27 protein-coding genes (1 of these 27 running past the window's edge) are annotated in these 41,576 nt (G+C 71.8%); 25 read left to right on the forward strand and 2 right to left on the reverse strand.

From position 1 onward, the window contains the following. On the forward strand, nucleotides 1-713 hold the 3' portion of the coding sequence (clpX, locus tag ACGFZN_RS22550) for an ATP-dependent Clp protease ATP-binding subunit ClpX (protein WP_225100891.1). Its footprint begins 574 nt before the window's first position; only the last 713 of its 1,287 coding nucleotides appear in the window; the start codon falls outside the window, past its left edge; its stop codon occupies nucleotides 711-713. A 67-nt stretch (nucleotides 714-780) separates the two neighbouring features. Here clpX and ACGFZN_RS22555 read toward each other — a convergent pair whose 3' ends face one another. Beyond that, nucleotides 781-1,752 carry a hypothetical protein gene (locus ACGFZN_RS22555; protein WP_393860259.1) on the reverse strand — a complete coding sequence of 324 codons (972 nt, stop codon included), beginning with the start codon at nucleotides 1,750-1,752 and terminating at the stop codon, nucleotides 781-783. 137 nt (nucleotides 1,753-1,889) lie between these two features. Between ACGFZN_RS22555 and ACGFZN_RS22560 the strand changes: the two genes are divergently transcribed. The 11 genes from ACGFZN_RS22560 to ACGFZN_RS22610 all read left to right on the forward strand — a co-directional run bounded on the left by ACGFZN_RS22560 (nucleotide 1,890) and on the right by ACGFZN_RS22610 (nucleotide 17,497). Further along, entirely contained in the window at nucleotides 1,890-4,514 is a 2,625-nt protein-coding gene (locus tag ACGFZN_RS22560) for a valine--tRNA ligase (RefSeq protein WP_393860260.1), read from the forward strand. Nucleotides 4,515-4,724: 210 nt separating this feature from the next. Beyond that, complete coding sequence (locus ACGFZN_RS22565) at nucleotides 4,725-6,239, forward strand: bifunctional folylpolyglutamate synthase/dihydrofolate synthase (protein ID WP_393860261.1); 1,515 nt, start codon at nucleotides 4,725-4,727, stop codon at nucleotides 6,237-6,239. Nucleotides 6,240-6,246: 7 nt separating this feature from the next. After that, nucleotides 6,247-6,609 carry a DUF4233 domain-containing protein gene (locus ACGFZN_RS22570; RefSeq protein WP_393860262.1) on the forward strand — a complete coding sequence of 121 codons (363 nt, stop codon included), beginning with the start codon at nucleotides 6,247-6,249 and terminating at the stop codon, nucleotides 6,607-6,609. Between the two features lie 65 nt (nucleotides 6,610-6,674). Beyond that, complete coding sequence (gene ndk / locus ACGFZN_RS22575; RefSeq protein WP_330339977.1) at nucleotides 6,675-7,088, forward strand: nucleoside-diphosphate kinase; 414 nt, start codon at nucleotides 6,675-6,677, stop codon at nucleotides 7,086-7,088. A gap of 321 nt (nucleotides 7,089-7,409) precedes the next feature. Beyond that, complete coding sequence (locus ACGFZN_RS22580) at nucleotides 7,410-8,429, forward strand: rod shape-determining protein (RefSeq protein WP_014672705.1); 1,020 nt, start codon at nucleotides 7,410-7,412, stop codon at nucleotides 8,427-8,429. A gap of 164 nt (nucleotides 8,430-8,593) precedes the next feature. Then, nucleotides 8,594-9,535, forward strand: coding sequence for a rod shape-determining protein MreC (mreC, locus tag ACGFZN_RS22585; RefSeq protein ID WP_393860263.1), 942 nt, complete (start codon nucleotides 8,594-8,596; stop codon nucleotides 9,533-9,535). A gap of 14 nt (nucleotides 9,536-9,549) precedes the next feature. After that, nucleotides 9,550-10,227, forward strand: coding sequence for a rod shape-determining protein MreD (mreD, locus tag ACGFZN_RS22590; RefSeq protein WP_393860264.1), 678 nt, complete (start codon nucleotides 9,550-9,552; stop codon nucleotides 10,225-10,227). A gap of 167 nt (nucleotides 10,228-10,394) precedes the next feature. Then, on the forward strand, nucleotides 10,395-12,650 hold the full coding sequence (gene mrdA / locus ACGFZN_RS22595) for a penicillin-binding protein 2 (RefSeq protein WP_393860265.1): 2,256 nt from the start codon (nucleotides 10,395-10,397) through the stop codon (nucleotides 12,648-12,650). Beyond that, on the forward strand, nucleotides 12,647-13,843 hold the full coding sequence (rodA, locus tag ACGFZN_RS22600) for a rod shape-determining protein RodA (RefSeq protein ID WP_393860266.1): 1,197 nt from the start codon (nucleotides 12,647-12,649) through the stop codon (nucleotides 13,841-13,843). The genes mrdA and rodA overlap by 4 nt, the downstream gene beginning before the upstream one ends. Before the next feature lie 113 nt (nucleotides 13,844-13,956). Then, nucleotides 13,957-15,465, forward strand: a complete 1,509-nt coding sequence (locus ACGFZN_RS22605; protein ID WP_393860267.1) for a CHAD domain-containing protein — start codon at nucleotides 13,957-13,959, stop codon at nucleotides 15,463-15,465. 70 nt (nucleotides 15,466-15,535) lie between these two features. Next, nucleotides 15,536-17,497 (forward strand): TIGR03960 family B12-binding radical SAM protein, encoded by a 1,962-nt coding sequence (locus ACGFZN_RS22610; protein WP_393860268.1) that lies wholly within the window; start codon nucleotides 15,536-15,538, stop codon nucleotides 17,495-17,497. Nucleotides 17,498-17,582: 85 nt separating this feature from the next. On the opposite strand, the gene ACGFZN_RS22615 is transcribed toward ACGFZN_RS22610, so the two are convergent. Next, the gene (locus ACGFZN_RS22615) at nucleotides 17,583-18,794 is read right to left on the reverse strand and encodes an MFS transporter (protein ID WP_393860269.1); all 1,212 of its coding nucleotides are present in this window, start codon (nucleotides 18,792-18,794) and stop codon (nucleotides 17,583-17,585) included. A gap of 91 nt (nucleotides 18,795-18,885) precedes the next feature. Here ACGFZN_RS22615 and ACGFZN_RS22620 point away from each other — a divergent pair, with 91 nt between their 5' ends. The 13 genes from ACGFZN_RS22620 to ACGFZN_RS22680 all read left to right on the forward strand — a co-directional run bounded on the left by ACGFZN_RS22620 (nucleotide 18,886) and on the right by ACGFZN_RS22680 (nucleotide 41,425). Then, complete coding sequence (locus ACGFZN_RS22620; RefSeq protein WP_393860270.1) at nucleotides 18,886-19,782, forward strand: LysR family transcriptional regulator; 897 nt, start codon at nucleotides 18,886-18,888, stop codon at nucleotides 19,780-19,782. 143 nt (nucleotides 19,783-19,925) lie between these two features. After that, the gene (locus ACGFZN_RS22625) at nucleotides 19,926-22,547 is read left to right on the forward strand and encodes an amino acid permease (RefSeq protein WP_393860271.1); all 2,622 of its coding nucleotides are present in this window, start codon (nucleotides 19,926-19,928) and stop codon (nucleotides 22,545-22,547) included. A 61-nt stretch (nucleotides 22,548-22,608) separates the two neighbouring features. Further along, nucleotides 22,609-25,227, forward strand: a complete 2,619-nt coding sequence (locus tag ACGFZN_RS22630) for a SpoIIE family protein phosphatase (protein ID WP_393860272.1) — start codon at nucleotides 22,609-22,611, stop codon at nucleotides 25,225-25,227. Between the two features lie 107 nt (nucleotides 25,228-25,334). Beyond that, complete coding sequence (locus ACGFZN_RS22635) at nucleotides 25,335-25,943, forward strand: hypothetical protein (RefSeq protein ID WP_393860273.1); 609 nt, start codon at nucleotides 25,335-25,337, stop codon at nucleotides 25,941-25,943. 54 nt (nucleotides 25,944-25,997) lie between these two features. Continuing rightward, complete coding sequence (locus ACGFZN_RS22640) at nucleotides 25,998-26,966, forward strand: hypothetical protein (protein WP_393860274.1); 969 nt, start codon at nucleotides 25,998-26,000, stop codon at nucleotides 26,964-26,966. A gap of 46 nt (nucleotides 26,967-27,012) precedes the next feature. Then, nucleotides 27,013-27,789 carry a TIGR03936 family radical SAM-associated protein gene (locus ACGFZN_RS22645; RefSeq protein WP_393860275.1) on the forward strand — a complete coding sequence of 259 codons (777 nt, stop codon included), beginning with the start codon at nucleotides 27,013-27,015 and terminating at the stop codon, nucleotides 27,787-27,789. A gap of 262 nt (nucleotides 27,790-28,051) precedes the next feature. Further along, on the forward strand, nucleotides 28,052-32,806 hold the full coding sequence (locus ACGFZN_RS22650) for a ribonuclease E/G (RefSeq protein ID WP_393860276.1): 4,755 nt from the start codon (nucleotides 28,052-28,054) through the stop codon (nucleotides 32,804-32,806). Between the two features lie 239 nt (nucleotides 32,807-33,045). After that, entirely contained in the window at nucleotides 33,046-33,366 is a 321-nt protein-coding gene (rplU, locus tag ACGFZN_RS22655; RefSeq protein WP_028422127.1) for a 50S ribosomal protein L21, read from the forward strand. A 14-nt stretch (nucleotides 33,367-33,380) separates the two neighbouring features. Next, nucleotides 33,381-33,635 carry a 50S ribosomal protein L27 gene (gene rpmA, locus ACGFZN_RS22660; protein ID WP_030605064.1) on the forward strand — a complete coding sequence of 85 codons (255 nt, stop codon included), beginning with the start codon at nucleotides 33,381-33,383 and terminating at the stop codon, nucleotides 33,633-33,635. Between the two features lie 115 nt (nucleotides 33,636-33,750). After that, nucleotides 33,751-35,199: a GTPase ObgE gene (gene obgE, locus ACGFZN_RS22665; protein WP_393860277.1), complete on the forward strand. Its 1,449-nt coding sequence runs from the start codon at nucleotides 33,751-33,753 to the stop codon at nucleotides 35,197-35,199. A 912-nt stretch (nucleotides 35,200-36,111) separates the two neighbouring features. Beyond that, nucleotides 36,112-37,608, forward strand: coding sequence for a D-ribitol-5-phosphate cytidylyltransferase (locus tag ACGFZN_RS22670; RefSeq protein WP_393860278.1), 1,497 nt, complete (start codon nucleotides 36,112-36,114; stop codon nucleotides 37,606-37,608). Nucleotides 37,609-37,793: 185 nt separating this feature from the next. Then, nucleotides 37,794-39,911 carry a hypothetical protein gene (locus ACGFZN_RS22675; RefSeq protein WP_393860520.1) on the forward strand — a complete coding sequence of 706 codons (2,118 nt, stop codon included), beginning with the start codon at nucleotides 37,794-37,796 and terminating at the stop codon, nucleotides 39,909-39,911. Between the two features lie 308 nt (nucleotides 39,912-40,219). Next, nucleotides 40,220-41,425, forward strand: coding sequence for a glycosyltransferase family 2 protein (locus tag ACGFZN_RS22680; RefSeq protein WP_393860279.1), 1,206 nt, complete (start codon nucleotides 40,220-40,222; stop codon nucleotides 41,423-41,425). Nucleotides 41,426-41,576 lie beyond the last annotated feature (151 nt).

A 41,576-nucleotide genomic window follows, 5' to 3' on the forward strand; every position in this document is an offset into this window, starting at 1 on the left:
TCGCGCGGAAGAGCGAGAACCCGTCGATCACCCGCGACGTCTCGGGCGAGGGCGTGCAGCAGGCCCTCCTCAAGATCCTCGAGGGCACCACGGCCTCGGTCCCGCCCCAGGGCGGCCGCAAGCACCCGCACCAGGAGTTCATCCAGATCGACACGACGAACGTCCTGTTCATCGTGGGCGGCGCCTTCGCGGGCCTGGAGAAGATCATCGAGGCCCGGGCCGGCGCGAAGGGCATCGGCTTCGGCGCGACCATCCTGTCCAAGCGCGAGCTGGAGTCCAAGGACGTCTTCGAGGACGTCATGCCGGAGGACCTGGTCAAGTTCGGCATGATCCCCGAGTTCATCGGCCGTCTGCCCGTGATCACCTCGGTCCACAACCTCGACCGCGAGGCCCTCCTCAAGATCCTCGTGGAGCCCCGCAACGCCCTGGTCAAGCAGTACCAGCGCCTCTTCGAACTCGACGGCGTGGAGCTGGACTTCGAGCGCGAGGCCCTGGAGGCCATCGCCGACCAGGCCATCCTCCGCCAGACCGGCGCCCGGGGCCTGCGCGCCATCATGGAGGAAGTCCTCCAGGGCGTCATGTACGAGGTCCCGTCCCGCAAGGACGTGGCCCGCGTCGTCATCACCGCCGACGTCGTCCTCTCCAACGTCAACCCGACCCTGATCCCCCGCGACGCCCGCGGCCGGGGCTCGGGGGAGCAGAAGTCGGCGTAACCTCCGCAGAAGCACCGAAGGGGCCCCGGTCGACCGACCGGGGCCCCTTCGCGTAAGACCTACAGCGTCAGGCCTTCACCCGCACGTCGTTGCGGAGCTTGGCGGCCAGCTGGGCGGCGTCCTCCATCGAGGTGCTCTTCCCCGCAGCCATTCCCGCCATGTCGAACGAGATGACGTACGCGACAGTGCTGTGGTCGGCCCATGCACAGACCGGCATGGTGATCGTCTTGCCCGACTCGCTGCTCTCGATGGACTGGCACTTCATGACGCCGTTCGAGAAGCCGGAAGGCGACATCTTCTGCGGGCTGCCGACAAGCTTGCCCTTGGAGGAAGAAGTGTCCTTCTGCGACTCCTCCTTCATCATCGTGAACATGCCGTCGACGACCTTCTCCGGGTCGTTGACCGTGCCGTACACCCCGGAGAAGCTGAGGTTCTTCGCGGTGAAGCCCGAGCCGGAGGTGTAGCCGGCGCTCACGTCCTTCGGGTTCTCGACGCCGAGCGCCTCCGTCTTCTTCAGGTCGTCCTGGCTCATGCCCTGGTCGGAGGAGTCGTCTTCCGACTTCTTGTACGTCCCGTTGATCACCGTCGCCTGAGCGACCAGCTTGTGCGGGCCGTCGTCGGCCACGCTTCCGCTGCCGCCGCTGCCCCCGCCGATCACGAAGTACGCGCCCACCGCCACGGCCGCCACGACGGCCACCGCGGCGATGATCAGGCCCGTCTTCTTCTTGCCGCCCGCCGGAGCCGGCGCCTGCGGCATGCCGTAGGGCTGCTGCTGGCCGTAGGGGTTCGGCTGCTGCGGCACACCCTGCTGCGGGTAGCCGCCCTGCTGCGGGTAGCCGTACCCCGGCTGCGGCGGCGCGGCCGGAGGCGCCTGCTGCGGGTAGCCGTAGCCGGGCTGCGGGGCCTGCGGCTGCTGGCCGTACGGGCCCGGCTGGCCGTAGGGCCCCGGCTGGCCGTACGGACCGGGCTGCCCCTGCTGGCCGTAGGGACCCGGCTGCTGGGGCTGCCCGCCGTACGGGCCCGGCTGGTTGTTGCTCATTTCTGGGTTCCCCCTTGGATGCTTATGTGTTCCTGACATCCTGGCCCAGGCCCGGGAAACGCACGGCACCGGGGGCCGCACCGTTACAGAACAAACGCGTTTCGGGACCGGCCCGTGACACCTCTAAACTGACCCCCGTGACCGAGAACGCTCAGCAGCAGCCACCCGCGCCCGCCACCGAACTGCCGACCCAGTACGCGCCGGCCGATGTAGAGGGGCCGCTGTACGAGCGCTGGGTAGAGCGGGGTTACTTCGAGGCGGACGAGAAGAGCGACAAGCCGCCGTACACGATCGTCATCCCGCCGCCGAACGTCACGGGCAGCCTGCACCTCGGGCACGCCTTCGAGCACACCCTCATCGACGCCCTGACCCGCCGCAAGCGCATGCAGGGCCACGAGACGCTGTGGCAGCCCGGCATGGACCACGCCGGCATCGCGACGCAGAACGTCGTCGAGCGGGAGCTGGGCAAGGAGGGCAAGTCCCGGCACGACCTCGGCCGGGAGGCGTTCGTCGAGCGCGTCTGGCAGTGGAAGGCCGAGTCCGGCGGGCAGATCAGCGGGCAGATGCGCCGCCTCGGCGACGGCGTCGCCTGGTCGCGTGAGCGCTTCACCATGGACGAGGGCCTCTCCCAGGCCGTCCAGACCATCTTCAAGCGCCTCTACGACGACGAGCTGATCTACCGCGCCGAGCGCATCATCAACTGGTGCCCGCGCTGTCTGACGGCCATCTCGGACATCGAGGTGGAGTACCAGGACGACGACGGCGAGCTCGTCTCCATGAAGTACGGCGACGGGGACGACGCCATCGTCGTCGCCACCACCCGCGCCGAGACGATGCTCGGCGACACCGCCGTCGCCGTCCACCCCGACGACGAGCGCTACAAGCACCTGGTCGGCAAGCTCATCAGGCTCCCGCTGACCGACCGCTCCATCCCGGTCGTCGCCGACACCCACGTCGACCCGGAGTTCGGCACCGGCGCCGTCAAGGTCACCCCGGCCCACGACCCGAACGACTTCGAGATCGGCCAGCGGCACGATCTGCCGTCCATCACCGTGATGGACGAGCACGCCGTCATCACCGTCCACGGCCCGTTCCAGGGCATGGACCGCCTGGAGGCCCGCTCGGCGATCGTCGCCGCGCTGCGCGCCGAGGGCCGGATCGTCGCCGAGAAGCGGCCGTACGTCCACTCCGTCGGCCACTGCTCGCGCTGCAAGACCACCATCGAGCCGCGTCTGTCGATGCAGTGGTGGGTCAAGGTCGGCCCGCTGGCCAAGGCCGCCGGCGACGCCGTCCGCGACGGCCGCGTCAAGATCCACCCGCAGGAGATGGAGAAGCGGTACTTCGACTGGGTCGACAACCTCCACGACTGGTGCATCTCGCGGCAGTTGTGGTGGGGTCACCGCATCCCCGTCTGGTACGGCCCGAACGGCGAGGTCGTCTGCGTCGGCCCCGACGAGGAACCCCCCACCGGCGAGGGCTGGCACCAGGACACCGACGTCCTGGACACCTGGTTCTCCTCGGGCCTGTGGCCGTTCTCCACCCTCGGCTGGCCCGAACAGACCGAGTCGCTCGCGAAGTTCTACCCGAACTCCGTCCTGGTCACCGGCTACGACATCCTCTTCTTCTGGGTCGCCCGGATGATGATGTTCGGCCTGTACGCGATGGACGGCACCCCGCCGTTCCACACCATCGCGCTGCACGGCATGGTCCGCGACCAGTTCGGCAAGAAGATGTCGAAGTCCTTCGGCAACGCGGTCAACCCGCTGGACTGGATGGACAAGTACGGCTCCGACGCGCTCCGCTTCACCCTCGCGCGCGGCGCCAACCCCGGCGTCGACGTCCCGATCGGCGAGGACTGGGTCCAGGGCTCCCGCAACTTCGCCAACAAGATCTGGAACGCCACCCGCTTCGCGCTGATGAACGGCGCCACGGTGGAGGGCGAGCTGCCGGACGCGTCGAGGATGTCGGCGACGGACCGCTGGATCCTCTCCCGCCTGAACTCCGTCGTCGCCGAAGTCGACGCCTACTACGACGACTTCCAGTTCGCCAAGCTGTCGGACGCCCTGTTCCACTTCGCGTGGGACGAGGTCTTCGACTGGTACGTCGAGCTGTCCAAGACCGTCTTCCAGGCGGGCGGCGAGCCGGCCGAGGTCTCCAAGCGGGTCCTGGGCGAGGTCCTGGACGTCACCCTGAAGCTGCTGCACCCGGTGGTCCCGTTCGTCACGGAGACCCTGTGGACGACGCTGACGGGCGGCGAGTCCCTCGTCATCGCCGAGTGGCCGGGCGACAGCGGCTTCCGGGACCGGGCCGCCGAGCAGGAGATCGAGACCCTCCAGTCGGTCATCACCGAGGTCCGCCGCTTCCGCGCCGACCAGGGCCTGCAGCCCGGCCAGCGCGTCCCGGCCCGCCTGACGCTCGACGGCACGGCCCTCGCCCCGCACGAGGCCGCCATCCGCCAGCTGCTGCGCCTCCAGCCGGAGGGCGAGGACTTCACGGCCACGGCCACCCTGCCGGTCGCCGGCGCCGAGGTCGCGCTCGACCTGTCCGGCACGATCGACGTGGCCGCCGAGCGCAAGCGCCTCGCGAAGGACCTCGCGGCGGCGGAGAAGGAGAAGGCCCAGGCCACGGCCAAGCTCGGCAACGAGGCCTTCCTCGCGAAGGCGCCGGACCACGTGGTGGACAAGATCCGCACCCGCCTTTCCAAGGCGGAGGAGGACATCACCCGCATCACCGCCCAGCTGGAGAAGCTCCCGCAGGCGTAGCGTTCGTGCGGCGATGAAGGCCCCGGAGCCGTTCAGGCACCGGGGGCCTTCGCGTATCCGGGGACGGCACTGCCGCGCCCCGAAGGCGCGCGGGGAACTGCGCGAGGAGCGACCGGCGACCCGCACTCGCACGACACGCTCGGCCACCCCCTCCAGTAGGCGCACCGAGCCACCGCACCCTTTGTCACCCCCGCTCCGTAGACTGGCACCGTGAGCGACCACCCCGGCACCAGCGACACCCCCGACCCTTTCGGCTCCTTCGACGAAATCATCGAAGCCGAGACCACCCGAGACCCCGATCTCGCCGTGATCGAGGCCGGCAGCCGCACCCTGCGCACCCAGGGCGGGCAGCCGCAGGCAGACGTGCCCGCCCGGCCCGAGGACCCCGAGGTCGACAAGGCCCTGCGCGAGGTCGAGGCCGAGCTGGCCACCCGGTGGGGCGAGACCAAGCTGGAGCCGTCGGTCAGCCGCATCTCCGCGCTGATGGACGTCCTGGGCGAGCCGCAGCGCTCGTACCCCTCGATCCACATCACGGGCACCAACGGCAAGACCTCCACCGCCCGCATGATCGAGGCCCTGCTCGGCGCCTTCGAGCTGCGCACCGGCCGCTACACCAGCCCCCACGTGCAGTCGATCACCGAGCGGATCAGCCTGGACGGCGCCCCGGTCTCCGCCGAGCGCTTCATCGAGACGTACGACGACATCAAGCCGTACGTCGAGATGGTGGACGCACAGCAGGAGTACCGGCTGTCGTTCTTCGAGGTCCTCACCGGCATGGCGTACGCGGCCTTCGCGGACGCCCCGGTCGACGTGGCCGTCGTCGAGGTCGGCATGGGCGGCTCCTGGGACGCCACCAACGTGATCGACGGCGATGTCGCGGTGATCACCCCGATCGACCTCGACCACACCGACCGCCTCGGCGAGACGACCGCGGAGATCGCCGGCGAGAAGAGCGGCATCATCAAGCAGGACGCGACCGTGATCATGGCGCAGCAGCCGGTGGACGCGGCGCAGGTGCTGCTGAAGAAGGCCGTGGAGGTGGACGCCACCGTGGCCCGCGAGGGCCTGGAGTTCGGCGTCGTCGCCCGGCAGGTCGCCGTCGGCGGGCAGCTGCTCACGCTGCGCGGCCTCGGCGGCGAGTACCCCGAGGTGTACCTCCCGCTGCACGGCGCCCACCAGGCGCACAACGCGGCCGTCGCCCTGGCCGCCGTGGAGGCGTTCTTCGGCGTCGGCGCGCAGCGCCCGGATCCGCTGGACATCGACACCGTGCGCAAGGCCTTCGCGGCCGTGTCCTCGCCGGGCCGCCTGGAGGTCGTACGGCGCTCCCCGACCGTCGTGCTGGACGCCGCGCACAACCCGGCGGGCGCGCGGGTGACCGCGGAGGCGGTGCAGGAGGCGTTCGACTTCAGCCGGCTGATCGGCGTGGTCGGCGCGAGCGGCGACAAGAACGTGCGCGGCCTGCTGGAGGCCTTCGAGCCGATCTTCGCCGAGGTCGTCGTCACGCAGAACTCCACCCCCCGGGCGATGGACGCGGACGAGCTGGCCGCGATCGCCGTGGAGGTGTTCGGCGAGGACCGGGTGCAGGTCGAGCCGCGGCTGCCGGACGCCCTGGAGGCCGCGATCACGCTGGCCGAGGAGGAGGGTGAGTTCGCGGGCGGCGGCGTCCTGGTCACCGGTTCCGTCATCACGGTGGGCGAGGCCCGCCTGCTCCTGGGGAAGGGCTGATCCGCGCATGCGTACGCTGTGCTCCTCCACCCTGATCGGCGAGTTCTTCGTCATCGGCTTCGCGGGACTCGTCGCGATGAAGGACCCCGGCCTGTCGCTCTCCACGGTGTGGCTGGTCAGCGGCATCGCCATGCTGCTGTGCGTGCTGCTGTGCGGCATGGTGACCCGGCCCGGCGGGGTGGCCCTCGGCTGGGCCCTGCAGATCGCCCTGATCGCCTCCGGCGTCTTCGTCCCGACCATGTACTTCATGGGCGCGGTGTTCGCCGGGCTGTGGTGGGCGTCGGTGCACTTCGGTCGAAAGGTGGACGAGGCGAAGGCCAGGTTCGCCGCCCAGGCGGAGTCGGGCTCCTCCACACCTGACGCTGCGTGACGGATGGGCCGACACGCCCTGTAACCTCGTCCCACCGCACACGTCCGTCGCGTAAGGAGCCTTCCGTGAGCCAGCGCACCCTCGTCCTCCTCAAGCCCGACGCCGTCCGTCGAGGCCTGACCGGCGAGATCATCAGCCGTATCGAGCGCAAGGCCGGCTGGCGGATCACGGCGCTGGAGCTGCGCACCCTGGACCGTGCCACGCTGGAGCAGCACTACGCCGAGCACGTGGGCAAGCCGTTCTACGAGCCGCTGGTGGAGTTCATGTCCTCCGGTCCCGTCGTCGCGCTGATCGTCGAGGGCGAGCGGGTCATCGAGGGCGTCCGGGCGCTCGCCGGCCCGACCGACCCGATCGCCGCCGCGCCGGGCTCCATCCGCGGCGACTACGGCGTCATCGTCCGGGAGAACCTGATCCACGCCTCCGACTCCGAGGAGTCCGCCGAGCGCGAGGTGAAGATCTTCTTCCCGGGCCGGGGCTGAGCGGCGCGCACCGCGGGAAGAGTTTTCGCTAAATTTTCTGAGGCGGCGTCAGTTCGCCGAGCCCCCGTCTGACCAGGGACGGCCGAACATTTCCGGCCGTCCCTTGGCATATGCCGCACCGATCGGGGGAACGCGTGCCCCCGTTGGACCGTCTCCACAAGCGGGGCGGGCCGCCATCTGGTGACAATGGCGGAGACCCTCGCGCAGTGTTCGTGCAGGCGCGTTTACGATGGAAGCCTTCACGTCACAGCACCCGCCTCGCCGACCTGATATGCCCTCAAAAGCTATGGGAAGGCCAGATGAATCCGGATGGGGAACTCTATGTCGTTCATCGGCCGTGACATGGCTGTCGACCTCGGGACCGCCAACACGCTGGTGTACGTCAGGGGTCGCGGAATCGTACTCAACGAGCCGTCCGTCGTCGCGATCAACACCAACACGGGTGGGATCCTCGCGGTCGGTGCCGAAGCGAAGAAGATGATCGGCCGGACGCCGGGCAACATCGTGGCGGTCCGCCCGCTGAAGGACGGCGTGATCGCCGACTTCGAGATCACCGAGCGCATGCTCCGCTACTTCATCCTGAAGATCCACAAGCGGCGGTATCTGGCTCGTCCGCGGGTCGTCGTCTGTGTGCCCTCGGGCATCACGGGCGTCGAGCGCCGCGCCGTGATCGAGGCGTCCTCCCAGGCGGGTGCGCGCCAGGTGCACATCATCGAGGAGCCCATGGCCGCGGCCATCGGCTCCGGCCTGCCGGTCCACGAGGCCACGGGCAACATGGTGGTGGACATCGGCGGCGGCACCACGGAGGTCGCGGTCATCTCGCTCGGCGGCATCGTCACCGCCCAGTCCATCCGCGTCGCGGGCGACGAACTGGACAACGCGATCATCCAGTACATCAAGAAGGAGTACAGCCTTCTGCTGGGCGAGCGCACGGCCGAACAGATCAAGATCACGATCGGTTCGGCGTACGACCTCGACACCGACGAGCACACCGAAGTCCGCGGCCGGGACCTGGTGTCCGGCCTGCCGAAGACCGTGGTCATCTCCGCCGCCGAGGTCCGCAAGGCGATCGAGGAACCGGTCAACGCGATCGTGGACGCCGTCAAGACGACCCTCGACAAGTGCCCGCCGGAGCTGTCCGGCGACATCATGGACCGAGGAATCGTTCTGACCGGCGGCGGAGCCCTGCTGCGCGGGCTCGACGAGCGGCTGCGCCGGGAGACCGGCATGCCGATCCACATCGCCGAGGACCCGCTGGACAGCGTCGCGCTCGGCTCCGGCAAGTGCGTCGAGGAGTTCGAGGCGCTCCAGCAGGTGCTGGACGCCCAGCCGCGCAGATGACGCGACTCTTCGATTCCGCCGTACGAGACGTTCTCCTCTCGTGCGGCGGATCGTTGATATAGAGGCATAAGCTCCCGCAAATGGGCCCCTTGTGACTGCGTATCCCGCAGGCGCGTCGCCGGGGCCCCTCGAATTCCTATTGAGGAAGGGCACGGCCGCCGCACGTGAGGGACACGAAAGAGAGCCGGTTGCTCCTGGTCCTGCTGGTCGCCATCGCGTTCGCGCTGATCACGGTGGATATCCGCGGAGGCCGGAACTCCCCGGTCGACGGCGCCCGGCAGGCCGCGGCCGCGGTGTTCGGCCCGGTCGAGAACGGGCTGTCCTCGGCGGTCGATCCGGTCGGCAACGCCGTCTCCGCGATAAGGGACTCCGGCAACCGGCACGACCGGCTCGCCCGGCTGGAGAAGGAGAACGCGGCTCTCAAGGCCAAGCTCGGCAGCGACGACCGCAACCGCAGCCGGCTGAACCAGCTCGACAAGATGCTGAAGCTCGCCGGCGAGGGCCAGTACGGCATCAAGGGCGCCCAGGTCATCGCCATAGGAGCGGCGCAGGGCTTCTCCTGGACCATCACCATCGACGCCGGCGCCCACGACGGCATCAAGCGCGACATGACCGTCCTCAACGGTGACGGACTGGTCGGCCGGGTCACCACCGTCGGCCCCGACACCTCCACGGTGCTGCTCGCCAACGACCCCGACTTCACGGTCGGCACCCGCATGGAGGGCAGCGACGAGCTCGGCTTCGCCTCCGGGCAGGGCGACCGCCCGCTGCGCGTGGAACTGCTCAACGCCAAGGCGGAGGTGAAGAAGGGCGACCGCCTCGTCACCTTCGGCTCCGAGGCCGACAAGCCGTTCGTGCCGGGCGTGCCGGTCGGCGTGGTCTCCCGCGTCGAGCCCTCCAACGGCGGCCTGACCCGCACGGTCTACGTCACCCCGTACGTCGGCTTCAGCAAGCTCGACATCGTCGGCGTGGTCGTCCAGGCCCCCAAGAAGGACCCGCGCGACGAAGTCCTGCCAGCCAAGCCCAAACCGGTGCCGACACCGACGGTGACCGTCACGGTGACCCCCTCGGCGAACGCGAACGACACGACCGGCCAGCAGCAGTAGGAGCTGACTCTTCCATGCGCCTCAACCGGATCCTGCTCTCCAGCGCGCTGGTCGTCGTGGCCCTGGTGATCCAGGTGAGCGTCCTCGCTCGCCTGCATCTGCCGGGCGCCGTCCCCGACCTGCTGCTGCTCACCGTCCTCGGCCTCGCCATGGTGTACGGCCATGTCGGCGGCGCCCTCGTCGGCTTCGGCGCCGGCCTGCTCGCCGACCTCGCGCCGCCCGCCGACCACGCGGCCGGCCGCTACGCCCTCGTGCTGTGCGTCATCGGCTACTTCGCCGGGCTCATCAGACCGGACAACGGCCGCCTGAAGTCGGCGACCGGCCCGATGGCCGTGGTCGTCGCCGCCGCCATCGGCTCCACGCTGCTGTACGCGGGCGTCGGCGCGCTGGTCGGGGACACCGCCGCCCGCCACGTCGGCCTGCCCGGGCTGCTGTTCTCGGCGGCCCTGTACGACCTGCTGCTCGCCCCGTTCGTGGTCCCCGGCATCATGTGGCTGGCCCGCCGCGCGGACAACGACCCGCTGACCGAGACCGGGCCCGCCGCCAAGGCCGGCGACATCTCCGCCGGCTGGCTCTCCTCCGGCACCGGCCTGCGCATCGGCGGCCAGCGCGGCGGCCTCGGCGCGCTGAAGGCCAAGGCCCGCACCCGCTCCGCGCGGGTCGGCCGCATCAAGGGGGTCAAGCGGCTGTGAAGCACGGTCAGACAGCCCCGGACCCCGGCAAGTTCATCCGAACGGGTCGGCTTTCCCGGAACGGGCGTTCACAGGCCGGTCGTTCATCATGCGTACGCGCACACGCCCGTCCCACACCGGCGCCGCGCGCGCGGACGCGCACACACTGAGAGGGGGAGACAACCGCAGTGACCAACATCCCCGAGACCGGCCGGACCCCACGGGTCCAGATCCGGCTCGTCGTGATCCAGATCCTCGTCCTCTCCCTCCTCGGCACGCTCGGCGGCCGGCTGTGGTACCTGCAGATCCGCGAGGGCGCCCAGTACCAGAAGGAGGCGTCCGGCAACCACGTCCAGCAGGTCGTCGACCCCGCCGTGCGCGGCGACATCCTCGACGCCCGCGGCGTGCCCCTCGCGGACAACGAGACCCGCCTGGTCGTCTCCGCCTCCCGCACCGACCTTCTCAAGCAGAGGGACGACGGCAAGGCCGTCCTCACCAAGCTGGCCGGCGTCCTCGGCATGAAGCCCGCGGAGGTCATCCAGAAGGTCCGGCTGTGCGACGCCAAGACCCCCAAGCCGTGCTGGAACGGCTCGCCGTACCAGCCGATCCCGATCACCGACAAGGCGACGCCCAAGCAGGCGCTGCAGATCCGTGAGCGCGCCGAGGACTTCCCCGGCATCACCGCCGAGCCCGAGGCCGTGCGCCGCTATCCGGGCCCCGGCGGCTCCAACACCGCGCAGGTGCTCGGCTATCTCTCGCCGGTCACCGACGCCGAGATCGAGAAGGCCAAGAACACCGACTCGCCCTATCTGCGCTCCGACATGGTCGGCCGCTCCGGCCTGGAGCGGGAGTACGACAAGGAGCTGCGCGGCAAGGCCGGCGTCACCCGCTACGAGGTGGACAACCTCGGCCGGGTCATCGGCAAGGCCAAGTCGGACGCCGCCGAGCCCGGCGCGAACCTGGTCACCAGCATCGACTCCCGGGTCCAGCGCGTCGCCGAGTACGAACTGGACAAGGCGATGAAGGCCGCCCGCCAGCAGTACGACAAGATCACCGGCGAGAACTACAAGGCCGACTCCGGCGCCGTCGTCGTCATGGAGGCCAAGACCGGCCGCGTCGTCGCCATGGCCTCCGCCCCCACCTACGACCCGAACGCGTGGGTGGGCGGCATCTCCGCCAAGGACTACAAGGCCCTCACCGGCAAGGACTCCGACTACCCGCTGCTCAACCGGGCCATCCAGGGCCAGGCGGCCCCCGGCTCGACGTTCAAGGTGGTCTCCACGGCCGCCGCGGTCAACGCCGGCTACGCCTGGGACGGCGGCTACCCCTGCACCAGCTCCTACTCGGTCGGCGGCCAGGTCTTCAAGAACTTCGAGGGCGAGAACTTCGGCGACATCTCCCTGGGCCGCGCCCTGGAGGTCTCCTGCGACACCGTCTTCTACGGCCTGGCCGACAGGGAGTGGAAGAAGGACGGCGGCATCAACCCGAAGAAGGGCCAGCCCAAGGACTGGTTCTTCAGGACCGCCCACCAGTTCGGCCTCGGCAAGGAGACCGGCGTCGACCTGCCCAACGAGGTCACCGGCCGGGTCCCCGACCGCCAGTGGAAGCTCGACTACTGGAAGGCCAACAAGGACGCCTGGTGCAAGACCGGCAAGAAGGACGGCTCCTACGTCCAGAAGATCGCCTACGAGAACTGCCTCGAAGGCAACAAGATGCGCGAGGGTGACGAGATCAACTACTCCATCGGCCAGGGCGACACCCTCGTCACGCCGATACAGGAGGCCATGATCTACAGCGCCGTCGCCAACGGCGGCACCGAGTACGTCCCGACCATCGGCAAGGCGATCATCAGCCCCGACGGCAAGAGCGTCCAGGAGATCAAGCCGAAGGTGGCGCGCAAGCTGCCGGTCAGCCAGGCCACCCTCAAGGGCATGAACGACGCCTTCGCGGGCGTCATCACCCGCGGTACCGCGGCCTGGAAGTTCAACGGCTGGCCGCAGGACAAGATCCCGCTGCACGGCAAGACCGGTACGGCGGAGGTCTACGGCAAGCAGACCACGTCCTGGCTGGCCACCTACTCCAAGGACTACACGGTGATCATGACGATCGCCCAGGCCGGTACGGGTTCCGGCGCCTCCGGTGAGGCCGTGCGCAACATCTACAGCGCGCTCTACGGCGTCCAGGGCGACGGCTCCGTCGACAAGAAGAAGGCGCTGCTGCCCGAGCCGCAGAAGGGCCTGCCCAAGGTCCGCCCGGACGGCACGATCGCCTCGCCGAAGATCACCGGCGACCCGGCGAAGGACGCCGAGGCCTCCCAGCAGGACAACCCCAGCAACGGCACCGACCAGCAGCAGCCCGCCACCACCCCCTCGCCCACCAACGGAAACCGCAACACCCGCAGGGCGCGCGCCCGCCGGAGGGGAAGCCGGAGGATGCCCGCATGACCGGCACGAACACCTTCTCCGTCTCCGGGTACGGCCCGGAGCGAGCCGGCTGGACCAGGATCTTCGCCCGCGACTCGCTGGCCCGCCGGCTCGACTGGCCGATCCTGCTGGCCGCGCTCACCCTGTCCCTGATCGGGACCCTGCTGGTGTTCTCGGCGACCCGCAACCGCACCGAGATCAACCAGGGCGACCCGTACTTCTTCCTCGAACGCAACCTGATGAACATCGGCATCGGGTTCGCGCTCATGATCGGCACCCTCTGGCTGGGCCACCGCGGCCTGCGCAACGCCGTGCCGATCCTCTACGGCCTGTCGGTCCTCCTGGCCCTGACGGTCCTCACCCCGCTCGGCGCCACCATCAACGGCCAGCGCAACTGGCTCGTCATCGGCGGCTTCTCGCTGCAGCCCGCCGAGTTCCTCAAGGTCACCATCATCCTGGGCATGGCGATGATGCTCGCGGCCCGGGTGGACGCGGGCGACAAGCCCTACCCGGACCACCGGACCGTCGCCCAGTCCCTCGGCCTCGCGGCCGTACCGTGCATGATCCTGCTGCTCATGCCGGACCTCGGCTCGGTGCTCGCCATGGTGGCCATCATCCTGGGCGTGCTGCTCGCCTCCGGCGCCTCCAACCGCTGGGTCTTCGGCCTGCTCGTCGCCGGAGTGATCGGCTGCGTCGCCATCTGGCAGCTGCACATCCTGGACCAGTACCAGATCAACCGCTTCGCCGCCTTCGCCAACCCGAACCTCGACCCGGCCGGCGTCGGCTACAACACCAACCAGGCCCGCATCGCCATCGGCTCCGGCGGTCTGACCGGGGCCGGCCTCTTCCACGGCTCGCAGACCACCGGCCAGTTCGTGCCCGAGCAGCAGACCGACTTCGTCTTCACGGTCGCGGGGGAGGAGCTGGGCTTCGTCGGCGCCGGCTTCATCATCTTCCTGCTCGGCGTGGTGCTGTGGCGGGCCTGCCGCATCGCCCGCGACTCCACCGAGCTGTACGGCACGATCGTGGCCGCCGGAATCGTCGCCTGGTTCGCCTTCCAGGCCTTCGAGAACATCGGCATGACCCTCGGCATCATGCCGGTCACCGGCCTCCCGCTGCCCTTCGTCTCCTACGGAGGCTCCTCGATGTTCGCGGTGTGGGTGGCCGTGGGACTCCTGCAGTCGATCAAGGTGCAAAGACCCATGTCGGCCTAGACCCCCGGCAGCACGAGCGGGGGGCCGTTCACCGGGCGGACGACGGACATTTCCCGGCCATCCATCCAGAACGGCCCCTGCCGTGCCGCCCCGCGGGCCACTAGATTCGGTCCATGGCGGACAAGACGGATGAGAAACGCGAGATCGAGCGCAAGTACGAGTCCGACGACAGCGGCCTGCCCGACCTGACCGGCGTCGCCGGGGTGGCGGCCGTCCTGGACAAGGGCCTGGTGGAACTCGACGCCACCTACTACGACACCGCCGACCAGCGCCTGACCACCGCCGCCCTCACCCTGCGCCGCCGCACCGGCGGCGCGGACGCCGGCTGGCATCTGAAGTTCCCCGTCGAGCCGGGCGTGCGCGACGAGATTCGGGCCCCGCTCTCCGACACCGTCCCCGAGGAGATCGCCGCCCTCGTCCGCTCCCGGGTCCGCGACGCCGAGCTGGTCCCGCTGGTCCGGCTGCGCTCCGCCCGCGACGTCCGTCACCTGGTCGACGCCGAGGGCACCCTGCTCGCCGAGGCGAGCGTCGACGCCGTGACCGCCGAGCGGCTCGACGGCGGGGGCGGCGCCGCCCAGTGGACCGAGATCGAGGTGGAACTCGCCGACGACGGAGACCCCGCCTTCCTCGACCAGGTGGAGAAACGGCTGCGCAGAGCCGGCGTACGCCGCTCGGCCTCGCCGTCGAAACTCGCCCGCGCCCTGGAACAGACCGGAGGAGGCCGCCGCAGGGACGACGCCCCCGCACCGCCGGTGACGGCCGGCGACCACGTCCTCGCCTATCTGCGCGCCCAGCGGGACGCCCTGGTCGAGCTGGACCCCGCCGTCCGCCGGGACGTCCCCGACTCCGTGCACCGGATGCGGGTCGCCACCCGCCGCGCCCGCAGCACCCTGCGCACCTTCCGCTCCCTCCTCGACCGCACGGTCACCGACCCCGTCGCGGCCGAGCTGAAGTGGCTCGCGGCCGAGCTGGGCGTGGACCGCGACCACGAGGTGCAGGCCGAACGCCTGACGGCCGCCGTCGACGCCCTCCCGCCCGAGCTGGTCGCAGGCCCGGTCCGCGAACGCCTCGCGGCCTGGGCCGAGGGCCGCCACGGCGGCGCCCACGCCCACCTCACCGGCGTCCTGGACTCCCGCCGCCACCTCACCCTCCTCGACACCCTGGACGCCCTCCTCGCCGACCCGCCCCTGCGGAAGGCCGCCGGGAAACGACCGGAGAAGGCGCTCGCCAAGGCCGTGCACAAGGACCTGGCCGCGCTCTCCGCCCTGATCGAGCGCGCGCTCGCCGCTCCGCCCGGCCGGGAGCGGGACGTCGCCGTGCACGAGGCCCGCAAGAAGGCCAAGCGCACCCGGTACGCGGCCGAGGCCGCCACCCCGGCCCTCGGAAAACCGGCCCGCTCCCTCGTCCGGTCCATGAAGTCCCTCACCACGCTGCTCGGCGACCACCAGGACAGCGTCATGACCCGTCTGACCCTGCGCGAACTGTCCGCGGTGGCCCATGCGGCGGGGGAGAGCACGTTCACCTACGGCGTGCTGTACGGCCGCGAGGAGGCCCGCGCGGCGCAGGCCGAGGCGGACCTGCCCGCGGTGTGGAAGGAGGCCGGTGCCGGCGCGGACCTCTGAGCGTTCGGGGGAGTGCTCCGGCCGGGTTACGCTTGATGGTCACCCCTGTCAGCTCATGAAGGTTCGCGAGATGCCTGTCGAGTCGGTTTTCCCGCAGCTCGAAGCTCTGCTCCCCCACGTGCAGAAGCCGATCCAGTACGTCGGCGGAGAGCTCAACTCCACCGTCAAGGACTGGGACGAGTGCGACGTCCGCTGGGCGCTCATGTACCCGGACGCGTACGAGGTCGGCCTGCCCAACCAGGGCGTCCAGATCCTCTACGAGGTCCTCAACGAGCAGGAGGGGGTCCTCGCCGAGCGCACCTACAGCGTGTGGCCGGACCTGGAGGCGCTGATGCGCGAGCACGGCGTCCCGCAGTTCACGGTCGACAGCCACCGCCCGGTGAAGGCCTTCGACGTCCTCGGCCTCAGCTTCTCCACCGAGCTGGGCTACACGAACATGCTCGCCGCCCTGGACCTCGCCGGAATCCCCCTGGAGTCCAGGGACCGCACGGACGACGACCCGATCGTGCTGGCCGGCGGCCACGCGGCGTTCAACCCGGAGCCGATCGCCGACTTCATCGACGCGGCCGTCCTCGGCGACGGCGAGCAGGCCGTCCTCGACATGACCGCGATCATCCGCGCGTGGAAGGCCGAGGGCCGCCCCGGCGGCCGCGCGGAGCTGCTGTTCCGCCTGGCGAAGACCGGCGGGGTGTACATCCCGGCGTTCTACGACGTCGAGTACCTCCCCGACGGCCGTATCGCCCGCGTCGTGCCCAACCGCTCCGGCGTCCCGTGGCGCGTGTCCAAGCACACGGTCATGGACCTGGACGAGTGGCCGTACCCCAAGCAGCCGCTGGTCCCCCTGGCCGAGACGGTCCACGAGCGCATGTCGGTGGAGATCTTCCGCGGCTGCACCCGCGGCTGCCGCTTCTGCCAGGCCGGCATGATCACCCGCCCGGTCCGCGAGCGCTCGATCACCGGCATCGGCGAGATGGTGGACCGCGGGCTCAAGGCGACGGGCTTCGAGGAGGTGGGCCTGCTCTCCCTCTCCTCCGCGGACCACTCGGAGATCGGCGACATCGCCAAGGGCCTGGCGGACCGCTACGAGGACGACAAGGTCGGCCTGTCCCTGCCCTCCACCCGGGTCGACGCCTTCAACATCGACCTGGCGAACGAGCTGACCCGCAACGGCCGCCGTTCGGGCCTGACCTTCGCCCCCGAGGGCGGCTCGGAGCGCATCCGCAAGGTCATCAACAAGATGGTCTCGGAGGAGGACCTGATCCGCACGGTCGCCACGGCGTACGGCAACGGCTGGCGCCAGGTGAAGCTGTACTTCATGTGCGGCCTGCCCACCGAGACCGACGAGGACGTCCTGCAGATCGCCGACATGGCGACGCACGTCATCCAGAAGGGCCGCGAGGTCTCGGGCTCGAACGACATCCGCTGCACGGTGTCCATCGGCGGCTTCGTCCCCAAGCCCCACACCCCCTTCCAGTGGGCCCCGCAGCTCTCCGCGGAGGAGACGGACGCCCGCCTGGCGAAGCTCCGCGACAAGATCCGCGGCGACAAGAAGTACGGCCGTTCGATCGGCTTCCGCTACCACGACGGCAAGCCCGGCATCGTCGAGGGCCTCCTCTCCCGCGGCGACCGCCGCGTCGGCGCCGTCATCCGCGCGGTCTACGACGACGGCGGCCGCTTCGACGGCTGGCGCGAGCACTTCTCCTACGACCGCTGGATGTCCTGCGCCGACAAGGCGCTGGCCTCCTACGGCGTGGACGTCGACTGGTACACCACCCGCGAGCGCACCTACGAGGAGGTCCTCCCCTGGGACCACCTCGACTCCGGCCTGGACAAGGACTGGCTCTGGGAGGACTGGCAGGACGCCCTCGACGAAACAGAGGTCGAGGACTGCCGCTGGACCCCGTGCTTCGACTGCGGCGTGTGCCCGCAGATGGACACCCACATCCAGATCGGTCCCACCGGCAAGAAGCTCCTGCCGCTGACGGTCAAGAACGCGGGTCCGGCGCCGGCAGCGAGCGGGCACGCGCACTGAGGTGAGCGGCGGGCACGCGCGCTGAGGGGGCGAGGCACTCGGTCGGGGGTGCCTCGCATGCCGTTGGGGCCTGCTGCGCCGGTGTTCAGCGGCGCAGCATCCGGGAGCCGGAGACGGCGACGAGGATCGTGGCGAGGGTGACCAGGCCGACGAGCACGGTGACCGTCGGCCAGACCCTGAGCGCGCCGGCGGTGAGGAGCGGCGGGACGGTCATGCCGGCGTAGGCGATGAGGAAGATGCCGGCCAGTGCCTCGCCTCGGCGCTCCGCGTCCGCGACCGCGGCGACGGTGCCGAGGGCGGCTCGGAACAGGATGCCGATGCCCGCGCCCGCGACTCCGCCGCCGATGAGGAAGAGCGGAAGTGAGGCGACGACGGCGGCGACGCCGATGCTCCCGAGCCCGAGCGCGGCGAGTGCGATGGCGAGCCCGGTCTGCGGGCGCATCGCCAGCCGCACGGTGAGGATCTGTGCGAGGGCCGCCGCCATGAAGACGACGAAGGGCGCCAGGCCGGCCAGCAGGTGCGAGTGCAGTCCGAGGAGACCGACGAGGAAGGTCGAGGACAGCCCCATGAAGGTGCCGAACACCGCGAACGCCCCGAACGCCGCCGCTCCGGCCGCCCAGAACGCACTCCTCCCGGCCGCCGGCACTGCGACGCGCTGCGGCCGGTAGGCAGGGCGCTCCTCACGGCGCTCGACCGTCTCCGGAACGAAGGCGACCAGGATCCCTTCGACGGCCAGGAGGATGGCGAAGGCCACGTAGGGGGTGACGAGCGGTCGTGTGGACCAGGTCGCGAGGAGCCCGCCGATCAGCGGGCCGAGGCCGATGCCGCCGAGGTTGGCGAAGGTCGACACGAGGGCGACGCGGCCTTTGGCATGGCGGGCCGCCGCGCCGAGCTCGGAGAGGTGCGCGGTCGCCGTGGCGGTGAGGATGCCGATGCCGAGTCCGCTGACGAAGCGGGCGACGAGGAGGCCGGCGACGTCGTTCCGGACGAGGAAGAGGATCGCGGCCAGCAGGTTGATGAGCAGTGAGCCGAGGATCACGCGCCGGCGTCCGAGCCAGTCGGAGACATGGCCCGCGAGGTACAGGCTCAGCATGACCCCGACGGCGTACGCGGCGAAGACGATGGTGAGGACGATCGTCGGGAAGCCGTCGTGCTGCTGGTAGATCGCGTAGAGGGGCGTCGGGACGGCGCAGAACGCGAGCTCGGTGCCGAAGGCGAGCGCGATGATCCAGAACCCCGCCCCATGCGGAAGTCGTTCGGTGGCCGGCGTCCGGGCCGGAGCAGCAGTTGTCGTCATTCCTCCATGCTCGAGACCTCGCGTCATCGCGTCCAACGCATACTCTTGGTCACAGTCATCGACGTAGACGATGGAGCTGGGAGACGGAGAGATGGAGACCCGACTGGTCGAGTACGCGATCGCGGTCGCCGACGAGCTGAGCTTCACCCGTGCCGCGCAACGCGTCTACGCGGCACAGTCGACCGTCTCCGCCGGCGTTCGGGCGCTGGAGCGCGAACTCGGCACCGCGCTCTTCGAGCGAGACCAGCGAGGGGTGCGGATCACCGCCGCCGGAGAGGCGGTGCTGCCCGCGCTTCGCGCGATCGCCGACGCCGAGGCGCGCGCCCGCACCGCGGCCGACCCGCGAGGGGAACTGCGGGGCGAACTGCGCATCGGGGTGTTCTCCAGCGTGAGCTACCTCGCGATCCCGCGGGTCATCGGCGCCTTCCACCGCGAACACCCGCTCGTCGACCTGCGGCTGCGCGCGTCTTCGTCCGGCTCGGCGGAGCTCGCCGACGCGGTGCGGCGGGGGCGGCTCGATCTCAGCCTGTACGGGCTGCCGGCGTCCACCGCGGGCCCCGGCCTCGCCGTGCACCGGCTCGCCACGACGCCCTACGCGGTCGTCCTCCCGGCAGACCATGAACTCGCATCACGCGCGGCACTGGCGCTGGAGGATCTCGCGCATGAGCGCTTCGTGGACGCGCCCGCCGGTTTCGGCAACCGGGACGTCCTCGACGCCGTGCTCGGCGCACGCGGGGTGGTGCGCGACGTCGCGGTCGAGGCGACGGAGACCAGCTCGATCCCGGTCTTCGTCGCCAACGGTCTGGGCATCGCGCTCCTTCCCGAACTGCTGATCCCGCCCAGTGAGGACATCGCGGTCGTCCCTCTGAACGAGGGCATCCCCTGGGAGTTCAACGTCGTGACGCGCCCTTCGACCGGTCAAGTCACCGCGGCTCTGCTCGAGCAGTTGCTCGCGGCCTATCGACCCGGTCGGCACGGTCGGCCATGAGGTGGGGGGGAGACCGCACGCGGCCGCCGCCGCGGCTGTCACCCGGACGCGCCCGTCCGTGCCGGTCGTCGTCGTAACCCCCGTCCGCGCAGGTGCCGGCGCGGCGCTGTTGCGGAGGGTGGCGGGTGGGGTTGGAATCAAGTGTGAGGGTCTTCGGCAGCGACCTGTTCGTCGGCCGCCCCGCCCCCGGCACGGGGGCGGGCCGCAAGGGGCTCAAGAGCGATGCCCTCGGCCTGTTCTCCTCAGTGGCCATGGGCCTCGCCTCCACCGCGCCGGCGTACAGCCTGGCCGCCACGCTGGGCATCATCGTGGCCGGGGTCGGACTGCAGGCCCCGATCGTGACCATGCTGGCGTTCATCCCGATGCTGCTGGTGGCGTACGCCTTCCGGGAGCTGAACGCCAGCAACGCCGACTGCGGCACCACCTTCACCTGGGCCACCCGGGCCTTCGGGCCGCGCGTCGGATGGATGGGCGGCTGGGGCCTCATCGTCGCCAACATCCTCGTCATGGCGAACCTCGCCGAGGTCGCCGCCGCCTACGCCTTCCGGCTGGTGGGCCTGGACGCCATGGCGGAGGACCGGCTGTGGACCACCGCGGTGGGCGTCGGCTGGATCGTCGTGCTGACCGCGGTCTGCTACGTCGGCATCGAGTTCTCGTCGGTCGTCCAGCGCTGGCTGCTGTGCCTGGAAGTCGCGGTGCTGGTCGTGTTCGCGCTGGCCGCGCTGGTGAGGGCCTACACCGACCCGCCGCCCACGGCGATCCATGTGTCGGCCTCCTGGTTCAACCCGTTCGAGGTGTCCTCGGCGAAGGCGCTGACCTCGGGCCTGCTCGCGGGCGTCTTCATCTACTGGGGCTGGGACACCGCGTTCTCGGTGAACGAGGAGACCGTCGACAGCACCCGCATCCCCGGGCGCGCCGCGATCCTGGCCACGGTGCTGCTGCTGGTGATGTACGGGCTGGTGTCCACCTCGGCGCAGGCGTTCGCGGGAATCGGCACCTCCGGCATCGGGCTCGGCAACGCGCGTGACGCGGAGGACGTGCTCTCCGTACTGGGCCAGGCGGTGTTCGGCAGCCAGGGCGCCGGCCTGCTGATGTCGCGGCTGCTGGTCCTGATGGTGCTGACCTCGGCGCTGGCCTCCGCCGAGACCACCATCCTGCCCCTGGCCAGGACCGTCTTCTCCATGGCCGTTCACAAGGCCGTCCCGGCCCGGTTCGCCCGGGTCCACCGCCGGTTCCTCACCCCGACCTGGAGCACCGTGGGCATGGGAGCGGGCTCGCTGGTCCTGTACGTCCTGCTGACGGTGTTCAGCCGGAACGTGGTGGCCGACACGATCGAGTCGGTGGGCCTCGCGATCGCCTTCCAGTACGGGGTCACCGGGTTCGCCTGTGTCTGGTACCACCGCAAGGTCCTCGCCGACAACGCCGGGAACCTGGTCTTCAAGGGCGTGCTGCCGGGCCTCGGCGGGGTGGTCATGGCCCTGTTGTTCTTCTACGCCGCCTTCGTGGTCTACGCCAACCCCGGGTACGGCGCGACCACCGTCGACCTGCCGCTGGTCGGCAGGACCGGCGGGGTCACCGTGCTGGGGCTGGGCGCCCTGCTGGTCGGTATGGTGCTGATGCCGGTGGTCACCCGCGGGCACGGCGTCGCCCTCAAACTCCAGCGGAACCTGCTGCCGCGCCGTCTGCCGCAGCACGCCGCCGTCGACGCGGCGAGCCGCTACCTGCCCGCCGACAACGGGTCCGGGGTGGGCGGCGACTGGTACGACGTCATCCCGCTGTCGGGCACCCGGGTGGGCCTGGTCGTCGGGGACGTACTCGGTCACGGACTGCGGGCCGCGGCCACCATGGGACGCCTGCGTACGGGGGTGCGCGTCCTGGCCCGGCTCGACCTGAGCCCGGACGAGCTGCTGTCCCGGCTCGCCGACCTGGTCGAGGAGAGCGCGTGCGAGGGCGGGCACCGCCGCGGGCCGGGCCGGCCGCGGCCGCACACCGACGAGGCGCTCGGCGTGAGCTGCCTGTACGCGGTCTACGACCCCGTCTCGGGACAGTGCAGCCTGGCGCGGGCCGGGGACCTGGCGCCGATGGTGGTCGACCCGCGCACGGGCCTGGTGCACCGTCCGCGGGTGCCGCCCGGACCGCCGCTGGGCGTCGGCGGCCTGCCGTACCAGAGCACGGAACTGGAACTCGCGCCAGGCAGTCTCCTCGCCCTCTTCACGGACGGCTTCCTGCAGACGGCCCCCGGCCGGGAGGCCGGGCTCACCCAGCTGGCGCGCGTCCTCACCGGCGCCCGGGGATCCCTGGAGGCGCTGTGCGACAGGGCGGTGACCGACCTGCTGCCCGGACCGGTCGACGTGGACGCCACGCTGCTCCTGGTCCGCGCCCGCCTGCTCGACCGGACCCAGTTCGCCGAGTGGTCGGTGCTCCCCGACCCGGCGGCGGTGGCCACGGTGCGTACCGCCGTCGGCAAGCAGCTCAGCGACTGGGACCTGCCCGACCTGGCGTTCACCAGTGAGCTCATCGTCAGTGAGCTGGTCACCAACGCCATCCGGTACGTCGGCGGCCCGATCGGGGTACGCCTGATCCGCGACCGGGCGCTGATCTGCGAGGTGTCCGACGCCGGCCACACCTCGCCCAATCTCAGGCACGCGGCGAGCGAGGACGAGGGAGGGCGGGGCCTGTTCATCATCGCCCAGATGACCCACCGCTGGGGCACCCGGTACACGCCCACGGGCAAGACGATCTGGACCGAGCAGGACATGCCGTGACGCGGCGCCGGCAGCGGCCGTCCTGCCGGTTCCTGACGATGTTTCTGGGCACCCAGCCGGTATGGGCAGCCCCATGCCGCCCGGGGCGTCGATGTGCCGTCAGTCCCCGGCGCCGGAGAACGTCGCGAGGGCCCGCCGGTTCGTGCGGTCGGCACTGCACGGTGTCGCGCCCGAGGTGACGGACACGGCCGCACTGCTGGCCGGCGAGCTGGTCACGAACGCGGTGATCCACGCCCGTACCGAGGTCGAGGTGCGGGCCTGGGCCGTCGACGGCCGGGCCCATGTGCGGGTCGGCGACCGCCGCCCGGACCGGGGGCTGGTGCCGCACGACCGCCACCCCTACGCGAGCACGGGCAGGGGCCTGGCCCTGGTGGAGGAGCTGGCCGCCGGCCACGGCGTGCACAGCGACGCCGACCGCAAGACGGTCTGGTTCGAGCTGTGGCCCGAGGCCCCGGCCCCGCCCGGCTCCGTCTGGGAGACCCTGGCGCCGGCGGGCCCGACGGTCACCCTGACGCTCAACGACGTGCCGTACGCGCTGTACTGGGCGGCGCAGCAGCACTGGGAGGGCCTGCTGCGCGAGGCGCTCCTCGCCGCGTCCACCGCCACCCGGACGGGGGTGCGGCCGGCGGACCTGGTGGCCGCCCAGGACACGAGCAGCATGATCTGCGCGTGCATGACGACGGCCGTGGAGCAGGAGACCCCGGACAGCTCGACCCTCTCCCTGCGCGTGGCGTTCCCGGCGGACGCCGCCGAAGACGTGATGGTGCTGCAGCAGGTCCTCGACGAGGCCGACACGGCGGCCCAGGCGGAGAGACTGCTGACCCTGCCGGCGCTCCCGCAGATCCGCGCCTTCCGGCACTGGCTGTTCGACGAGATCGCGGGCCAGCTGTCCGGCGGACCCCCGACGGCCTGGACGCTGGTCAAGGGCGCGCCGAGCGCCACCCCGACGGAACTGGCGCCCTGGGACGCGAGCGAGGTGGAGGCCGCCGGCGTGCCGACCGTCGCCGCGGACGACCGCAACCGGATCATCGCGGTGAACGGCGCCGCGGCGAACCTGCTGGGCTGGCACGCCCACGACCTGGTCGGACAGCGGCTGACCGCGCTCATCCCCGAGCATCTGCGCCAACGCCATGTGGCGGCCTTCACCTCGCTGCTGCTCACTGGCGAGTCCCGCATCCTGGGCCGGTCCATACCGGTACCGGCGCTGCACCGCGACGGCCGGATGATCCCCCTCCGGCTGTCCATCGAGACCCAGGAGGCGGTCGACGGGCGGACCGTGTTCGTCGCCCAGCTCACCACGACGACGGCTCCGCCCGGCCCGCCGCCCGCTGCGCCGGGGGACCGGCACGCCACCCGGCCCTCGCCGGGCCCGGCGCACCTGCCGACCACCACCAGGAAGACGACCCGGGCGAACCTGGAGAGGGCGGCGCCGGAGTGGCTGTCGCTGTTCGCGGACACCGGTCGGGCGCTGAGCGGCACCCTCCACCCGGTGGAGCGGCTGCAGCGGGTGTGCGAGGCGCTGACCCGGCGGCTGGCCGACTGGTGCGCGGCGGACCTCGTCGACGAGCAGGGCAGGGTGCGGCGGGTGTGCGTCGTGCACCGCGATCCCGGGGTGCTGGTCCCGCCGGGGCACCTCGGCACGCTGCCCGAGATGTCCGGGACCGCGCAGGGAACGTCCCTGCCCAGGGTGCTGCGCGGCGCGGGCCCGCTGCTGGTCACCGGCATCGCCTCGCTCGGCCGGGCCGCGAACCCCCTGGACGCCCGCCAGCTGGAACTGGTGCGGCGGCTGGGCGGAAGCAGCGCCGTCGTCGCTCCGCTGCGGGCCCAGCGGGACGTCTTCGGCGCGCTGACCATGGTCCGCGTGCGGGACGAGGAGCCGTTCACCAAGGAGGACGTGCAGCTGATCGCGGAGCTGGTCCGCGGCATCGCGCTCGGCGTGGACAACGCCCGTCTGCACCTGTACGCCCACTCCAACGCCGAACAGCTCCAGCGCGCCCTGCTGCCGGAACTGCCCCGCGTCGCCGACCTGGAGCTGGCCGCCCGCTATCTGCCGTCCAGCAGCACCGCCGAGGTCGGCGGGGACTGGTACGACGCCTTCACGGTGCCGGGCGGCGACACCGTGCTGGTGATCGGCGACGTGGCGGGCCACGACCTGAAGGCCGCCGTAGCCATGAGCACCCTGCGCAACATGCTGCGCGGCATCGCCGTCGACCGGCCGGAACCGCCGGGAGACGTCCTGCGCCGCCTCGACCTCGCGAGCCACACCCTGTCCCCGCTGTCCACCGCCACCTGCGTCTACGCCCTGCTCAAGGGCGACGACGGCCGGCGGAGCCTGCACCACTCCTCCGCCGGCCATCTGCCGCCGCTGCTGACCACCCGGGAGGGGGACACCCGCTGTCTGGACGCGGGCAGGGGCCTGCTGATCGGCATGGATCCCGACCAGCCCCGCCCCTCCGCGTGCGACGTGCTGCCGCCGCACTCCACCCTGCTGCTCTTCACCGACGGTCTCATCGAGCGCCGCGGGGAGTCCCTCGACGACGCGATGGACCGGCTCTGCCGGCACGCCGCGGACCTCGCCCGGGACCCGCTCGACGTCTTCTGCGACGAACTGGTCATCCAGTTCGGCGCCGACAGCACCGACGACATCGCCCTGCTCGCGGTGCGCCCCACCCCGCCGTGACGCCCGGCCGGCGCGGGCGCGCGGGGTCCCGCGGGTGCCCCGTGGCCCGGGCGGCCGCACGATGGGTGGCGAGGGGGCGGTGAGGGCGCACCGGCGGGAGGACTGCCATGGCTCAGCAGACGGCGGCGAAGGCACCGGTCGGGAAGCAGCCGGCCGGCGCCGGGAACGTCTTCCTCTCCTTCGCGCCCTGGATAGTCTTCGGCGTGGTCGCCAGTCCCAGCACCTGGGCGTACGCCGCCCTCGCCGCGCTGATCGCGGCCGTCGCGCTGTCCGGGCAGGACCTGCTGAGCGGCAGGATCCGGATCCTGGACATGACCGCCATCGTGTTCTTCGCCGTGCTGTGCGTCCTCGGGCTGGCCCTGTCCCGCGGCGAGATCCTGTGGGTGGAGACGTACGCGCAGGTCATCTCGAACGGGCTGGTGGCCGTCGTCGCGCTCGGATCGCTGCTCGCCGACCCCTTCACCGCGCAGTACGCCCGCGAGTCGACACCCCGCGAGGTGTGGGACTCGCCGGTCTTCCTGCACATCAACCGGGTGCTGACGGCCGTATGGGGGCTGGCTTTCGCGCTGATGACGGTCTCGACCTGGCTGGCCGTCCGCTTCCCGTCCCAGGACGACTGGTTCGACTGGGTCGTCCCCATCGCGCTGCTGGTGTGCGCCGTGAAGTTCACCCGGCGCTATCCGGAGTCGTACAAGGCGCGGACGGTCCGGACGTGAGGCCGCCGGGGCCCCGGCCGGATCCGAACCGGTCGCGCGGACGTCTACGCCGGTATGGAACCGCACAAGCCGTCTCCCCGCTCCGCGCAGCCCGAGGGGTGCCTCACCGTCGCCGTCAGGGTGCCCCTGAGGATCGTCGTCCTGGTCCTGGTGGTGCCGGTGCGGATGGCGTGGGACGCACTGGCCGTCACCGGACGGCTGGTGCGGGACGCCGTGCTCCGGCCGGCCGGCCGGGCGCTGCTGCGGGCCGGGGAGGTCCTGTGCGTCCGGCCGCTCGCGGCCCTGTGGCGGCACGTCCTGGTACCGGCCGGCAGGGCGCTGTCATGGCTCGGCACCGTCCTCGTCGCCGTACCGGCGCTGTGGTGCCACCGGCACCTGCTCACGCCCGCCGGGCACGCCCTCGCCCGGCTGGCGCGGTCTTTGCTGGTCCTCCCCGCACGATGGCTGTACGACCGGGTCCTCGTGGCCCTCGGGCACGCCGCCGCCCGGTGCGCCCGCGGACTGGGCCGCCTGCTCGCCCTGCTCGGCACCGGCATCGGGGCCGCCCTGTACTGGATCCTGCGCATCCTCCTCGCCCTGCCCGCCGCCGCGCTGTGGCGCCGGGTCCTCGCCCCCGCGGGCCGCGTGCTCGCCGTCGTCGCGCGCGAGGCCGGTGACGCCCTCGGGCACGCGTGGCGCGTCGCCGGGCGGATCTCACGCGTCGTGGGGCGCGCTCTCGGGACCCTCTTCCGGTGGATCTTCGCGGAGCCGCTGCGCCGGGTGTACCGGACCGTCCTCACCCCGGCCGGCCACCTCGTGCGGGACGCCGTCCTGCGGCCCGCCGCCGAGGGCGCGCGCCTGGCGGGCCGGGCCGTGCGCGAGGTGCTCGCGGGCGCCCGCGAGACGGTACGGCAGGCCCGCGCGGACGTCCGGCGGATGCTGTTCGGCGAGCCCGGGCGGCCGGCGGCGGTGGACCGGCGGGAACCTCACGGGCCCGCGACACGTACTCTTGGTAGCAGTACGACCGCTCTCACGAAGGACTAGGACACTGGGCAAGCGACAGCCCGAAGGCCCGCCGCCCGCACCCGCGGTGCAGCGCATCCGACTGCGCTACACCAAGCGCGGCCGCCTGAGGTTCACCAGCCACCGAGACTTCCAGCGCGCCTTCGAGCGTGCGCTGCGCCGCGCCGAGGTGCCCATGGCGTACTCGGCCGGGTTCACGCCGCACCCGAAGGTGTCGTACGCCAATGCCGCACCCACCGGCACGGGCAGTGAGGCGGAGTACCTGGAGATCGCGCTCACCGCACCGCGCGACCCGGAGACCCTGCGCGTCCTCCTCGACGAGTCGATGCCCGCCGGGCTCGACATCGTCGAGGCGGTCGAGGCACGGACCTCCGGCCTCGCCGACCGGCTGACCGCCTCCGTCTGGGAGCTGCGGCTGGACGGCGTCGACCCGGCGGACGCCGGGCGCGCGGTCGACGCCTTCAACCGGGCCGGGACTGTCGAGGTCCAGCGGATGACCAAGAACGGCGTCCGCACCTTCGACGCCCGCCCGGCCGTGGTGAGCCTGGAAACGCACGGTTCACCGGCTGATAGGCCTGGCGACCAGCCCTGTGCGATACTGCGGCTGGTTGTTCGGCACGTGACGCCTGCCGTACGACCCGACGACGTCCTGTCCGGTCTCCGCGCCGTGGCCGACCTGGCGCCGCCGGTCCCCGCAGCGGTGACCAGGCTGGCGCAGGGGCTGTTCGATGAAGAGACCGGCACGGTGACCGACCCGCTCGCGCCCGACCGCGAGGCAGCCGAGGCCCCGAAGGCCCCACCGGCCGCCGCCGCGACGGCGCCGATGCCGGAAGGTCCCGCGTAGGGACCGGCGTCGTAGCGCCGCCCTCGTACTCGGGAGCCACCTGGGTCGGGCAGCGCACCGACCAGAAGACTTTCGCCAGGCCGTACCGACAAGGCGTACGGAACCGGCGAGACAGGACACAGAGTGCTCCCGAGCGGCGCCCGCGCCCCGGACGGCGGCCACCGCGGATCACGCGGGCCGCGGACGTCACCGGCGTACGGTCCACCGAGACCGACGCCGGACCAGGCGCGGCGCCCGGGAGCCTGACGGGAGAAACGCCCGCATGCTCGAGCCGACCGAACCCACCAAGGGTTCCGAACTGAACACACCGAGCGACACCCTGCCCCCGCGCAGGCGTCGCCGTGCCGCCTCCCGCCCGGCGGGCCCGCCGAGCAGCGCGGAGGCGCCCGCCGAGGTGACCGTGCCGGCCATACCGGCGGCGGACCCGGACGAGGTCCCGGCGGCCGTCGGGGCCGTCGGAACGCAGAACGCCGACGAGGCCGAGGAGACCGAAGAGGTCACCGAGGCCGCCGCGGCCCAGAAGACAGGCGAGGTCCCCGGGAGCACCGAGCCGGCGGCAGCCGCCGAGGAGTCCGCGCGTCCGCGGCGCCGGGCCGCCCGTCGCGCCTCCGCGCCCGCCGGTTCGCCGTCCACCGCCGTGGTCGCCGAGACCGTCGTACCGGCCGCGCCCGCCGCCGAGACCGAGAAGCCCGCCGCGGTGTCCGAGGGCGGCGAGGTCGTCGTCGGCGAGGAGGCCGCGCCGCGCCGCGCCCGCCGCCGGGCCACCCGCAGCGTCTCCGCGCCGACCGGTGCGGTGTCCGGTGCCCCCGAGGCGGAGGTGACCGCGCAGCCCGCCGGGACTGCCGTGGCCGAGGAGCCCGCCGGGGCCCTCGCCGCTGCCGAGGCGCAGGCCCCGGCCGAAGAGGCGGCGCCGGCCGCCCGTACCCGCCGCCGGGTCGCACGCCGGGCGTCCGCGCCCGCCGGTGGGCAGGCCCCCGCGGAGACCGGTGAGACGGCTGTCGCCGCCGGCGCCGGGTCCACCGCCGAGGACGCCGGGCAGGCCCCGGAGGAGGCGCCCGCCGCCGAGGAGGCCGCTTCCGCCGGTAGCCCGCGCCGCCGCGCCGCGCGCCGCGCCTCCGCGCCCGCCGGTGCGCCGGCTTCCGCGGAGGCCGCCGAGACCGTCGTCCCGGCCACCACCGCGCCGGCAGCGGCCACCCCCGAGTCGTCCGCCGCCGCAGCCCCCGGGACGCCGGAGCAGCCCGCCGCCGCGGAGGAAGCCGCGCCGTCCGCGCGCCCGCGCCGCCGTGCGACCCGCCGCGCGTCGGCCCCCGCCGGCGCGCCGAAGACCGCCGAGCCCGCCGCCGTCCAGGAAGCACCCGCCGTCCAGGCGGCCCCGGCCGCCGCGGAAGCCCCGGCCGTCGCCGAAACGCCCGCTCCTGCCGAGGTGGGCGGCGCCGGTGAGGAAGCCGCTGCCGGCCGTCCGCGGCACCGGGCCACCCGCCGGGCCTCCGCCCCCACCGGCGCCCCGCAGGCTGCCGAGGCCGCCCAGGAGGCCCCTGCTGCCGAGGCCGGCCAGGAAGCGGAGGACACCGCGGAAGCCGCCCAGGCGCCGGCCGCCGAAGAGGCGGCCCCGCGCCGCACCCGCCGCCGGGCCACCCGCAGGGCGACCGCGCCCGCCGGTGCCCCGGCCGCCGACACCGCCGAGCCCGCCGAGTCCGAGGAGACCGGCGCCGGCACCCAGACCCCGGAGGTCCCCGTCACCACGCACACCAGCGAGCCCGCCCCCGCCGCCCAGGCGCCGCAGGTTCCCGCGTCGCAGGCCCCCGCGGAGGAGGCCGCCCCGCGCCGCGCCCGCCGTCGCGCCGTGCGCCCGGCGTTCGGCTTCGCCGAGCCCGCGCAGTCCAACCGGCCCGCGCCGGCCGCCGAGAGCGAGGCCGCCGAGCCCGGGGCCCCGCGCCGGCCCGCCCGCCCGGCCGTCGCCGTCTTCCAGCCGCCGGTGTTCACCGAGCCCAGGTTCCAGACCCCGGAGCGCGCCGCCGCCCAGGCCGCCGCCGAGGCCGCGGAAGCGGAGGAGCCCGAGGAGTACGCGGCCGAGGAGCGCGCCGAGACCGGCACGCGCCGCCGCCGTCGCCGCCGGGGCGCCGCCGAGGAGACCCCGGCCCCCGAGACCGCCGCCGAGGTCGCGGAGCCGGAAGAGCCCGCCGAGGCCGAAGAGGCGGAGGAGGCCGAAGAGGCCGAGGAGACGGAGGGCGCCGAGGGCTTCGAGGAGTCCGGCTCCCGCCGCCGTCGCCGCCGCGGCGGCCGCCGTCGCCGGCGCGGGGACGCCGCCGACGGCGAGGGCGAGGGCGCGGAGTCCGAGGCCGAGGAACTGGCCGCCGAACAGGCCGCGCAGGACGCCGAGGACACCGCCGAGCAGGAGGAAGAGGACGTCGAGGAGGCCCGCGAGGACGCCGCCCCCTCGACCGCCGGCAGCCGCCGTCGCCGGCGCCGTCGCCGCCGCGCCGGTGACACCTCCGTCGACACCGAGCCCGATGAGGGCGACCCCGAGCGCACCGTCGTCAAGGTGCGCGAGCCGCGCAAGCCCGCCGAGCCGTCGGACGAGGTGCAGTCCATCAAGGGCTCGACCCGTCTGGAGGCCAAGAAGCAGCGCCGCCGGGAAGGCCGTGAGCAGGGGCGCCGCCGCGTTCCGATCATCACCGAGGCGGAGTTCCTGGCCCGCCGCGAGGCCGTCGAGCGCGTGATGGTCGTGCGCCAGCACGGCGAGCGCACGCAGATCGGCGTCCTGGAGGACGGCGTGCTCGTCGAGCACTACGTCAACAAGGAGCAGGCGGTCTCGTACGTCGGGAACGTCTACCTGGGCAAGGTCCAGAACGTGCTGCCGTCGATGGAGGCGGCCTTCATCGACATCGGCAAGGGCCGCAACGCCGTCCTGTACGCCGGTGAGGTCAACTTCGACGCGCTCGGCATGTCGGGCGGCCCGCGCCGCATCGAGTCCGCCCTGAAGTCGGGGCAGCCGGTGCTGGTGCAGGTCACCAAGGACCCGATCGGGCACAAGGGCGCCCGCCTGACCAGCCAGGTCTCCCTCCCGGGCCGCTACCTCGTGTACGTCCCCGAGGGCTCGATGACCGGCATCAGCCGCAAGCTGCCCGACACCGAGCGGGCCCGGCTGAAGGCCATCCTCAAGAAGATCGTCCCCGAGGACGCGGGCGTCATCGTGCGCACCGCCGCCGAGGGCGCGAGCGAGGACGAGCTGCGCCGGGACGTCGAGCGGCTGCAGGCGCAGTGGGAGGACATCCAGAAGAAGTCGAAGAACGGCAACGCCCCGACGCTGCTGTACGGCGAGCCGGACATGACCGTCCGGGTCGTGCGCGACATCTTCAACGAGGACTTCTCCAAGGTCATCGTCAGCGGTGACGAGGCCTGGGAGACCATCCACGGATACGTCTCGCACGTGGCCCCGGACCTCGCGGGCCGGCTGCAGAAGTGGACCTCCGAGGTCGACGTCTTTGCCACCTACCGGATCGACGAGCAGCTCGCCAAGGCCCTGGACCGCAAGGTCTGGCTGCCCAGCGGCGGTTCGCTGGTGATCGACCGGACCGAGGCGATGGTCGTCATCGACGTCAACACCGGCAAGTTCACCGGCCAGGGCGGCAACCTGGAGGAGACGGTCACCAGGAACAACCTGGAGGCGGCCGAGGAGATCGTGCGCCAGCTCCGGCTGCGCGACCTCGGCGGCATCATCGTGATCGACTTCATCGACATGGTCCTTGAGTCCAACCGCGACCTGGTGCTGCGCCGCCTGCTGGAGTGCCTGGGCCGCGACCGTACGAAGCACCAGGTGGCCGAGGTGACCTCGCTGGGCCTGGTGCAGATGACCCGCAAGCGGGTCGGCCAGGGCCTGCTGGAGTCCTTCTCCGAGACCTGCGTCCACTGCAACGGCCGCGGTGTCATCGTGCACCTGGAGCAGCCGTCCGCGAACGGCGGTGGCGGCAAGCGCAAGAAGCGCGGGCGCGGCGCCGACGCGACCGAGCACGTGCACGAGACCGCCGCCGTGGCCGTGGAGACCGGCGAGGCCGTCGAGCCCGAGGTGGAGACCGCCGCCGAGGTGGCCGCCGAGGCCGCCGAACCGGTGGCCCTCCCGGCCCCCGACTTCGCGCCGGACGAGGAGCTGTACAGCAGCGTCGCCGAGGCGGAGGCGGCGGCCACCCGTGGCCGTACGCGCCGCCGGGCGAGCCGCCGGGCGCAGGCTCCGGCGGGCGCGCCGAAGGCGGAGTCCCGCCGGGAGCGGGCCGAGCAGGCCGCGGAGCCCGAGGCCGCCGTGGCCGCCGAGGCGCCGACCGCGCAGGAGGTCACCGCCGAGGAGGCGGCGGCACGCCCGGTGCGGCCGGAGCTGGCCGCCGAGGCCCTGGCCGAGCCCGCGGCCGTCGAGGACCAGGTGGTCCCGGCGCCCGAGGCCGAGCCCGCGGAGGAGGCCGCCCCCAAGGGCCGTACGCGCCGTCGTGCGACCCGGAAGGCGTCGGCGCCGGCCGGTTCCCCGGCGGGGGCCGAGCCGGCCGTGGTGACGGTCGCCCCCGAGGCTGCCGCACCGTCGGCCCCGGCTGCCGAGGAGGCGCCCGCCGAGGCCCCGGCGTCCGCGGAGGCGCCCGCCGAGAGCGCGGCCCCGGCCCGCCCGCGCCGCCGTGCCGTGCGCAAGGCCACCGCGCCGACCGCGCCGGAGGAAGCGGCCGTCGTGGTCGTCCCGTCGCCGGCCGCCGAGACCCCGGTCGCCGCCCAGGCGGCCGAGGCGCCCGCGCCCGCCGGCGAGGTGACGGCCGAGGAGGTGGCCGAGGCGACGGCGCCGGCCAAGAAGGCGGCCCGCAAGACCGCCAAGAAGGCCACGGCGAAGAAGGCCGCCGCCAAGAAGACCACGGCGAAGAAGACCGCGGCGAAGAAGACGGCGGCCAAGACCACGGCGAAGAAGGCCACGGCCAAGAAGGCGGCCAAGACGGCCGCGGCGAAGAAGACCAGCGCCGCCTCGGACCCCTCCGACGAGGGCTGACGAGGGCGGACACCCCGGGTGTGGGGCCGGTCCGGGTGACCGGCCCCACACCCGGCGGGGCCCGGTTTGACCCTCCAGGTCATGGCCCCGTAACCTTGACCGTCGGCGTGTCCACTGAGCACGCCACATCCCCGTAAACCTCTTCCTCCCGGGCACGCGTGGCCGGGAGAGGTCGTCCGCGTGTTTCTGGGCGGCTGGCCTGCGGGGGTGCCGTTTCTTCGAGCGAAAGTGAGATCCGCGTGTACGCCATCGTGCGCAGCGGTGGTCGCCAGCACAAGGTTGCTGTCGGCGACATCGTTGAGGTTGACAAGATTTCCACTGCCAAGGTTGGCGACACGGTCGAGCTCTCGACCCTGCTCGTTGTCGACGGCGACTCCGTGACCAGCGACCCGTGGGTGCTGGCCGGCATCAAGGTCCAGGCCGAGGTCGTGGACCACCACAAGGGCCAGAAGATCGACATTCTGCGCTACAAGAACAAGACCGGCTACCGCCGTCGGCAGGGCCACCGCCAGCAGTACACGGCGATCAAGGTCACGTCGATCCCCACGGCTGCGAAGTAAGGGACTGAGGAGAAATGGCACACAAGAAGGGCGCATCGTCCACCCGGAACGGTCGCGACTCCAACGCCCAGCGGCTCGGCGTGAAGCGCTTCGGCGGTCAGGTCGTCAGCGCGGGTGAGATCCTGGTCCGCCAGCGCGGCACCCACTTCCACCCCGGCGCCGGTGTCGGCCGTGGCGGCGACGACACGCTGTTCGCCCTGCAGGCCGGTGCGGTGGAGTTCGGTACCCACCGCGGCCGCAAGGTCGTGAACATCGTTCCGGTCGCCTGACCGAACGGTTTCTTCGCGAGGCGGACCTCACTTCCCCTGAGGGAAGCGGGTCCGCCTTTCGCGTGTTGACCAAAGACACACCGTAGTTTTCCTGGCTTTTCTGGAGGCACTGACCATGACCACCTTCGTGGACCGCGTCGAACTGCATGTCGCCGCGGGTAACGGAGGCCACGGCTGTGCCTCCGTCCACCGTGAGAAGTTCAAGCCGCTCGGCGGCCCGGACGGCGGCAACGGCGGCCGTGGCGGCGACGTCATCCTCACCGTGGACCAGTCGGTCACCACGCTGCTCGACTACCACCACTCCCCGCACCGCAAGGCCACCAACGGCAAGCCCGGCGAGGGCGGCAACCGCTCCGGCAAGGACGGCCAGGACCTGGTCCTGCCGGTTCCGGACGGCACGGTCGTGCTGGACAAGGCTGGCAACGTGCTCGCCGACCTCGTCGGCCACGGCACCTCGTACATCGCCGCACAGGGCGGCCGCGGCGGCCTCGGCAACGCCGCGCTGGCCTCCGCCCGCCGCAAGGCGCCCGGCTTCGCGCTGCTCGGCGAGCCGGGCGACGTGCAGGACATCGTGCTGGAGCTGAAGACCGTCGCCGACGTGGCCCTGGTCGGCTACCCGAGCGCCGGCAAGTCCTCGCTGATCTCCGTGCTCAGCGCGGCCAAGCCGAAGATCGCCGACTATCCCTTCACCACCCTCGTACCCAACCTGGGCGTGGTGACGGCCGGTTCGACCGTCTACACCATCGCCGACGTGCCCGGCCTCATCCCCGGCGCCAGCCAGGGCAAGGGCCTGGGCCTGGAGTTCCTGCGCCATGTGGAGCGGTGCAGCGTCCTCGTCCACGTCCTGGACACCGCGACCCTGGAGTCCGAGCGCGACCCGGTCTCCGACCTCGACGTCATCGAGGAGGAGCTGCGGCAGTACGGCGGCCTCGGCAACCGGCCCCGGATCGTGGTCCTGAACAAGGTCGACGTGCCCGACGGCAAGGACCTCGCCGAGATGGTCCGCCCCGACCTGGAGGCCCGCGGCTACCGCGTCTTCGAGGTGTCGGCGGTCGCCCACATGGGCCTGCGGGAGCTGTCCTTCGCCCTCGGTGAGCTGGTCGCCAAGGCGCGCGCCGCGAAGCCGAAGGAGGAGGCGACCCGGATCGTCATCCGGCCCAAGGCCGTCGACGACGCGGGCTTCACCGTCACCCGCGAGGAGGTCGGCGGCGAGCCGCTGTTCCGGGTGCGCGGCGAGAAGCCGGAGCGCTGGGTGCGGCAGACCGACTTCAACAACGACGAGGCCGTGGGCTACCTGGCCGACCGTCTCAACCGCCTCGGTGTGGAGGAGCAGTTGATGAAGGCGGGCGCCCGCAGCGGCGACGGCGTCGCCATCGGCCCCGAGGAGAACGCGGTCGTCTTCGACTGGGAGCCGACGGTCATGGCCGGCGCGGAGATGCTGGGCCGCCGTGGCGAGGACCACCGCTTCGACGAGCCGAGGCCCGCGGCCCAGCGCCGCCGCGACAAGCAGGCCGAGCGTGACGAGGCACTCCGGGAGTACGACGAGTTCGACCCGTTCGAGTAACAGACGGGGTCGGCCGCGGTGGCGGCCTGGGGGGGGGCTTGGGTCGCCCGGTGGCTGCTGAGGGTTGCTCGGGCCGCCCGGTGCCTTCGAGTGCCGTCTGCGGGTCACTTGAGGGTGCCCGGGAGCGGTGTCGTCGGAAGGAGCCGCTCCGGGGTTGCCCGAGAGCGCCTTCCGACGCCGCTTGGAGGTCGCCACCGCCGGGCACCGTCGTCGGCGGCCTGTGAGCCTTGCCCGCGTCCGTCGGGCAGGCGGTCGCTACCGGATGTGGACCGGGCGGCGACGGCAGCCGAGCCGGTCGGTGGCGCGCCGGGGGAGAACTCCGGCGCCGGCGGGTTCTGGGTGCTCGGGCCGTACGACCGTCCGGGCTCCTGTCCGGCCACCGCGGGCACCCTCGGTCCTCGGCACGAGCCGCCTCCGGCGCAGGCCTCGGCACAGCCATCCCCCGCTGACCGGCCCCGCACCGGCGCACGGGCGAACAGCTCCCACGTTCTTCGCTCCGCTAACCGGTCTCTTACTCTCGCCGAGACCGAAAAGCTGCGGAATCTTGATGTCGAATTCCGCGGCAATGGGCGTCTCGGCAAGCCGTATTACCGTCTCCCGCCGGGCCGCGTCGTGCCCGGTATGGAGAACGCGTGCCGTCCCGCGTTCGGGGCCGTGAAGATCGGGTCCCGGACGGGGAGGCGCGGGACCTGCGCCGTACCGGCGGAGTGTGCGGCCAAGCCCGTGACGGACCTGTGGACTTACTCACAGCAAATTCACGGGCCGGTTCGCGAAGCCCGGGTCCAATCACCTGGGGTGCAAGGTGAATGACAGGTTGCGCTCACATATGCATGGGATGTCGCTCACCTTGCACTGCGCTTACCTAAAGTGGGACCATTTCACGGTTCCCTGACGCCCCAAGGTAGGTCACCTGTGTCCCAGCACATAGCCAAGCCCCGAACCACCGCAGTGATCCTGGCCGGTGGCACCGGTCAGCGGGTGGGTCTGTCGATCCCCAAGCAGCTGCTGAAGATCGCCGGCAAGGCAGTCATCGAGCACACCCTGGCCACCTTCGAGAAGGCCGACTCGATCGACGACGTCATCGTGCTGATGGCGCAGGGCTACGTCCCGGACGTGGAGAAGATCGTCGCCAAGGCCGGCTTCACCAAGGTGAAGAAGGTCATCGAGGGCGGTTCCACGCGGAACGAGACCACCGAGCGCGCCATCGCCGCGCTGGGCGAGGGACTTGCCGAGGGCGAGGACCTCAACGTCCTCTTCCACGACGCCGTACGCCCCCTGCTCTCGCAGCGCGTCATCGACGACTGCGTGGCCGCGCTGGAGCGCTACCAGGCCGTGGACGTCGCCATCCCGTCCGCCGACACCATCATCGTCACGCGCACGCACGGCCAGGACGGCGAGTTCATCACCGAGATCCCGGACCGCTCCCGGCTGCGCCGCGGCCAGACCCCCCAGGCCTTCAAGCTGTCCACGATCCGCCGCGCCTACGAAGTCGCCGCCGGCGACCCCAACTTCCAGGCCACCGACGACTGTTCCGTCGTGCTCAAGTACCTGCCGGACGTGCCGATCCACGTCGTCGCGGGTGACGAGTACAACATGAAGGTGACCCAGCCGGTCGACGTCTTCATCGCCGACAAGCTGTTCCAGCTCGCCTCCACCGCGGCCCCCGAGCAGAAGGGCGAAGAGGTCTACCGCGAGCTGCTGACCGGCAAGACGGTCGTCATCTTCGGCGGCTCCTACGGCATCGGCAAGGACATCGCCGAACTCGCCGAGTCCTACGGCGCGAACGTCTACGCGCTGGGCCGCTCCACCACCGGCACCCACGTGGAGAACCCGGAGGAGGTCGACGACGCGCTGTCCAAGGCGTACGCGGAGACCGGCCGGATCGACTACGTCGTCAACACCGCGGGCGTGCTGCGCATCGGCAAGCTCGCCGAGACCGACAACGCCACCATCGAGGAGGCGCTGAAGGTCAACTACCTGGCCCCGGTGCAGATCGCGCGCTCCAGCTACAAGTACCTCGCCGAGACCAAGGGCCAGCTGCTGCTCTACACCTCCAGCAGCTACACCCGCGGCCGCGCCGAGTACTCCCTGTACTCCTCCACCAAGGCCGCCATGGTGAACCTCACTCAGGCGCTGTCCGACGAGTGGGCCGCCGACGGCATCCGCGTCAACTGCGTGAACCCCGAGCGCACCGCCACCCCGATGCGCACCAAGGCCTTCGGCCAGGAGCCCGCGGGCACGCTGCTGTCCTCCGAGGCCGTGGCCCGTACGTCGCTCGACGTGCTGCTGTCGGAGCTGACGGGGCATGTCATCGACGTCCGTCAGCAGGACCCGACGGCGGGCGCGGCCAAGGCGTCCGGCTTCGAGCAGGCGCTGGCCACTGTTCTGGACCGCCAGGACGGCATGTAATAATTCGTCAATAGCTTTAAGGAATTTCAGGCCTCTGCCGTCGCTCATTCACCGGGCGTTAGCAGAGGCCTGAATCCGTACATCTTCCGAATTACCGGCACTCCTCCGGCATCAACGAACAAAACCGGCACTCCCCTCCCAGAGCAGGTTTCTCCGTGATATCCACCGCTATTCGCGTCGCCCGGGTGGGCAGCGCGGCAGAGCTGACCGCGGCGGCCCTCATGATCCTGGGCTTCCCGGCGCTCATGCTGGCCGCGCTCGTCCCGAGCGTCCCCCTCTTCGCGGTCCTGGCCGCCGTGACGTACCTGGCGGACCACTATCTGCACCGCAAGGGCAGCTACCTGGTCAACCGACTCAGCAAGATCCGGGCGGGTCTGTCGATCCGCTTCCTGATCCGGCAGCTGCTGCTGATCCTGCTGCTGGCCCGTCTGTCGCACGCGGACGACCTGATCTTCTACGGCGCCGTCGCCTGCTTCATCGCCTTCTACGGCCTGCAGGCCCCGCACGGCGCACTGGTCACCCTCATCCGCAACCGCCGCCGGATGCCGGTCGCCACCCGCAACATCGACCTCAAGTCGCGCATCCGCATCCCGGACGCACCGCCGCGCGGCCTGCTGCACCGCAGCGCGGAGAAGATGCTGCACCTCGACCTGTTCGCGATGGCGGGCATCCTGCTCTCCGCCGGGCAGGACTCGCCGGCCGCCCCCGGCTTCGCCGGCGTCGGCCTCACCGTCGGCCTCGGCGTCCTGTACGTGCTGGTGCTGGTGCCGTACGTGCGCGGCCGGAAGATCCCGCCGAAGGCCGAGGTCGTCCTCGCCGCCGTCGACGACTGGCTGGCCGCCTACAAGCCCGAGACGGTGCTGTACTTCTCCGGCTCCAAGGACTCCGCCTACCAGGTCAACATGTGGCTGGAGACGATGGAGCAGCTGGACACCCGGCCGCTGATCATCCTGCGCGAGCGGGCCATCCTGAACAACCTCGCGCCGACCACGGTCCCCGTCATCTGCGTGCCCGGAGGGGTGCACCTGATGAACCTGGACCTGTCGACCGTGCGGGTGGCCCTGTACGCGGCGAACGTCGGCAAGAACATCCACCTGCTGCGCGTGCCCACCATGAAGCACGTCTTCATCGGCCACGGCGACAGCGACAAGCTCGCCAGCGTCAACCCGTACAGCAAGGTCTACGACGAGGTGTGGACCGCCGGCCGGGCCGGCCGCGACCGCTACGCCATCGCCGACGTCGGCGTCCGCGACGAGGACATCGTCGAGGTCGGCCGCCCGCAGCTCGCCTCCATCCAGACCTGGCAGGGCGTGCCCGACGGCCCCCGCGGCGGAGCCGCTGATGGAAGCTGCCCCACCGTGCTCTACGCGCCGACCTGGGAGGGCTGGGACGGCAACCCGGGCAACACCTCGATCGTGCTGGCCGGCGAGAACATCGTGAAGAAGCTGGTCAAGGCCGATCCGCCGGTCCGCGTCCTGTACAAGCCGCACCCGTTCACCGGCACCGTCAGCAAGGAGGCGGGCGCCGCGCACCGGCGGATCACCGCGCTGGTCGAGAAGGCCGCCGCCGAACGCGCCGCCGACTCCCGCTTCACCGCCGACGCCAAGGCGATGGCCCAGGCCAAGGCCGAGCTGGCCCGGATCGAGGCACGGCTGGCGGAGCTGGCCGGCGTCGGCGGGGAGAAGGGCGACGAGGCGGAGGCCACCCGGGACGGCGTCGTCGACGTGGCCCGGCACCAGGAGATCGCCCGGCTGCGCGCCGAGTGGAACGACGCCTACTGGCGCTCCTTCCCGTCGTACGAGCACCGTGTCATCACGGGCGCCGAGCCGCGCCTGTACGACTGCTTCAACGTCTCCGACGCGATGGTCTCCGACATCTCCTCCGTGGTCTCCGACTTCATCGCGAGCGGCAAGCCGTACGCGGTCACCGACTCCGGCGAGATAGGGCACGAGGAGTTCAAGCGGCAGAACACGGCCGTGCGCGCCGCGGTGATCCTGTCCAACGACGCGCGCGAGCTGGGCGGTCTGCTGGGCGCCGTGCGCGACCCGGCCGCCGATCCCCTGGCGGACGCCCGCAAGGAGCTCAAGCGCTATCTGCTGGGCCCGGACGAGCCGGCGTCCATCGTCCAGTTCAACAAGGCGGTGGCGGACCTCGCTCTCAAGGCCGAGGCCCGTAACGTCGGGCAGCAGTCCCGGGTGGGCGCCGCCAACGCGGACCCCGCCGAGACCGCCGAGCTGACCAACGCGGTGCCGGGCCAGCGGACCGCGTCCGCGGACGACCAGGACGGCGTGAACGCGGGCTGAGCGCGCCGCGCCTGCCTCGCACGGGCCGGCCCCCGGGAGCGATCCCGGGGGCCGGCCCGTGTCGTTGTGGGACAACCCCTCGTCCAGGTTTCTTACGGCCGGTCTTACCCAACCGGTGAGGCGCGGGTGAATACCTCTTACCGACCCTACGTACTGTCGGGTGGAAGCCCCGAACCTGTGTGACGTACGCCACTGATCACCCCGCACAGGGCAACCACATCAAGTGGGAGTTCGTCTAACAGGTTGCCCTTGTGGCACTACGGGGGAAATGTTCTGTTGATGGTAAGTAAGGGGGAAGCGTGACCGCCGTGACGCAGCCTGATGTCAGCGTGATCATCGGGGCGTACGAAGCGATGCCGTACCTGGTCGAGTGCCTGGCGTCGGTCGAGGCACAGACCATCGGCCCGGCGCGCCTGGAGGTCATCGCGGTCGACGACGGTTCGACGGACGGCACCGGCGAGTACCTGGAGGAGTTCGCCGCCCGCGCCCCCATGCCCGTCACCGTCATCCATCAGGAGAACTCCGGCGGCCCCAGCGGCCCCCGCAACGTCGGCCTCGCCAAGGCCGCCGGGCGCTACGTCTTCTTCCTCGACGCCGACGACCGGCTCGGCCCCGAGGCCCTCGAGCGCATGGTCGCCATGGCCGACGAGAACGGCACGGACGTCGTCCTCGGCAAGGTCGAGGGCATCAACCGCACCCCGCCCAAGTCGATGTGGGGCAAGACCCTCGGCCGTACCGACGTCTTCTCCTCCAACATCAAGTTCACGCTGAGCGCGCAGAAGCTGTTCCGCCGCGATCTGCTGGACCGGCACGGCATGCGGTTCGACGAGTCGCTGTTCACCGGCGAGGACGCCCTGTTCACCATGGAGGCGTACCTGCGCGCGAACGGCGTGTCCGTCGTCGCCGACTACCCCTGCTACTACCTGGTCGGCCGCGACGACGGCAAGCACGTCACCAAGAGCGGCAGCTACACCCTGCGCTTCGACTCCGCGCGGGCGCTGATGAAGCTGATCGCCGACATGGTGCCGGCCGGCGACAAGCGCGACCTGCTCATGGTGCGGCCCTTCGTCATCACCCTGGCGCCGCAGTTCGGACCGCGGTTCCTCAAGGACAGCGAGAAGGTCCGCCGGCGCAAGCTGGAGCTGGCCGAGCCGCTGATGCAGGCCTACTGGACGCCCGGAGTGGCCCGGCGGCTGAAGGTCCACGAGCGGCTGCGGCTGCACCTGGTCGCCCGGCAGCGGACCGATCTGCTGCTCGACGTCGTCGAGTTCATCAAGGCCAAGAAGCAGCCCGACGCGGTCCTGGAGAAGCGCGGCACCCGCGTCTACTTCGCCTACCCGCACTTCCGGTCGCCGCAGGCGGGGATCCCGGACGAGATCTACCTCGCCGCGCCCCGCGAGGCCCGTGCCGTCGAGGGATACCGGGAGGCGGCCGCCAGCTCCCTCCCGCGCCGGGTCCTGCGCAGAATACGGCGCATCCTGTCGGCGAGGAACGTCAAGACGGCGGCGGCCTGAGCGGTGCCCGCACGCCGTCCGGGCGGGGGGGGGCCCCCCCCCCCCCCCCCCCCGCGCGCGGCGCCCCCCCCCCCGCCCCCCCCCCGGCCCGGGGGGGGCCCCCCACGCCGCGGGCGCGGCGGGAGACCGCGGGGGGCCGGGGGGGCCGCGC

It is taken from the genome of Streptomyces sp. NPDC048192, assembly GCF_043202415.1.
In the GTDB taxonomy this organism is placed as follows: Bacteria; Actinomycetota; Actinomycetes; order Streptomycetales; family Streptomycetaceae; genus Streptomyces.

Excerpts from the sequence above, each read along its gene's own strand:
- ACGFZN_RS22555 (WP_393860259.1), bottom strand. The coding sequence starts at position 1,752 with ATGAGCAACAACCAGCCGGGCCCGTACGGCGGGCAGCCCCAGCAGCCG.
- ACGFZN_RS22570 (WP_393860262.1), top strand. The coding sequence starts at position 6,247 with ATGCGTACGCTGTGCTCCTCCACCCTGATCGGCGAGTTCTTCGTCATC.
- ACGFZN_RS22580 (WP_014672705.1), top strand. The coding sequence starts at position 7,410 with ATGTCGTTCATCGGCCGTGACATGGCTGTCGACCTCGGGACCGCCAAC.
- mreD (WP_393860264.1), top strand. The coding sequence starts at position 9,550 with ATGCGCCTCAACCGGATCCTGCTCTCCAGCGCGCTGGTCGTCGTGGCC.
- rodA (WP_393860266.1), top strand. The coding sequence starts at position 12,647 with ATGACCGGCACGAACACCTTCTCCGTCTCCGGGTACGGCCCGGAGCGA.
- ACGFZN_RS22605 (WP_393860267.1), top strand. The coding sequence starts at position 13,957 with ATGGCGGACAAGACGGATGAGAAACGCGAGATCGAGCGCAAGTACGAG.
- ACGFZN_RS22610 (WP_393860268.1), top strand. The coding sequence starts at position 15,536 with ATGCCTGTCGAGTCGGTTTTCCCGCAGCTCGAAGCTCTGCTCCCCCAC.
- ACGFZN_RS22615 (WP_393860269.1), bottom strand. The coding sequence starts at position 18,794 with ATGACGACAACTGCTGCTCCGGCCCGGACGCCGGCCACCGAACGACTT.
- ACGFZN_RS22620 (WP_393860270.1), top strand. The coding sequence starts at position 18,886 with ATGGAGACCCGACTGGTCGAGTACGCGATCGCGGTCGCCGACGAGCTG.
- ACGFZN_RS22630 (WP_393860272.1), top strand. The coding sequence starts at position 22,609 with ATGGGCAGCCCCATGCCGCCCGGGGCGTCGATGTGCCGTCAGTCCCCG.
- ACGFZN_RS22635 (WP_393860273.1), top strand. The coding sequence starts at position 25,335 with ATGGCTCAGCAGACGGCGGCGAAGGCACCGGTCGGGAAGCAGCCGGCC.
- ACGFZN_RS22640 (WP_393860274.1), top strand. The coding sequence starts at position 25,998 with ATGGAACCGCACAAGCCGTCTCCCCGCTCCGCGCAGCCCGAGGGGTGC.
- ACGFZN_RS22650 (WP_393860276.1), top strand. The coding sequence starts at position 28,052 with ATGCTCGAGCCGACCGAACCCACCAAGGGTTCCGAACTGAACACACCG.
- rpmA (WP_030605064.1), top strand. The coding sequence starts at position 33,381 with ATGGCACACAAGAAGGGCGCATCGTCCACCCGGAACGGTCGCGACTCC.
- obgE (WP_393860277.1), top strand. The coding sequence starts at position 33,751 with ATGACCACCTTCGTGGACCGCGTCGAACTGCATGTCGCCGCGGGTAAC.